Origin of the sequence: Bacteroides celer, from assembly GCF_002632415.2 — a bacterium.
Taxonomy (GTDB): Bacteria; Bacteroidota; Bacteroidia; order Bacteroidales; family Bacteroidaceae; genus Bacteroides.
Genome location: NZ_CP178209.1, coordinates 5,651,809 through 5,709,479, shown reverse-complemented (window position 1 = coordinate 5,709,479; position 57,671 = coordinate 5,651,809). Strand labels below are relative to the sequence as shown.

Annotated in this window: 44 protein-coding genes (2 of these 44 only partly in view); 20 read left to right on the top strand and 24 right to left on the bottom strand. The window is 39.6% G+C overall.

From position 1 onward, the window contains the following. The 4 genes from CJF29_RS22770 to CJF29_RS22755 all read left to right on the top strand — a co-directional run. Positions 1 to 1,794, top strand: the 3' portion of a protein-coding gene (locus CJF29_RS22770) for a glycoside hydrolase family 2 protein (protein ID WP_074559892.1). It extends 15 nt beyond the left edge of the window; the window shows 1,794 of its 1,809 coding nt (coding positions 16-1,809); its start codon lies off the left edge, out of view; the stop codon is at positions 1,792 to 1,794. 281 nt (positions 1,795 to 2,075) lie between these two features. Continuing rightward, positions 2,076 to 3,278, top strand: coding sequence for a glycoside hydrolase family 88 protein (locus tag CJF29_RS22765; protein ID WP_099147491.1), 1,203 nt, complete (start codon positions 2,076 to 2,078; stop codon positions 3,276 to 3,278). A gap of 152 nt (positions 3,279 to 3,430) precedes the next feature. Then, complete coding sequence (locus CJF29_RS22760; protein WP_004298319.1) at positions 3,431 to 4,981, top strand: sulfatase; 1,551 nt, start codon at positions 3,431 to 3,433, stop codon at positions 4,979 to 4,981. A gap of 113 nt (positions 4,982 to 5,094) precedes the next feature. Then, the gene (locus CJF29_RS22755; protein ID WP_099147490.1) at positions 5,095 to 7,956 is read left to right on the top strand and encodes a chondroitinase family polysaccharide lyase; all 2,862 of its coding nucleotides are present in this window, start codon (positions 5,095 to 5,097) and stop codon (positions 7,954 to 7,956) included. A gap of 140 nt (positions 7,957 to 8,096) precedes the next feature. On the opposite strand, the gene cysS is transcribed toward CJF29_RS22755, so the two are convergent. The 4 genes from cysS to CJF29_RS22735 all read right to left on the bottom strand — a co-directional run bounded on the left by cysS (position 8,097) and on the right by CJF29_RS22735 (position 13,066). Next, complete coding sequence (cysS, locus tag CJF29_RS22750) at positions 8,097 to 9,578, bottom strand: cysteine--tRNA ligase (protein WP_099147489.1); 1,482 nt, start codon at positions 9,576 to 9,578, stop codon at positions 8,097 to 8,099. A 408-nt stretch (positions 9,579 to 9,986) separates the two neighbouring features. Continuing rightward, positions 9,987 to 11,135: an IS91 family transposase gene (locus CJF29_RS22745; protein ID WP_413544514.1), complete on the bottom strand. Its 1,149-nt coding sequence runs from the start codon at positions 11,133 to 11,135 to the stop codon at positions 9,987 to 9,989. Further along, positions 11,132 to 12,034 (bottom strand): tyrosine-type recombinase/integrase, encoded by a 903-nt coding sequence (locus CJF29_RS22740; protein WP_413544496.1) that lies wholly within the window; start codon positions 12,032 to 12,034, stop codon positions 11,132 to 11,134. The genes CJF29_RS22745 and CJF29_RS22740 overlap by 4 nt, the downstream gene beginning before the upstream one ends. A 219-nt stretch (positions 12,035 to 12,253) precedes the next feature. Continuing rightward, a complete protein-coding gene (locus CJF29_RS22735; protein ID WP_004307449.1) occupies positions 12,254 to 13,066 on the bottom strand; it encodes a Cof-type HAD-IIB family hydrolase in 813 nt (270 codons plus the stop codon). 166 nt (positions 13,067 to 13,232) lie between these two features. Here CJF29_RS22735 and CJF29_RS22730 point away from each other — a divergent pair, with 166 nt between their 5' ends. Continuing rightward, complete coding sequence (locus CJF29_RS22730; RefSeq protein WP_004324308.1) at positions 13,233 to 14,402, top strand: ATP-binding protein; 1,170 nt, start codon at positions 13,233 to 13,235, stop codon at positions 14,400 to 14,402. A gap of 60 nt (positions 14,403 to 14,462) precedes the next feature. Here the strand turns inward: CJF29_RS22730 and CJF29_RS22725 are convergent, their stop codons facing one another. From CJF29_RS22725 to CJF29_RS22715, 3 genes are all read right to left on the bottom strand, one after another. Next, positions 14,463 to 16,448 carry a PL29 family lyase N-terminal domain-containing protein gene (locus tag CJF29_RS22725; protein ID WP_099147217.1) on the bottom strand — a complete coding sequence of 662 codons (1,986 nt, stop codon included), beginning with the start codon at positions 16,446 to 16,448 and terminating at the stop codon, positions 14,463 to 14,465. Between the two features lie 24 nt (positions 16,449 to 16,472). Next, positions 16,473 to 18,974 (bottom strand): DUF4955 domain-containing protein, encoded by a 2,502-nt coding sequence (locus CJF29_RS22720; protein ID WP_099147218.1) that lies wholly within the window; start codon positions 18,972 to 18,974, stop codon positions 16,473 to 16,475. Between the two features lie 145 nt (positions 18,975 to 19,119). Next, on the bottom strand, positions 19,120 to 21,960 hold the full coding sequence (locus tag CJF29_RS22715) for a DEAD/DEAH box helicase (RefSeq protein ID WP_099147219.1): 2,841 nt from the start codon (positions 21,958 to 21,960) through the stop codon (positions 19,120 to 19,122). Positions 21,961 to 22,013: 53 nt separating this feature from the next. Between CJF29_RS22715 and mnmA the strand changes: the two genes are divergently transcribed. Continuing rightward, a complete protein-coding gene (gene mnmA, locus CJF29_RS22710) occupies positions 22,014 to 23,171 on the top strand; it encodes a tRNA 2-thiouridine(34) synthase MnmA (protein ID WP_004308010.1) in 1,158 nt (385 codons plus the stop codon). A 180-nt stretch (positions 23,172 to 23,351) separates the two neighbouring features. Here the strand turns inward: mnmA and CJF29_RS22705 are convergent, their stop codons facing one another. Next, positions 23,352 to 24,878 (bottom strand): GH3 auxin-responsive promoter family protein, encoded by a 1,527-nt coding sequence (locus CJF29_RS22705; protein WP_004298310.1) that lies wholly within the window; start codon positions 24,876 to 24,878, stop codon positions 23,352 to 23,354. Positions 24,879 to 25,015: 137 nt separating this feature from the next. Between CJF29_RS22705 and CJF29_RS22700 the strand changes: the two genes are divergently transcribed. Further along, positions 25,016 to 26,026, top strand: coding sequence for an ATP-dependent 6-phosphofructokinase (locus tag CJF29_RS22700; protein WP_099147220.1), 1,011 nt, complete (start codon positions 25,016 to 25,018; stop codon positions 26,024 to 26,026). Here the strand turns inward: CJF29_RS22700 and rnc are convergent. From rnc to CJF29_RS22685, 3 genes are read right to left on the bottom strand one after another with little or no spacing between them, the layout of a single operon-like run. After that, positions 25,968 to 27,032, bottom strand: a complete 1,065-nt coding sequence (gene rnc / locus CJF29_RS22695; protein WP_099147226.1) for a ribonuclease III — start codon at positions 27,030 to 27,032, stop codon at positions 25,968 to 25,970. The genes CJF29_RS22700 and rnc overlap by 59 nt on opposite strands. Beyond that, complete coding sequence (gene fabF, locus CJF29_RS22690) at positions 26,998 to 28,260, bottom strand: beta-ketoacyl-ACP synthase II (protein ID WP_099147221.1); 1,263 nt, start codon at positions 28,258 to 28,260, stop codon at positions 26,998 to 27,000. Before fabF ends, rnc begins: the two co-directional genes overlap by 35 nt. Before the next feature lie 15 nt (positions 28,261 to 28,275). Beyond that, complete coding sequence (locus CJF29_RS22685; protein ID WP_002558672.1) at positions 28,276 to 28,512, bottom strand: acyl carrier protein; 237 nt, start codon at positions 28,510 to 28,512, stop codon at positions 28,276 to 28,278. A gap of 98 nt (positions 28,513 to 28,610) precedes the next feature. Here CJF29_RS22685 and purN point away from each other — a divergent pair, with 98 nt between their 5' ends. Beyond that, a complete protein-coding gene (purN, locus tag CJF29_RS22680) occupies positions 28,611 to 29,237 on the top strand; it encodes a phosphoribosylglycinamide formyltransferase (RefSeq protein ID WP_074559321.1) in 627 nt (208 codons plus the stop codon). A 74-nt stretch (positions 29,238 to 29,311) separates the two neighbouring features. On the opposite strand, the gene pdxB is transcribed toward purN, so the two are convergent. Further along, positions 29,312 to 30,352 (bottom strand): 4-phosphoerythronate dehydrogenase PdxB, encoded by a 1,041-nt coding sequence (pdxB, locus tag CJF29_RS22675; protein ID WP_074559333.1) that lies wholly within the window; start codon positions 30,350 to 30,352, stop codon positions 29,312 to 29,314. 117 nt (positions 30,353 to 30,469) lie between these two features. On the opposite strand from pdxB, the gene CJF29_RS22670 reads away from it, so the two are divergent. From CJF29_RS22670 to CJF29_RS22660, 3 genes are read left to right on the top strand one after another with little or no spacing between them, the layout of a single operon-like run. Next, positions 30,470 to 31,075: a DUF4254 domain-containing protein gene (locus tag CJF29_RS22670; RefSeq protein WP_004324325.1), complete on the top strand. Its 606-nt coding sequence runs from the start codon at positions 30,470 to 30,472 to the stop codon at positions 31,073 to 31,075. Between the two features lie 3 nt (positions 31,076 to 31,078). Beyond that, positions 31,079 to 32,110 (top strand): glycosyltransferase family 9 protein, encoded by a 1,032-nt coding sequence (locus tag CJF29_RS22665; protein WP_008998180.1) that lies wholly within the window; start codon positions 31,079 to 31,081, stop codon positions 32,108 to 32,110. Positions 32,111 to 32,167: 57 nt separating this feature from the next. Then, positions 32,168 to 33,244: a glycosyltransferase family 4 protein gene (locus CJF29_RS22660; protein WP_074559320.1), complete on the top strand. Its 1,077-nt coding sequence runs from the start codon at positions 32,168 to 32,170 to the stop codon at positions 33,242 to 33,244. Here the strand turns inward: CJF29_RS22660 and CJF29_RS22655 are convergent. Then, positions 33,227 to 34,285 (bottom strand): glycosyltransferase family 9 protein, encoded by a 1,059-nt coding sequence (locus CJF29_RS22655; RefSeq protein WP_074559319.1) that lies wholly within the window; start codon positions 34,283 to 34,285, stop codon positions 33,227 to 33,229. The two genes, CJF29_RS22660 and CJF29_RS22655, sit on opposite strands and share 18 nt — an antisense overlap. A gap of 231 nt (positions 34,286 to 34,516) precedes the next feature. On the opposite strand from CJF29_RS22655, the gene CJF29_RS22650 reads away from it, so the two are divergent. Then, positions 34,517 to 35,428, top strand: a complete 912-nt coding sequence (locus tag CJF29_RS22650) for a lipopolysaccharide kinase InaA family protein (protein ID WP_004324329.1) — start codon at positions 34,517 to 34,519, stop codon at positions 35,426 to 35,428. Positions 35,429 to 35,432: 4 nt separating this feature from the next. On the opposite strand, the gene CJF29_RS22645 is transcribed toward CJF29_RS22650, so the two are convergent. The 6 genes from CJF29_RS22645 to CJF29_RS22620 are packed head-to-tail and all read right to left on the bottom strand — an operon-like array spanning position 35,433 to position 40,821. Continuing rightward, positions 35,433 to 36,245 carry an FkbM family methyltransferase gene (locus tag CJF29_RS22645; protein WP_074559318.1) on the bottom strand — a complete coding sequence of 271 codons (813 nt, stop codon included), beginning with the start codon at positions 36,243 to 36,245 and terminating at the stop codon, positions 35,433 to 35,435. Further along, positions 36,242 to 37,375: a glycosyltransferase family 4 protein gene (locus CJF29_RS22640; protein WP_074559317.1), complete on the bottom strand. Its 1,134-nt coding sequence runs from the start codon at positions 37,373 to 37,375 to the stop codon at positions 36,242 to 36,244. The genes CJF29_RS22645 and CJF29_RS22640 overlap by 4 nt, the downstream gene beginning before the upstream one ends. Positions 37,376 to 37,404: 29 nt before the next feature. Next, positions 37,405 to 38,217, bottom strand: a complete 813-nt coding sequence (locus CJF29_RS22635) for a LicD family protein (RefSeq protein WP_004298296.1) — start codon at positions 38,215 to 38,217, stop codon at positions 37,405 to 37,407. Positions 38,218 to 38,232: 15 nt separating this feature from the next. After that, positions 38,233 to 38,964 (bottom strand): NTP transferase domain-containing protein, encoded by a 732-nt coding sequence (locus CJF29_RS22630; protein ID WP_074559316.1) that lies wholly within the window; start codon positions 38,962 to 38,964, stop codon positions 38,233 to 38,235. Beyond that, entirely contained in the window at positions 38,961 to 40,010 is a 1,050-nt protein-coding gene (locus CJF29_RS22625) for a pyridoxal phosphate-dependent aminotransferase (protein ID WP_074559315.1), read from the bottom strand. The genes CJF29_RS22630 and CJF29_RS22625 overlap by 4 nt, the downstream gene beginning before the upstream one ends. Position 40,011: 1 nt before the next feature. Next, complete coding sequence (locus tag CJF29_RS22620; RefSeq protein ID WP_004324334.1) at positions 40,012 to 40,821, bottom strand: glycosyltransferase family 2 protein; 810 nt, start codon at positions 40,819 to 40,821, stop codon at positions 40,012 to 40,014. A 196-nt stretch (positions 40,822 to 41,017) separates the two neighbouring features. Here CJF29_RS22620 and CJF29_RS22615 point away from each other — a divergent pair, with 196 nt between their 5' ends. Beyond that, positions 41,018 to 42,001: a glycosyltransferase family 2 protein gene (locus tag CJF29_RS22615; RefSeq protein WP_099147222.1), complete on the top strand. Its 984-nt coding sequence runs from the start codon at positions 41,018 to 41,020 to the stop codon at positions 41,999 to 42,001. A 28-nt stretch (positions 42,002 to 42,029) separates the two neighbouring features. Beyond that, positions 42,030 to 43,133, top strand: a complete 1,104-nt coding sequence (locus tag CJF29_RS22610) for a glycoside hydrolase family 99-like domain-containing protein (RefSeq protein WP_074559313.1) — start codon at positions 42,030 to 42,032, stop codon at positions 43,131 to 43,133. 87 nt (positions 43,134 to 43,220) lie between these two features. Here the strand turns inward: CJF29_RS22610 and CJF29_RS22605 are convergent, their stop codons facing one another. Then, entirely contained in the window at positions 43,221 to 45,527 is a 2,307-nt protein-coding gene (locus tag CJF29_RS22605; RefSeq protein WP_074559312.1) for a glycosyltransferase, read from the bottom strand. Positions 45,528 to 45,879: 352 nt separating this feature from the next. Here CJF29_RS22605 and CJF29_RS22600 point away from each other — a divergent pair, with 352 nt between their 5' ends. Together CJF29_RS22600 and CJF29_RS22595 are read left to right on the top strand one after the other, a co-directional pair. After that, positions 45,880 to 46,809 (top strand): glycosyltransferase family 2 protein, encoded by a 930-nt coding sequence (locus CJF29_RS22600; protein ID WP_099147223.1) that lies wholly within the window; start codon positions 45,880 to 45,882, stop codon positions 46,807 to 46,809. A gap of 88 nt (positions 46,810 to 46,897) precedes the next feature. Further along, on the top strand, positions 46,898 to 48,223 hold the full coding sequence (locus CJF29_RS22595; protein ID WP_074559310.1) for a glycosyltransferase: 1,326 nt from the start codon (positions 46,898 to 46,900) through the stop codon (positions 48,221 to 48,223). A gap of 72 nt (positions 48,224 to 48,295) precedes the next feature. Here CJF29_RS22595 and CJF29_RS22590 read toward each other — a convergent pair whose 3' ends face one another. From CJF29_RS22590 to CJF29_RS22575, 4 genes are all read right to left on the bottom strand, one after another. Continuing rightward, a complete protein-coding gene (locus tag CJF29_RS22590) occupies positions 48,296 to 49,135 on the bottom strand; it encodes a glycosyltransferase family 2 protein (RefSeq protein WP_004324340.1) in 840 nt (279 codons plus the stop codon). Then, positions 49,135 to 50,133 carry a glycosyltransferase gene (locus CJF29_RS22585; protein ID WP_004324341.1) on the bottom strand — a complete coding sequence of 333 codons (999 nt, stop codon included), beginning with the start codon at positions 50,131 to 50,133 and terminating at the stop codon, positions 49,135 to 49,137. The genes CJF29_RS22590 and CJF29_RS22585 overlap by 1 nt, the downstream gene beginning before the upstream one ends. A gap of 52 nt (positions 50,134 to 50,185) precedes the next feature. Next, positions 50,186 to 51,001: a glycosyltransferase family A protein gene (locus tag CJF29_RS22580; RefSeq protein ID WP_004324342.1), complete on the bottom strand. Its 816-nt coding sequence runs from the start codon at positions 50,999 to 51,001 to the stop codon at positions 50,186 to 50,188. A gap of 191 nt (positions 51,002 to 51,192) precedes the next feature. Further along, the gene (locus CJF29_RS22575; RefSeq protein WP_004324344.1) at positions 51,193 to 52,065 is read right to left on the bottom strand and encodes a glycosyltransferase family 2 protein; all 873 of its coding nucleotides are present in this window, start codon (positions 52,063 to 52,065) and stop codon (positions 51,193 to 51,195) included. Positions 52,066 to 52,398: 333 nt separating this feature from the next. On the opposite strand from CJF29_RS22575, the gene CJF29_RS22570 reads away from it, so the two are divergent. The 4 genes from CJF29_RS22570 to CJF29_RS22555 all read left to right on the top strand — a co-directional run. Further along, on the top strand, positions 52,399 to 54,123 hold the full coding sequence (locus CJF29_RS22570; protein ID WP_099147224.1) for a DUF5722 domain-containing protein: 1,725 nt from the start codon (positions 52,399 to 52,401) through the stop codon (positions 54,121 to 54,123). 37 nt (positions 54,124 to 54,160) lie between these two features. Then, entirely contained in the window at positions 54,161 to 56,353 is a 2,193-nt protein-coding gene (locus CJF29_RS22565) for a DUF5722 domain-containing protein (RefSeq protein ID WP_099147227.1), read from the top strand. A gap of 253 nt (positions 56,354 to 56,606) precedes the next feature. Then, positions 56,607 to 56,663, top strand: a complete 57-nt coding sequence (locus CJF29_RS22560) for a hypothetical protein (RefSeq protein WP_368086600.1) — start codon at positions 56,607 to 56,609, stop codon at positions 56,661 to 56,663. Between the two features lie 305 nt (positions 56,664 to 56,968). Beyond that, positions 56,969 to 57,671: the 5' portion of an MAC/perforin domain-containing protein gene (locus tag CJF29_RS22555; RefSeq protein ID WP_099147225.1), read on the top strand. The gene runs 587 nt beyond the window's last position; 703 of the gene's 1,290 nt are visible here — the first part of the coding sequence; it begins with the start codon at positions 56,969 to 56,971; the stop codon falls past the right edge of the window.

The following is a 57,671-nucleotide window of genomic DNA, read 5'->3' as shown; positions in this document are numbered from 1 at the left end:
TGTTCTTTAGTGATACTTATTAATAGTGTTTATCTATTTGCACAGTGGAAACCGGTTGGCGGTCGAATTATGACGGAATGGGCGGCGAAAATAGATGTTGAAAACGTGTTGCCCGAATATCCCCGCCCAATTATGGAACGTGCTGACTGGATAAATCTGAACGGATTGTGGAATTATGCTATTTCTCCGGTAGGTCAAGCTATGCCACAAAGTTATGATGGTCGGATTTTAGTTCCTTTTGCTGTAGAATCAAGCTTGTCCGGAGTGGGGAAAAGCCTTGGGGAGAAGAATGAACTTTGGTATCAGCGTCAATTCTCGGTTCCCTCCAAATGGAAAGGACATAGGATCTTATTGCATTTTGGGGCTGTTGACTGGAAAGCGGATGTTTGGGTAAATAAGGTAAAGGTGGGACAACATACAGGAGGATTTACTCCTTTTTCTTTTGATATCACGCCTGCCTTGCTGAATGGGGAAAATGAATTGATCGTGAAAGTGTGGGACCCGACTGATAAAGGTCCTCAGCCTAGAGGAAAACAGGTTAGTAAGCCGAGAGGTATCTGGTATACTCCTGTCAGTGGTATTTGGCAAACAGTTTGGCTAGAACCCGTGCCAATCCGGTCGATTGTCAATATCAAAACGACTCCTGATATTGACAGGAATAAGTTGACAGTAGAGGTTATGACAGATCATCAGATGCTTTCAGATAAATTGGAGGTGAAGGTATTAGAAGGAAAGCAGTTGGTGGCTGTAGGAAGTTCCGTAAATGGTATTCCGGTTGAGATTGCTATGCCGTCTGATGTAAAGTGGTGGTCGCCGGATTCTCCGTTTTTATATGATATGGAAATTTGTCTGTATTCAGAAAATAAGTTGATCGATAAGGTTAAGAGCTATACTGCCATGCGTAAATATTCAACGAAACGCGATAAAAATGGAATAGTGCGTCTACAATTGAATAATAAGGACTTGTTTCAATTTGGTCTTTTAGATCAGGGCTGGTGGCCGGATGGCTTGTATACGGCACCTTCGGATGAGGCCTTAGTATATGATATTCAAAAGACAAAAGATTTTGGATATAATATGATTCGCAAACATATAAAAGTAGAGCCTGCCCGTTGGTATACGCATTGTGATCGTTTAGGGGTTATTGTGTGGCAGGACATGCCGAGTGGCGATAAGAATCCCGAGTGGCAGAATCGGAAGTATTTTGAGGGAACAGAATTTAAACGGTCTACTGAATCAGAGGCTATTTATCGTAAAGAATGGAAAGAAATTATCGACTGCCTTTACTCTTATCCTTGTATTGGCACATGGGTACCTTTCAATGAGGCTTGGGGGCAGTTTAAAACCCCTGAAATAGCAGAATGGACAAAGCAATATGATCCTTCCCGTTTAGTGAATCCTGCCAGTGGAGGTAATCATTATACCTGTGGTGATATGCTCGATTTGCATAATTATCCCGGTCCGGAGATGTATTTATATGACGCACAGCGTGCAACTGTACTCGGAGAGTATGGAGGAATTGGTTTAGTGCTGAAGGAGCATCTTTGGGAGCCGAATCGTAATTGGGGGTATGTTCAGTTTAGTACTTCCAAAGAAGCTACTGATGAGTATCTGAAGTATGCTAATATGCTGAAGGATATGATTGTACGTGGATTCTCGGCTGCTGTTTATACACAGACTACAGATGTTGAGATCGAAGTGAACGGATTGATGACATACGACCGCAAAGTAATAAAACTGGATGAACAGAAATTGAAGAGGGCAAATACGGAAATTTGTGAAAGTTTAAAGTAAGAAGCCGGATTAGCTATTTGGCTGAACAAAAAACTCATCTGTAGCCATTCGAATTATAGATATAGTTTGCAATATTATATAATTGAGAAAACAGAATTCAGATACTTTCTTTGTATCTGGACTCTGTTTTTTTGAATATATAATTCTATCCATTCCTTCATTTTTCAGTGAAATGTACCAAAATTGTCCTTCATTTGGATTATTTAGGTCGGTCAATTCTATTTAAATGCACTACTTTTGCCATCAGGAAAATTAATCACTTAACAAATAATCCCTGTATTATGAAAACAATTCTTAGCGCATTAGGACTTTCCCTATTGATCTTTACGAGTTGCGGTGGACAAAAAAAGGTTGAAGTAGACTTTATTCAGGACAACATCGACAACGCTGTGGCACAGAACACAATCCAGACGGACATTATCGAGAAGTCCGGTAAAATCTTGAATCCGAGAACAATCAACGAAGATGGGAGTATCTCTTACATACCGATGGAAGACTGGTGCTCCGGTTTCTTTCCCGGTAGTATATGGTTGACTTATAATCTGACGGGTGATAAGAAATGGTTGCCGCTGGCTGAGAAATACACAGAAGCTCTTGATTCTGTGAAATATCTGAAATGGCATCATGATGTAGGCTTCATGATCGGTTGCAGTTATCTGAACGGCTATCGCATGGCAGATAAGAAAGAGTACAAAGACGTCATTATAGAAGCTGCCAAATCATTGTCCACTCGTTTTCGTCCGAATGCAGGCGTTATCCAGTCATGGGATGCCGATAAAGGTTGGCAGGGAACACGGGGATGGAAATGTCCGGTGATTATTGATAATATGATGAATCTCGAACTCTTATTTGAAGCAACAGCTCTTTCCGGAGATTCTACTTTCTACAATATTGCAGTGAAACATGCTGATACAACAATGGCTCACCACTTCCGTCCGGACAACAGCTGCTACCATGTGGTAGATTACGATCCGGAGACAGGAGAAGTGCGTAAGAGACAAACTGCACAGGGATATGCCGACGAATCGGCTTGGGCTCGCGGACAAGCATGGGCTCTGTATGGATATACTACCTGCTATCGCTATACCAAAGACAAGAAATATCTCGACCAGGCACAAAAGGTCTATAACTTCATTTTTAATAATAAGAACCTGCCGGAAGACCTCGTACCATACTGGGATTATGATGCTCCGAATATTCAGAACGAACCGCGCGATGCTTCTGCAGCAGCTTGTACAGCCTCTGCCCTTTATGAACTGGATGGCTATCTGCCGGGCAACCACTACAAGGAAACGGCTGATAAGATAATGGAAAGTTTGGGCTCACCTGCTTATCGCGCAGAAGTTGGAACAAATGGAAACTTTATTCTGATGCATTCGGTTGGCAGTATTCCTCACGGTCAGGAAATTGACGTTCCTCTGAACTATGCTGACTATTACTTCCTGGAAGGACTGATGCGTAAAAGAGATTTGGAAAAGAAATAAGAAATAGATAATGAACGGTAAACAGTGAACGGTGAATGCTTAGCGGATTCTGACGGAACATGTTTACCGTTTATCATTCGCTACTTGCTGTCTATAACTTTCTATTGACCGTTTGTCATTTACCTGTTTTTAATCATTTATCATAAATCATCATGAATAAACCTATAAACCTTCTTGTAGGAGGCTTGACGCTGTTTGCCGCACAAGGTTGCAAGGCTCCGAAACAAGCGTCCCAACAAGCGGAGCATCCTAATATAATCTATGTATTTCCCGATCAATACCGTAACCAGGCGATGGGCTTCTGGAGGCAGGACGGATTCCGGGATAAAGTAAACTTTGAAGGAGACCCCGTGCATACTCCTAATCTGGATGCCTTTGCACGTGAATCTATGGTCTTGTCGTCTGCACAGAGTAACTGCCCGTTGAGTAGCCCTCATCGTGGAATGTTACTGACCGGTATGTATCCGAACAAAAGCGGTGTACCATTGAATTGCAATTCTACACGTCCGATCAGTTCCTTACGCGAGGATGCGGAATGTATCGGTGATGTGTTCAGCAAAGCAGGTTATGACTGTGCTTATTTTGGTAAACTTCACGCTGACTTCCCGACTCCGAACGATCCCGAACATCCGGGACAGTATGTGGAAGAAAAACGTCCGGCATGGGATGCCTATACACCGAAAGAACGCCGGCACGGCTTTAACTACTGGTATTCTTACGGAACATTTGACGAACACAAGAACCCGCATTATTGGGATACGGATGGTAAGAGACACGATCCGAAGGAATGGTCACCTTTGCACGAATCAGGCAAAGTCATTTCTTATCTGAAAAATGACGGTAACGTACGTGATACCAAGAAACCTTTCTTCATAATGGTGGGTATGAATCCTCCTCACAGCCCGTATCGCTCCTTGAATGACTGTGAAGAGCAGGATTTTAATCTTTATAAAGATCAGCCTCTGGATAGTCTGTTGATTCGTCCGAATGTCGATTTGAAGATGAAGAAAGCGGAGTCTGCACGTTATTATTTCGCTTCCGTTACCGGAGTAGACCGTGCTTTCGGACAGATTTTGACGACATTGAAAGAATTGGGATTGGATAAGAATACAGTCGTAATCTTTGCTTCCGATCATGGTGAGACGATGTGTAGCCAGCGCACTGATGATCCGAAGAATTCCCCTTATTCTGAATCCATGAATATTCCGTTCCTGGTTCGTTTTCCCGGTAAGATTCAGCCGAGGGTAGATGATTTATTGCTCTCCGCTCCTGATATTATGCCTACGGTGCTTGGCTTGTGCGGATTGGGTGATTCTATTCCGGCGGAAGTGCAGGGACGTAATTTCGCTCCTCTTTTCTTCGATGAAAAGGCTGAAATTGTTCGTCCTACAGGTGCACTGTATATTCAGAATGTAGATGGCGATAAAGATGAAAATGGATTGGTGCAGACTTACTTCCCTTCTTCAAGAGGTATCAAGACGGCTCAATATACATTGGCGTTATATATCGACCGTGATACGAAGCAATTGAAGAAAAGCCTCTTATTCGATGATGTAAAAGATCCATATCAACTGCATAACCTGCCTTTGGAAGAAAATAAGGAGATTGTGGCACAACTTTGCGGTGAAATGGGAGCTATGTTGAAGGAAATTAATGATCCTTGGTATACGGAAAAGATTCTGTCGGATCGGATACCTTATTAGCGATTAGTAATTTATAAAACGCTGATTAACGCAAATAAGTGCCAATTTTAGGAGTAAATCTTTGCGACAATAATAGGTGTTAATCCGCATCCGCGTTTAAATTGAAAATAGTAATGAAAAACAGTTGTTTTATAGTATTATTCCTTTTGGGAATCATTCCTTCAGCTTTCGCCCAACTCATCGGATTTGAAGAAGAAGTGCCCGAAGCATTTAAAGTTTCCGGAAAGGGAGAAGTGAAAATCTCTTCTCTTTTTTACAAGGAGGGTGAAAGTAGTCTGGAATGGGACTTTCAGCCTGGTTCTACGCTGGATGTTCAAATTGCTCCTTTATCGTTGAATACGAGAAACGAGAAGCAGTTCGGCATTACCTTGTGGATTTATAATGAGAAACCGCAGCAGGATTCTATTCGTTTTGAGTTTCTGAATAAGGAGGGAGAAGTCTCTTACTGGTTCTCTTATCGTTTGCAGGCAGCAGGTTGGCGGGCTTGCTGGATCTCTTTTGAGTATATGCAGGGCGACAAGAAAGATAAGAAGATTGTAGCCTATCGCCTGGTTGCCCCGCAACGGAAGGGACGTATCTTTCTTGACCGTCTGATTTTTCCGGAAAAGAAAATGAATCTTCGTACCACTCCCGACCAGCAGTTGCCTACCAATAATGGGCTGTCTAATCGTGACCTGTGGCATTGGTGTCTCGTGTGGAAATGGGAACAACAGTCGTATGATATTCCTCTGCCTTCTAAATTGACAAGCGAACAAAAGAAGGAACTGAAGACTATCGAACAACGTTTGACAGATTTTCTGGAAGTGAAAAAGGCACCGCAAGGGCCTATTAATGCTGCCTATAAAACATTTGAGAAAGCGGCTATCAGTCCATCCATCGCTGGGACGGGATTTATAGGAACTCCTATTGTCACTCCTGATGAACAGGACAAGAAGAAAGGAGAAATGTCATGGAACGATATTGAAACGATGCTTTCCGGTTTTGCCTATGATGCTTATTATAACCAGAACGAAACATCAAAGAAAAACTACTTTACCGTATTCGACTATGCTATCGATCAGGGATTTGCCTATGGTAGCGGTATGGGCACCAATCATCATTATGGTTATCAGGTACGTAAGATATATACAACTGCCTGGCTGATGCGTGATGCTATCTATAAACATCCTCATCGTGATGCTTATCTCTCCACATTGCGTTTTTGGGCGGCTCTGCAAGAAACTCGTCAGACATGCTCTCCAACACGTGATGAATTGTTGGATTCCTGGCATACGTTATTGATGGCGAAATTTATTTCCGCTATGATGTTTCCCGATGCAAGAGAACAGGCGCAAGCGTTGAGCGGATTGTCACGTTGGTTATCTTCTTCTTTGCGTTATACTCCGGGAACGATCGGTGGTATAAAGGTAGACGGTACGACTTTCCATCATGGCGGTTTCTATCCGGGATATACCACTGGAGTACTTGCGACGGTAGGAGAATATATTGCATTTACCAATGGTACAAGTTTTGAACTGACCGAAGATGCGCGCAAACACATGAAATCAGCCTTTATTGCTATGCGCAATTATTGCAATTTCTATGAATGGGGCATCGGAATCAGTGGTCGTCATCCTTTTGGAGGGAAGATGGGAAGCGATGATATCGAAGCATTTGCCAATATCGCTTTATCCGGCGATTTGTCCGGTCAGGGAAATACGTTTGATCGCGGTCTGGCTGCCGACTATTTGCGTCTGATACGCAATAGTGATACTCCGAATGCGCGTTTCTTCAAGAAGGAAGGTATTCAACCGGCACAGGCTCCACAGGGATTCTTCGTTTACAACTATGGTTCGGCAGGCATTTTCCGTCGTGCGGACTGGATGGTGACATTGAAAGGGTATACCACTGACGTATGGGGCTCTGAAATTTATACGAAAGATAACCGTTACGGACGTTATCAGAGTTATGGCTCCGTGCAGATTATGGGGAAAGGGAATCCCGTGTCACGTGCCGGAAGCGGTTTTGTGCAGGAGGGATGGGACTGGAACCGTTTGCCGGGTACAACTACCATTCATTTGCCTTTCGACTTGCTTGATAGTCCATTGAAAGGAACGACTATGGCACGCTCCAAAGAGAATTTCTCCGGAAGCAGTTCTTTAGATGGTAAAAATGGAATCTTCGCTATGAAATTAACAGAACGGGATTATGAGAATTTCACACCGGACTTTGTAGCCCGTAAATCCGTATTCTGTTTTGATAACCGGATGGTTTGCCTGGGAACAGGTATCTCGAACTCTAATGCGGACTATCCTACGGAAACCACTCTTTTCCAGACAAAATATAATGGTAAGGAGCCCAAAGTAGGAGAGGATAACTATTGGCTTCATGATGGTTATGACAATTATTATCATGTAGTGGACGGAACCGTTCGCGCACAGGTGGCAGAACAGGAATCACGGCATGAAAAGACGCGTGAAATAACCAAAGGAAAATTTTCTTCTGCCTGGATAGAACATGGCAAGGCGCCGAAAGAGGGGACTTATGAATATATGGTATTGATACAGCCTTCTGCTTCCGATCTCGACGAACTGCGCAAAACTCCTGCATACGAGGTGTTGCAACGGGATCAGACTGCTCACGTTGTTTATGATAAAAAGACTGGTATCACGGCGTATGCTGCTTTTGAAGCTTATCAGCCTGCCACTGATAAAGTGTTCGTGGCTATTCCTGCGGAAACAATGGTGATGTATGCAAAAGAATCTGATAAGGGGATCCGTTTAAGCGTCTGTGATCCGAATCTGAATATAGAAGAGAAGACGTATACAACGAAAGAACCCAGTCGTCCTATTACTAAGGAGATACGGCTTAAAGGGCATTGGACATTGACAAGCCCGATGGAAAATGTCCGGTTGGAACAGCAGGGAGACCAGACCGTACTGACGGTAACTTGTCAGCATGGACAGCCGGTTGAAATGCTCATGGAAAATAAATAATTAGTGAATAAGATAAGAGAAAATAAGAATTTAAAGAGAGGGTATTAGTTATCATGTTTCTATGAAAAAAGAGAAGACCGGTTCGTGGTGAGCCGGTCTTCTTTGTATGTACAAGGTGCGTTGAGCACTTTCTTTTCTTGTTACTTATTCAGTCTCCATTCGAAACCGTCTTTGGTATCTTTGATTTCAAATCCGAGTGCTGTCAGTGTGTTGCGGATCTCGTCGGAAGTAGCCCAGTCTTTGTTGGCTTTCGCTTTCATACGTTGTTCCAGTAGCATATCTACTACCTTGCCGTAAGCTGCTTCACGACCATCTGAAGAGCCTTTTTCTTCTTTCAATCCCATGATGTCGAAACTGAACAGATGGAATGTTTCTTTCAGGTCTTTCAGGTCTTCGGCGGAGATGGTGGCATTGTCGGCAATGATATTGTTTATAATGCGGGCGCCTTCGAAAAGCTGTGCGATGACAATCGGTGTATTCAAATCGTCATTCATTGCTTCGTAGCATTTGGCGCGCAGTTCTTTCACGTTGATTCCCTCTGAAGTGGCCGATGAGGGAGTTATCTTATCTAATGCGTCAATAGCTTCCATCAGACGTTGCAGACCCTTTTCGGATGCTTGCAGTGCTTCATTGCTAAAGTCTACCGTGCTGCGGTAATGAGCTTGCAGGATGAAGAAACGGATTGTCATTGGTGTGTAGGCTTGCGCCAGCAGCTTATGAGTACCGGTGAAGAATTCGTCCAGCGTGATGAAGTTACCAAGTGATTTACCCATCTTGGTTCCGTTGATGGTAATCATGTTGTTGTGCATCCAGTAGTGAACCATGTCGTCGCCTTGTGAAGCTACCGATTGTGCGATTTCACATTCGTGGTGAGGGAAAATCAAGTCCATTCCTCCTCCGTGAATATCGAAGTGTTCACCCAGGTATTTGCGTCCCATAGCAGTACATTCGGCGTGCCATCCGGGGAAACCGTCGCTCCATGGAGACGGCCAGCGCATGATATGTTCAGGTTGTGCCTTTTTCCAAAGGGCGAAGTCGGCGGGATTGCGTTTTTCGCTTTGTCCGTCGAGGTCACGGGTGGTATTTAATACGTCGTCCAGATTACGTCCGGAAAGTTTTCCGTAGTGGTAATCTTTATTGTATTTGGCTACATCGAAGTAAACGGAGCCTTCGCTTTCATAGGCATATCCGGCATCCAAAATCTTCTGTACCAGTTGGATTTGTTCAATGATATGTCCTGAAGCATGTGGCTCAATGCTTGGAGAAAGTACATTCAACGCTTCCATTGCTTTATGATAGCGGTTCAGGAAATATTGAACAACCTCCATTGGTTCCAACTCTTCCAGACGTGCTTTCTTGGCGATCTTGTCTTCTCCGTCATCGGCATCGTGTTCCAGATGACCTACGTCGGTAATATTTCGTACGTAGCGTACTTTATATCCTAGGTGGGTGAGATAGCGGAATAACACATCGAAGGTTATAGCCGGACGGGCGTGTCCTAAATGGGCATCTCCGTAAACAGTCGGTCCACACACATACATGCCTACATGAGGTGCATGAAGCGGTATAAACAACTCTTTCTTTCTATCTAAGGTGTTGTAAATGGTAAGTTGATGTTCCATAACATTTTATATTTGTTTTATTGGAACCGCAAAGTTAGTATAAAATCTGAATATGCGCCCTATCTTTAATCGGTTGATTTTAAGTGTCGGGTCGTTTTTACCAGTAATGTGATTTGTTTCCCGGTATGAAACGAAATAGGGCTTCGTGTGCCCCTTAGGGCATATGGAGCCTTTGTTGTACGTTTTCTATTTTTTATGGGGGTTACTTCTGTATCTGTATTTTTTTTCAGCAGTTTCCTAATGTCCTGTGCTTGCTTTTATACTTGTTTTTTCAGCCTTTCTTGATTCCAATCTCCCTTTTTTCCTCCTTTTTCTTTCTATCCGGTGTTTTTACCGTGTTTTCCGTTATGTATATCCACAGAGCCTCTCTCCCAGGACTTCATTCTTCCTGTGAATATATTTTCTTCTTCAAAAAGTACCGTTCAGCGGTTTGGAACTTCCTCTTCCGGGTGGCGACCTGGCTGGTCTGAAAACTTCAATTGTAATCATCTGCGCCCCTCCGCAATGCTTGCATAAGTTATACTCCCTCCATTTGTCTTGGCAGAGTTCTTTCCACTTGGCTCTTTTCCTTTTAAGTGGTGCCGGTGGTACTTTCATCCTTATCTGTATGCTTGTCAACTTCCTTCTGTTGCATGCTGCCAGGAATCCGTAATGCCTGATACGTACAAATCCTGCCGGCAATATATGCCTACTGAACCTGTGTACGAACTCTTCTCCCGTGAGTGTCATCATCTTATGTTTTCCCCCATCCCTGTAATCCTTATAGTCAAACATGACGGCTGTATCTGTAATTCCCTTAATCCTGGCATTACTGATGGCTGCCCTGTGTGAGTAACGCCCTAAGTATTCTATGACCCTTTCCACGCCTTTGAACGGTGCTTTGCTATATACCACCCATTCTTTTTCAAACAGCTTCTTTCTTGTTGCCTGGGGTACTTTCACATGTTTGCTCCACTCTTGCATGAACTTGGCTCTGAACACCCTGCCCATGGCCCTGACCGGGAATAGAAAAGGACTGTCCTGATTTGCCCCTGAGATCTTCCTCCATTCCCCCTTGTCATCTATCCCTCCTTCGGGCACTACACAGTGCAGGTGGGGGTGGTAGTGCAGGTTACTTCCCCATGTATGCAGGATGGCTACCATTCCCGCCTGGGCGCCTTTATTGGCAGCGAAGGCTGCGAGTGTCTTCCAGGCAGCGGCAAACAGGCATGAACAGGTGTGTCTCATATTACCCAGTGCCAGTGAATGCAAGTCGGCCGGCAAGGTAAATACCACATGGAAGTATTTCACGGGCAACATATCCTCTTTGCGTGCCTGTATCCATACCTCACGTTCGGCTCCCTGGCATTTGGGACAATGCCGGTCCCGGCAGCTGTTGTAACTAACACGTACGACTCCACACTGGGGACAGGCATCCACATGCCCTTCCAAAGCGGAGGTACGGCACTGTTCCAGGCGTGAGAGGACCTGGAGAACCCTGCCGCAGGGATGATGTTGGCTGATAAAGGATGATTTGAAGCGGGAAATAATCTGACCGACCTCAAACTCCGTCCTCATGGCTGCGTATTGTTATATCCCACTCCCTCAAGACGGTCCAGTGGACTGAAGGCGTAACCTCCGGCAGGAAGATTGACAAGGTGAAGATAAACCAGGGTTGTCTTTATATCGGCATGTCCCAGAAGGTCACGGATGCGAAGTATATTTTCGCCCATCTCCAGCAGGTGCGTGGCGTAACTGTGACGAAGGGTATGAAGCGTGCAGGGTTTAAGGATGCAGGACGAATGAACCGCTTGTTTAAAAAGATAGCGGATCTCGGAATCTTCGATTTGTCCGCCGAAACAATTGTTGAAAAGATATACCGCGGGTCTGTACTGGATGAAATACTCCCTGAGAAGAAGCAACAGGTTGCCGGAAAGGGGGACGTACCTGTCTTTTCTACCTTTGCCCTGGCGGATGAAAACCTGCATGCGCTTACTGTCAATATCACAAATTCGCATATTGACCAGCTCACGTAAACGCAGGCCGCAGGAATAAATCAGAGCCAGCAGGGCTTGACTGCGGATACTCCCGCAGTGACGCAAAAGGCTGCTCACTTCCGACTGTGAAAGAACAACCGGAAGCTTCTTCGTACTACGGATACGGGGAAGAGAAAAATTAAGTTCACTAAGATGCATTGTCTTGCGATAACAGCGAAGACTGTAAACGGTGTGCTTGAAATAGCTCAAACCCGGTGAAGGAGTGCGAGAGAGCAACATGCTGAAATAATCGCGGCAATCATCTTCGCTTAAGTGTTCAGGAAGTTTTTTGAAGTGAAAGCTGATAGCAGCCAACTTATGGCCATAACTTTTTATACTACCAGGAGAATACTGCTCAATAAGAAGTTGTTTGGAAAATTTTTCGTAACTTTGACCAAACCCCGAGATGGAGTCACTGGCACGCTGAATAAAATTTGCCATAGTGGAGAATGTTTATTGGTTGAACATTGGAAATATCACCACTAAAATCAGCAAAAAAAAAAGGAATCCCGCATACAGATAGCAAACTTTAGCTATTACGTATGCGGGATTTAGTACAACTAACAGTTTCACACCGAGGAACCAATAGTTTCATTCCTTGAAACCAAAGGTTTCTCACCGAGAAACTAAAACTCTGCCGGCATGCCAGTAAATGTTTGGCTATTGTTGATTGCAAAACTTCTTGATTGCTTCTGCTACACCGTCTTCTTCGTTACTTAGAGTGATGTAATCTGCTGCTTTCTTTACAGGTTCTTGAGCATTTCCCATGGCAATCCCCAGTCCTGCAAACCTAATCATGGATAGGTCATTATATCCATCACCTATGGCTATAACTTCTTCACGCGCTACTCCTATTTCTTTTAACAGGACGGCCAAAGAAAGAGCCTTGTCGATACCTTGCGGGACTAATTCGAGAAAATAGGGTTCTGAACGGAAAACATTAATGCGACCTTGTAACCGGAGACAAAGTTCGGCTTCAAGTGGAATCAGTTTATCGGCATCTCCTACGATGAGGCATTTGGCTACGGGAAGCGTGATGTCTGTCAGGAAGTCATTTGTCTCCCGAACTGCCATTTTATTGAGAAAGGCCTCTTTTAATACGTATGGATCTTGAGAGTTTTCGGTTATTATCTCTGCTCCGTCATAGGTTAATATACTTAGTTGATGGGTACGGGCACATTCGTAGAGCACTGGAACAACTTCATTAGGCAACACATTTTCATATACCATCTCCTGTGTTTCCCAATTAATGATTTCTCCTCCGTTATAGGACAGGATGAATCCACCGAATTCATTCATACGTAACTCATTAGCTAATGGCACAATACCATAAGTAGGTCGACCGGAAGCTAATACCAGTCGTATTCCTTGCTCTTGCATACGTATCAGAGTTTCCCTGTTGCGGGGAGTGATTTCCTTTTTAGAGTTGGTGAGTGTGCCGTCAAGATCGAGCACGATAAGTTTGTATTTCATGTAGGGTTGTTTTGGATGCAAAGATAAATTAAAAAAGTTTTTCTGCAAGGTGGTGGGGGAAAAGATGTGGCTTTAGCTGAAATTGCACTGTGAAAGTGCAATTTGTTTTGTTATTTGCACTATTATAGTGCAAATAATCGTATCTTTGTCTATAAACCAATGCTATATGGATAAGTTATTTGAGTATTTTCACAAGATGATACGGGAGACTAATATTGAGTTTCACCGGTATATTTATTCCAGGATAAATTGGAATAGTCGCATGATAGGGCTTACGGGACCTAGAGGAGTAGGGAAGACGACTCTTGTATTACAGCACATTAAAGAAAAGCTGAATTTAAATGACTCTTTATATGTGACGGCTGAAGATTTTTATTTTGCCAGCCATCGTTTGCTTGACTTGGCAGATGCTTTTGTAAAAATGGGAGGCAAGTATTTGTTTATTGATGAAATTCATAAATATAAAGATTGGTCGAAAGAGCTTAAATTGATTTACGATTATCATTCAGAGTTGAATATTGTTTTTACAGGTTCATCTGTATTGGATATTAATAAAGGAGCTTCAGATTTGAGTCGTCGCGCTGTCATGTATCAGATGCAGGGACTTTCTTTTCGTGAGTATTTGTATTTATTTCATCGTATTCCTTCTGGAATATACAGTTTGCAGGATATTGTAGCGCATAAAGTGGAAATTCCGGGTTTGGAGCATCCGCTTCCACTCTTTCATGACTATTTGCAGAAAGGCTACTATCCTTTTGCATTGGAGGAAGATTTTGATATACGTTTGCGACAGATCATCAATTTGACTTTGGAGTCGGACATACCTCAATTTGCTGATATGAATGTTTCCACTGGGCGTAAACTTAAGCAACTTCTTGCTATCATTGCTAAGAGTGTGCCGTTCAAGCCTAATTTTAGCAGTATAGCTAAAATTCTTGAAGTGAGCCGTAATAATATATCCGATTATTGCCTTTATATTGAAGAGGCAGGGTTGATAGCGCAGTTGAGAGATGCTACCGGCGGAATACGCGGGTTAGGGAAAGTAGATAAAATTTATCTGGATAATACCAATTTGATATATAGTCTGGCTCAAGATAATTCTAATATTGGAAATATCAGGGAGACTTTCTTTTTGAACCAGACCCGTATTTTTTCGGATGTAGTAGCTTCTCCTGTTTCTGATTTCTTGATTGATGATATGACATTTGAGGTGGGAGGAAAGAAAAAGGGACAAAAGCAGATTCAGGAGGTACAGAAAGGATTTGTGGTGAAGGATGATATTGAAAGAGGCTTTATGAATGTGGTGCCGTTGTGGCAGTTCGGAATGGGATATTAGTCAATAAAAAAAGGATATCCAAATTCGGATATCCTTTTTTATTGATGTTGTAATGTTTTCTTATTCTATGTTTGCTCCGTATCCATCCATATCTGTTGCCAAGACAAATATACCGTTTTCTACATCAGTAATGGTCAGTGGTGCAGTGGCGTGAGGAGTCAATACATAGGGGTCAACTTTCGCACTTGCATCACAGTTGCTATGGTAATTATACCATTTACTGTTACTTGTTAATCCATATACGATATTATCTTTAACATCTACTGTAGTTACACTTACAGGATGAGTATCATTTCCCACGTAAGTATAAAGGTTGCTATTCTTTGCAAAACTTGAGTCTACATAAAAGATGTTTTTTGTCATCGTGAGACTACCTTTATTATGTCTGAAATATGGATTGTTTCCTGCAATATTAATTACTGTATTATTAGATATTATTGCAGTAAGATTTCCTTCTGTAAAGTCTGTTTGTAATCCCCAATTCAATATTTGACCCACATAAGGTGTTTTACTGTATACTATATTATTGGTAAATGCAAATTTCTTGTATGGAGCCAAGTTTTTGGTTGTATATAGATGTATGAGAGCTTTGTTGTCTGCATTGACCATAATACGAGTTCTATTAATAATGATCGTATTGATACCATTCAAATTGTCTTTTGCTGTATCTTGATAAATTGGGTTTTTAACGTCGCTGATCTTACATTCATCTATGATCAAAGCTGTGAAATCAGTAGCACTTGAAGTATTCGAATTGTTGAAATATTGTCCATCAGTAGTGAAACTACTCATATCTAAATGAATATTCTTTATGAAGATATTTCCAGAGACTGTTTTCCAAACCCTACTAGGTTTAATGACAGGTTTAGAATCAGAATATTTCCCAATGATAATAATTGTATTATTAAGGTTTACAGGATTGATTGTTGTAAAATCATTATTTCCTGTTAAGAATAAGATTTTGACTTTCTTGGAATTATTGATATAGCTGTCAAGTTCTGGTTCTGTTCCATCCAACTCTACTACTTCTGCATCGGGATAAGTATTTTTATCAAATGTGATATCACCGATTGTTATACTTTCTCCGTTATCGAATTTTGCTTTATAGTCAATCCGTGTTTCTGCTTCTCCAAGCTCTACCTGTATTTTTGCGATGGCAGCATATGCTCCTGAAGTTGCAAGAATAGATACGTCTTTGGTATTATCAGCGACGGCACGCGATAGAGTTTTTGCTGTTGCAGGAGCTTTTATTGTCAATGTTCCTTCATCGTTATCTGCGGACGGTTCAGACAAAGTCGCTTCCCAACCTTCGGGAGCGGTAATGATATAAAATTCTACGCCCTTCATGTGTACAATGAAATCTTTCGTAGATCCTGCTGCGATTCTTTGTATACCTACAATACTTTCATCAAACTTGCAGTAGAAGTTGCTGATGATAGGGATAGATAACTTTGTGCCATCTCTTAATTCAATATTGAAGTTGTTGCCAACCTTTTCTACAGAGTTGAAAAATTTATCTTTTACGGCTTCCCCGTCGGTTGCTTTTACAGGATTGCCTGCAGAGTCCTTTACGTTCTCATAAGTACTACCGTCGTAGCTGACTTGCCAGTATCCTGTTGCTGCATCGATTTGGAAAAGAGGAGTCTTTCCATTTTCAGCCGTTGCTTTTATAGGATTCCCGCTTTTATCTTTCAGTTGTGTGAAAGTGCTTCCGTTGTCATAGCTTACCGTCCAATAACCATCGTTGTCGATGCCCATTTGAGGAATCAAGGCACCCGCTCCGGTTTCTTCAACGAGTTTGAGTGTCTTGCCATTACTTAATGTAATGGTATATATACCATCCTTTAATTCAATATCAGTAATGGTAGCGCCTTCTTTGCAAAGTTCGCGTACGGCTTCAATGTTCCAGTTCAAATCTTGAACGGTTTTTTCAAGGGCGGTAACACGAGTCTTTAAATCGTTAACGTCGTCCCATAAGTCGTCTGTCTTATTGCATCCTACCAGACATACAGTCAGTAACATACATACGTACCAAAGTTTCTTCATAATTGTATCTTGTTTTTAAAGTTATTACTGGAGTGAATTTAACCAAGCCGGAACTGCACCTAAACGTTTGCGTAATTGGGCTTCATAGAGTGAATATGGAGTAACGGTATTACCCTGTTCTTCATTCAACTTCATTTGGCTTTCATCGAAATGAATACTACCGCCATGATATCCCACTACGATAGGAGGAAGGAACTTCCACCAAAGAGAATTGTTGTCCCACCAGATGAATGGAGAATCCGCAACATTGTTCTTGGCATTAAAGTTCCACAAAGTCAAATCGGCTAAGTGATTAGGCATTTGGTTGTAATCACCTCCCTGGCGGAATCTCATAAAACCACCTGTACAACGGTCAATCAGCGTTGCACGAGGTTGTGTGGCATGAGACTCAAAGCAACCGTCAGTTCCCCAGTCTACATTCCAAATGACAGCACCTATACTTTGCTTGGATACACCACATGCGTGGTATTGGCCTGCTCCTTGTTCGTATACATTTTTGTTATCTATAAGGAATCCGTTTGATTTGTCCGTCACTTTGCCTATAAATACACGTGACGAGGCTTGCGAACGGATAGCTGCGTGACCACGGTTTCCGTCAATGACCACATCGTATACGGATACATTGGAACTGTTGACGATCGAACTTGCTTCGCTGACGCTACGAAAGCCCACGCGGCGCATCCATGAATTTGTCAGGCGAATAAGATTGATAGGCTTGTAGGCTCCATCGTCCTCCCATGAACCGTGATGAGTAAAGTCAACTTTAGCTTTTCCTTCAAAGGTCATATCTTCCACACCTACATTCTCATAGTGGGGATATTTTTGGATAGTCCATTTCCATTGTGGATCTACAGCATGCATGATTGGCTCTTTGAAAGTAACAGTTTGCCCGTCGATGGCTGCTACTAAATGATAATCGAAGACCTGTACGCCATCTTCATGTAGATTAGTCATGTTTGAAGTGGGTTGGTAAGGTGCTAATTCTGCTTTGATAAGTTCCGGACTATTATCAGCCAGTTGTAAACATACCCAATCTCCGACTTTAATACCTGTGGTGGAGGCCACTTCTACTGAGAAAGTCCCCTTTTCGGCGTTTCCCGTAACCTCGGTAATAGGGGATAATCCACTATTATGCTTGATTTCCAGCATGACAGGTGAGGAATACATGACACTTGGATTGGTCGGTTGGTTAGGGGCATCCATTTTTATGACAGTTTGGTCGCGTCCGTCACCTTTCAGGATTACTCCTCCCATTAATAACTGAATTGTTTGTGATTTTCCATCTACATCATCGGCTGCCGTATGCAGAATGTATTCTCCTTTAGGAAAATAGATTATCGCCTTGGCATTGTCCACTTTTGAGCCTATTTTGGCTAATATTTTGGTTAAGGCTTCCCGGTCGGACTTGCCGTCATTGGGAATAGCACCGTAATCTTTTACATTATATACAGTGTAACCTAAAGACCATACATCGGGAGGTGCGACTTCACCATGTTTATAACCAGCATAAGAGAAATCTAGCAGTACATTATCTGCTTGTCCTAAGTTAAATTTGTTCCATACATCACATGTGTTGGCATCGTAGCCTGTTGTCAGTAGTCGTACTTTGAAAGATATTATGCGGATATAGTTTTTAGAAGAAGTAATAATAATATTGATTGTTTCTTCTTTATTCTCTATATCATTTGCTTTCGGTGAAGTAATGGAAAGTTCATTATCTTTTAAAACGACATTCCATCCTTGTGGAGCTTTAATCACCGCTCTTGTAACATCTTGTTGTTCCACTTCATAAAGGCGTGTTTCGTTTAACGGGAAAATAGGAGTGTTTTCCATACCTTTTATCTTTAGATAGAATGTATCGATCACTTGAAGTTCAATGGTCTTATCGCTACCATATATAATGGTTAGTTTCTTGCTGGTAGTATCATATTCTACCTTGTCAAAGATCGAATTTTTTCCGGCACTTTCAATGGCTTCAATTTTGCTGCCGTCATTATTGGTCAGATACTGATAAGTTTTTCCATTATCATAGCTAACTAGCCAATAGCCTTCTGCATCTACTTTTAGTTTAGGAGATTGAATAGGGTTGGACGGCCCGTTAGGATCGGTCGGCTTACTGGTTGGAATGGCATATATCTTATTGCCATTAGCATCTTTTAGAGGCATGTAGGTGGTGCCTCCATCAGTGCTATAAATCCAGTATCCTTCGTTATCTACGGATAAAGTGGGGACTAGCGCATTAACGTTTTCTCCACTCATGACGGTGATACTTTTTCCGTCACTTAATTCTACAGTATAGCCATTTTCGATAGGTGTGATACCCACGATGACCGGATCATTTAATAAATACTGTAAACTTTCGATAGAAGTGTTCAGTTGATTAGCTGTTTCTTCCAATACTTGGACGCGATTTTTTAGCGAATCAATTTCAGAACGCAGGTCATCCGTTTCTTGGCAAGATTGCAGAACGAATAACATGCTGCAAATACCAAATAGTAATAGGTAGGTAATGCTCCTGTTTTTCATACGTTTATTATTTCGGGTTATTTATAATTTTCACAATGGCAAAGATAACCGGATAAAATAAGAGTATATGGATAAAAAAATTCAGGAATACGATGAAATAATACATTTTACACGTCTCTGTGATAGATTGCGACTTTATGTATTATTAGAGCAGGTCTACCCATTGCTCGTTGCTTAATATAGGTAATGGCTCACTATCGGCAACAAATGTTTCTGCCAGTTTCCGTTTCTCATCTTGTAGGTGAAGAATCTTTTCTTCGATACTGTTTTGGGTAATGAAGCGGTAAGCAATTACTTGCTTGTCCTGCCCGATACGATGGGCGCGGGCGATCGCCTGCGATTCGGCGGCAGGATTCCACCAGGGGTCTATGATAAATACATAGTCGGCTTGAGTCAGATTAAGTCCCACGCCTCCTGCTTTTAGTGAAATCAGGAATGCCTGGACATCTTTTTGATCGGTGAAATGGGCGATTTCGGAAGGACGGTTGTTGGTCGATCCTGTTAATAAGGCATATTTCCAACCCCGTTCGTGGAAAGCTTCGGCGAGCACCTCCAGATGTCTGACGAATGAGGAGAAAATTAAAACTTTGTGGCCTTCACTCTGTAGCGTATCGAATGTTTCGATTATCTGTGCCGTTTTTCCGGATGTTCCGGTATAGTCGGGAAGGATAAGTTGCGGGTGGCAAGATAGTTGTCGTAAACGTAAGATGCCATTTAATACACTAAACGAATGAAGCCTGTCGGTACTTTGAGGATGCTGAAGAAGGATGTTGCGCAGGCTGTTTTTCTCCTGTTCGTAACAAGTATTCTGCTCTTCAGTCATGTCGCAGTAGATGGTCTCTTCGGTAAGTGCCGGAAGTTCCGGGGCTACCTCTTTCTTGCTTCTACGGAGGATAAATGGGGCTGTCAGTTGTTGCAATAATACTTTTGCACGGGCATTCCCCTGACGAATCGGCATTATAAACTGCTTTTGGAAAGCATTTTCCGTACCCAGTAAGTCTGGTTGTATAAAGTGAAATTGAGCCCACAGGTCCTTTAATGAGTTTTCGATGGGAGTGCCAGTAAGTACAAGCCGGTGTTTACTTTGTAGTCGAATGGCTGACCGGAAGGTGAGCGATTCGCTATTTTTGATATTCTGGCTTTCATCGAGCACGATGTATTCGAAACGGTATGAACAGAGTATATCAATGTTATTCCTCATCATGCCATACGTCGTAAAGATCAAGTGAAAATGACCGAAGAATTTTTCCGGTTGTTCCTTGTCTATAGCCATGGTGTTGTTGTATTCCGCCATCGAGAGTGCTGTAAAGCGTTTGGCTTCCCGTCGCCAGTTATGAAGTAGCGATGTGGGGACAACGATCAGGGTAGCCGGTTGTCTGGGGGTAGATGGTTTATATATATACTGTAATAGAGTAAGAGTTTGGAGTGTCTTCCCAAGCCCCATGTCATCTGCCAGGCATCCGCCAAATCCTTGTTTATGCAAATGTACCATCCATGAGAATCCTTTCTGCTGATAGGGACGTAACGTTGCTTTGAGGTTTTTGGGTACGGCAATATTTTGTATCTGTTGCTTCACCGGAAATTTCTTTAATTCCTCTTCACTTAAGGCGGTCTGTGCGGCACCTACAAATGTATGTTTCAAGCGGATTCCTTTTTCCGTTTGAATTCCCATCTCTAGTAAATTCGCATATTTGCTGAACCATTCCTCTGGCAGGAGAATCATGCGGCCATCAGGTAACAGATATTCTCTCTTTTCCTCCAGGATATGTTTGCGGAAGCGTGAAAAAGGAATACGCAGATTGCCGATAACAACGGTGATGTGCAATTCAAACCAGTCGACCTCATCGTCACAACTTTGCTCGATGCGTATCTCGTCCAGGCAATAAGGTGTGTTTCCCATATTGCTGGTGAGATGGAAGGACTGCTGCAACATCTCCCGATGGCTGTTGATCCATTCGACGATCGTTTTCTCCGGAGCTTCAGGGGATAGGCTGAAATGTGTATTATTGAGTTGTCGCAGGCCTGCATCCGTTAAGAGCTGAACGACTTGTTCTTCAGCAGTAATGTTCCGGCGAAAAAAGAAGATTTCACCGGATGTTTTCCGATAAATGATTTTTTTCATTTCAAGGGCACTATCCGATGTAAATGTCTGATCTCCATAACGGAAACCAAGCTGCAATGCTTGTCCGTTGTACGTGGTATCTTCGAATGAGAGAATTGCTTCACAGGGGCATTTCTCTTCCATTATACTCAAACCGTGAGTCTCGATTTCATGATAACGAGCAATCGGGATAACAATGTTATCTATGTATTTTTCAATTTGGGAAGCGTCTACGCTGATCGATCTTTTCTTTGTAAAAGGTAAGATGCGTGCGCTTTCAATGTGCGGAAAGAAATATAGCTCCATTCCCAATAATAGCGTGGCTGGTGCGGATGTCAGTACAACCACAGGTTTCAACTCACTTAAAGAGAATGGCTGTCCTTCATAATAGCACTGCAACTGATAACGAAACGTTTTATTGTCAACATGAAACGTTACACGAATTTCTGCATTATGAGGATTTATGTGATAGGCATGATGGGCGTATAGTATTTTACTGCCGGCTTGTTTCTGATAAAAAGGCAGTCCGTTGTCCCGTATCAGTACCAGCATTTCCAACAGTTTCTTTTCGATAGATGGACGGATATCATTCTTTATTCGTTCCGGATCTTCGGATAATTTATGTAAAAAACGCGATACTGTTTTTTCGCGGGAGTAGACACTCATTAGATGCTTCTCTGTATAATAAGAGGCGATATGAATAGCTTGTCTTTCTGCCTCACTCATCTTGCTCATAGCTTCGGGAGAGGCGTGAAATGCTTGTTCTACCAATTGCAAGGTACCATCGTCCAGCTTTTCCGCAATATAGGGAATCAGCAATATGCCGAGTATCGGATGCTCTGTGAAAACGATTATAACTTGTCCGTTAGTTGGTCTCTCTTTCATTCTCTTTTAGACTTTAACAAACAAAGATACGGGAAAATACTTAATTTTGCAGCATGATGGAGGAAAACAAACGAGTATTGCTTGGAATGAGTGGCGGTACAGATAGTTCTGTTGCTGCTATGCGATTGCTGGAAGCCGGTTATGAAGTGATCGGAGTAACCTTCCGTTTTTATGAATTGAATGGCTCGACAGAGTATCTGGAAGATGCCCGTAATCTGGCAGAACGTTTAGGAATACGGCATATAACATACGATGCCCGTGAAATATTCAGTAAACAGATTATTGAATATTTTGTGCAGGAGTATCTGGCAGGACGGACTCCAGTCCCTTGTATATTGTGCAATAATTACCTGAAATGGCCTCTGCTTGCTAAAATTGCCGATGAAATGGGCGTTTTCTACATCGCTACCGGGCATTATGCACAGAATATACAACTAAATAATACCTTTTATATAACATACGCTGCCGACTCGGATAAGGATCAAACCTTCTTTCTATGGGGATTGAAACAAGATATTCTTTGCAGGATGTTGTTGCCGATGGGGGATATTACGAAAGTGGAAGCTCGTGTCTGGGCTGCGGAACATGGGTTCCGGAAGGTGGCAACTAAAAAGGATAGTATAGGCGTTTGTTTTTGCCCAATGGACTATCGAACTTTTCTGAAAAACTGGTTGGCTCAAAATAATGAGGCATTGGCAGAAGAAGAGCAGATGATGGGGGAGAATCAAGCATTGGTTGGAGATTGGCAAGTATTGGTTGGAAGCAATCAGGCAGGACTCAATAAAGTGAAACGAGGAAGGTTTGTCGATGAAAAGGGAGATTTTATTGCCTGGCATGAGGGTTATCCTTTTTATACCATTGGACAGAGACGTGGCTTGGGCATTCATTTGAACCGTCCCGTATTTGTGAAAGAGATTAATCCTGAAAAGAACGAAGTAGTATTAGCTTCTCTTTCAGCTCTGGAGAAAACAGAAATGTGGTTGAAAGACTGGAATCTTGTCAATCAGGAGCGTACTTTAGGGCATTCTGACATCATTGTGAAAATACGGTATCGCAAACAGGAAAACCATGCTACGATTACCATTACACCAGATCATCTACTGCATGTGCAACTTCATGAGCCTTTAACCGCCATTGCTCCGGGACAAGCTGCTGCATTCTATAAAGATGGCTTATTATTGGGAGGAGGGATAATAGTCAACGCCCGGTAATTAGCCGACATAATTTAGGCACGGATTATGCGAATTACATGGATAAGGTTTATTCTCTTTCCGTGTTTATCCGTGTAATCCGTGCCTGGAAGAAATTGGAGAGGTGCTTCGAAACGCTCTCCTTGTACAAGCAATCTCTGTAATAAGGATAACTTGTGTCGGTTATGTCTTGGTTTTTGGTTATTCTTCCGAAAGAATGCTGTCATTCAGCGCTAACATTGTTTCTATATATTCGCGCGTATTACTTAATCTGGGGACTTTGTGTTGTCCTCCCAACTTTCCTCTCTGTGCCAGCCAATCATGGAATAATCCCTCACGGGCAACGATTACTTCCAATGGTTGCAGAGCTATATCTTTCCATCGTTTCGCCTCATAATCGGAGTTGACCTCCTTCAGTGTGGCATCAAGTATCGCTGCAAATTTTTCTACTGAATCCGGCATCTTAGCGAACTCTATTAACCACTGGTGCCGGCATTTGGCATTCTCATCCATAAATACAGGTGCCGCGGTGTATTCACTAACTTGTGCTCCGGTTTCGGCACAAGCCTTTGCCAATCCTTTTTCAGCGTTATCGACAATCAGCTCTTCGCCAAATGCGTTGATGAAATGCTTTGTTCTTCCTGTGATGACAAACTTATAGGGATTCTTGCTGGTAAACTTCACTGTATCCCCAATCATGTATCTCCATAAGCCGCAAGAAGTAGAAATAACCATTGCATAGTTCTTGTTGAGCTCGACTTCTTCAAGGCAATAAGCTCGTGGACTCTCTTTTCCTACTTCCTCCAGCGGAACAAATTCGTAGAAGATTCCGTAGTCGATCATTAATAACATGGCAGGATCAGAGAGGTCGTTTTGAGTTCCAAAATATCCTTCCGAAGCATTATAAGTCTCTACATAATGCATTTTCGGTGTTTGAATTACCTGCTTGTATTGCTCACGATAAGGAGTGAAAGCCACTCCACCGTGGAAGAAAACTTCCAGGTTGGGCCATACTTCTTCCAAAGCCTGTTTTCCTGTCTTTTCAAGAACACGTTTGATAAGTACCAGCATCCACGACGGTACGCCGGACAAGCTTGTCACATTTACCGGAATAGTGCTGTTGGCGATTGCTTCTATTTTGGTCTCCCATTCGCTCATCAATGCAATTTTCTTGCTAGGTACACGAATGAAATTGATAAGCGGATTCACATTTTGAATCAGAATAGCGGATAAATCTCCTACTAAACTATGGTTAGAGTTGAGGTTCGGACTATGGCTACCCCCGAGAATCAGTCCCTTGCCGGAGAAAAAATGGCTATCCGGATTGATGCGGAAATAAAGAGCTGCCGCGTCTTTTCCTCCTCTGTAATGAATGTCTTCCAGTGCCTCTTTGCTGACGGGAAGGAATTTACTTTTATCATTAGTCGTTCCGGAGGATTTTGCAAACCAGCGTATCTCCGATGGCCAAAGCAGATTCTGTTCCCCGGCTCGCAAACGTTCTACATAAGGTTTGATTTCTTCGTATGTTTGGATAGGAACACGTTTTCGGAAATCTTCATAGTTACGGATAGAGGAATAATCGTACTTTCTTCCCCATTCAGTCTGAGCGGCCTGGCGTGTTAAGCGGCTTAACACACGATGCTGTATCTCACTAGCCTGACTAGCATATAGGTCTATCTGTTTTAAACGGGAATCGAAAGTCTTACTAATAATTTTTGTAATATTCATTTCTGCTTTAACATAATAATGTTTAGTCGTGCAAAAGTAACTTATTTATCTTTTTTTTCTATCTTTACGACGGAAATAATCGTTAAAAATTGACGACTTTCATATAAATCCCGAGTTTTAGACTAAAAAATGCGACAATGAGAATTGGAATCTTAACATCCGGCGGGGACTGTCCCGGTATTAATGCCACGATTCGTGGCGTGTGCAAAACTGCCATCAATTATTACGGAATGGAAGTGGTAGGTATTCACAGCGGTTTTCAGGGCTTGCTGACTAAAGATGTCGAATCTATTACAGACAAGTCGCTCTCCGGTTTGCTCAATCTGGGTGGAACGATGTTAGGAACTTCTCGTGAGAAGCCTTTCAAAAAAGGAGGCGTTGTCTCTGATGTTGACAAACCGTCTTTAATTCTTCAGAATATCCATGAAATTGGGCTGGATTGTGTCGTTTGTATCGGTGGAAATGGAACGCAGAAGACTGCAGCCAAGTTTGCTGCAATGGGAGTTAACATCGTATCTGTTCCTAAAACCATTGATAATGATATTTGGGGCACGGACATCTCTTTTGGTTTCGACTCGGCGGTAAGTATTGCTACTGATGCCATCGACCGTCTACATTCCACCGCAAGCTCTCATAAAAGGGTGATGGTGATTGAAGTGATGGGGCATAAGGCTGGCTGGATTGCTTTGTATTCCGGTATGGCAGGAGGAGGGGATGTGATTCTCGTTCCTGAAATCGCTTATAACATTAAGAATATCGGCAATACGATTCTGGAAAGACTAAAGAAAGGCAAACCCTATTCTATTGTAGTGGTAGCGGAAGGAATTCAGACTGACGGGCGTAAACGTGCTGCTGAATATATCGCGCAGGAAATTGAATATGAAACCGGTATAGAAACCCGCGAAACAGTTTTGGGGTATATCCAGCGTGGTGGTTCGCCTACTCCTTTCGACCGCAATCTTTCTACCCGCATGGGCGGGCATGCAACAGAATTGATAGCCAATGGCCAATTCGGGCGTATGGTGACTTTACAAGGAGACGATATAGCATCTATTCCTCTTGAAGAAGTTGCAGGAAAACTGAAATTGGTTACTGAAGATCACGATTTGGTGATTCAGGGTCGTCGCATGGGGATTTGCTTTGGCTAGTTGCCGGAGCTTCTGTGGCCTGCACTGTGGAAATCTCATCGACGAGGATGTTTTCTTCTGAAACATTTTCCGGTTCTATCTCGGGATTTGTGTTCAGTTCGGTTTCGGGCTCATTCTCAAGCCCGCTTGCCAATTCAGTCTCAGAATTAGTCGCAAATTCAACTTCCATTTCTGTTTCCATTTCAGTAGCAGTTGCCGAATGTTGTATTTTAATCTCTTCGATGGTTGACATAAATGTCGGTTCCTTTACCTTCTTTATAGCCATCTGGGCGGCATTCTGTTGAGACTCCTTCTTGGAATATCCCGTACCTGTTCCTGCCGGAAGTCCTTCAATACGTACTTCAGTTTGGAATACAGGGTTACTGTCATGATCGAGAAACTGCTCGATTAATTCAAAGGAAACCTCCATTTTGTTCTTTTGGCTCCATTCGATAAGTTTGGATTTGAAATTAACCTCTTTTCGGGATATTTTATCCAGATCGATATAACGGTTGATAATCCGTTGTTCCATAAACTGTTTGCAACGTTCATATCCCTGATCCAGATAAATAGCTCCGATAAACGCTTCAAAAGCATTTCCGTACATGTAGCTGTTGTGAGAGGAAGAACGGGTAGAATACTTGATGAGCTTATCCAGGCCGATTTCAACGGCCAACTTGTTCAACGTCTCCCGTTGTACAATCTTGGAACGTGTATTGGTTAGGAAACCTTCCCGTTTCCCTTCGAAACGTTTGTAGACAATATCTCCCACGATGGCGTCGAGGATGGCGTCACCTAAAAACTCCAGCCGTTCATTGTTGAGAGGACGTCCCTTGTCGGAGCGGACAGAAGTCGATTTGTGCAGGAGAGCCTGCTCATAAAGCTGGATATTGCGCGGGTAGAACCCGAGTATCCGGTAAAAACAAAGATAAGACTCTCTATCCTTGCGGAACAAGAGCCTTATCTTATCTATTTCGTTACGTAACACGATATTACTCTGCGTATTTCTTGAAGATAACGCACGCATTGTGACCACCAAATCCAAATGTATTGGACAAGGCAACATTAACTTCGCGTTTCTGTGCTTTATTGAACGTGAAATTAAGGTTGTAGTCGATGTTCTCGTCGTCGTCACCTTCTTCGTGGTTGATAGTCGGAGGAACAATGCCGTTCTTAATGGCAAGGATGCTTGCAATAGATTCTACCGCACCGGCAGCTCCCAGCAAGTGACCTGTCATTGATTTGGTTGAACTGATGTTCAACTCGAACGCATGATCACCGAATACTTCCTTGATTGCTTTTGCTTCTGAAATATCACCAACCGGAGTAGATGTACCGTGTACATTGATATAGTCTACTTCTTTCGGATCCATTTCCGCATCTTCCAGTGCATTCATCATCACCAGTTTCGCTCCCAGACCTTCCGGATGAGAAGCAGTCAAGTGATGTGCATCTGCAGACATACCTACACCGGCAACTTCTGCATAGATTTTTGCACCACGAGCTTTAGCGTGTTCCAATTCTTCCAGGATCAAGCAACCGCCACCTTCGCCCATAACGAAACCATCGCGGCTTGCGCTAAACGGACGTGAAGCTTTAGAAGCTTCGTCGTTGCGTGTTGACAAGGCGTGCATAGCGTTGAAACCGCCTACACCTGCCGGGAAGATTGCTGCTTCCGAACCACCGGATACAATTACATTTGCTTTACCCAAACGAATCAGGTTGAAGGCATCTGCAATAGCGTTGGTTGAAGTAGCACATGCTGAACAAGTCGCGTAGTTAGGACCATGGAAACCATACATGATAGAAATCTGTCCGGCTGCAATATCCGAAATCATCTTTGGAATGAAGAACGGATTAAACTTCGGACCCATTTCCTGACGAGTGTAGTAGTTGCCTACCTCTTCTTCAAATGTATGTATACCACCAATACCGGCGCCGAAAATAACACCGATTTTGTTCAAGTCTTCTTTCTCGACGTCAAGACCGGAATCATCTACCGCTTCTTTAGCAACAGCGATGGCATATTGAGTATACAAGTCCATCTTTCTTGCTTCTTTGCGGTCTATGTATTTCGTTGCATCGAAGTCTTTCACTTCGCATGCGAATTGGGTCTTGAATAACGACGCATCAAAATGAGTAATAGGCCCTGCTCCACTAACCCCGTTCACAATGTTTTCCCAAAATTCGGGAACGCTATTGCCAACGGGAGTAATGGCGCCAAGGCCTGTTACTACCACTCTTTTTAATTCCATATTGATGAAATCGAATTACTTAGCGTGTTCTTCGATATAAGATACAGCATCACCTACAGTACCAATCTTTTCTGCTTGGTCATCAGGAATAGAGATACCGAATTCTTTTTCGAATTCCATGATAAGTTCTACAGTGTCAAGAGAATCTGCTCCCAGGTCGTTAGTGAAGCTTGCTTCGGTTGTAACTTCTGATTCTTCTACGCCTAATTTATCAACGATAATCGCTTTTACTCTTGATGCAATTTCAGACATAACTTTAAGTTTTTAATTAATAATTAGTTTTATTTCTTTAAATTTGCGGTGCAAAGGAATGAATATTTATCGTTTTGCGCAAATATTTGACTAAATAAATGCAATGTTTTGCACATTTTTCACTGTTTTGTGCATCGAATTTGAGAGTTATGAAGAAAAACATCGCAATTTTCGCTTCCGGTTCCGGCTCTAATGCTGAGAATATTATCCGGTATTTCCAAAAAAACGATTCCGTTCAGGTTTCGTTGGTGCTTTCTAATAAGAGTGATGCCTATGTTTTGGAACGTGCGCATCGCTTGGGAGTGCCTTCTAACGTGTTTCCAAAGGAGGATTGGATAGCCGGAGATGAAATTTTGGCTATTTTGCAGGAGTACCGCATTGATTTTGTCGTGTTGGCCGGCTTCTTAGTTCGCGTGCCGGATTTGCTTTTGCATGCTTATCCCGATAAAATTATAAATATACATCCTGCTCTTCTGCCGAAGTACGGAGGCAAAGGAATGTATGGTGACCGGGTACATGAAGCAGTAGTAGCTGCCGGTGAAAAAGAAAGCGGCATCACTATACATTATATAAATGAGCATTACGACGAAGGAAATACGATTTTTCAAGCTACTTGCCCTGTTCTCCCGACCGATTCTCCGGACGATGTAGCCAAGAAAGTGCATGCTTTGGAATATGAACACTTCCCGAAAATCATAAATCAAGTATTAAGTAATAAGTATTAAGTATTACGTCGTGTGAATAATCGTTTGACAGAACTTTATTGACGTTTTCGGCCACTATGGTTATTACCTGATACTTAATACTTAATAATGTATGCTTTCTCTTCCCGCCGCAAAGGATAATCTCCGCGTAGGGTTTCGAATAGCTCCGGTTGATTTTTTAGCCGGTTGCTGTCTTCGGTTGGATTATACATTTGGAGGACTGCTTCTTCGTGGTTTTTTGCATGAATAATGGGGGAGACAGGTGCGGGTGCGTTAATTTCATAATTCCCTTTTATTTGGAAGAACTTGCAGATGGCATCCAATGACATACGTGTGGCGTTTGCTTTTCCATCTGCAGAGTAGCCTGCAATATGAGGAGTTCCGATAAATGCCTTTTCCAGTAGATCACGGTTGATTTCCGGTTCATGCTCCCATACGTCGATGATGGTATCCGAAATCATCCGGCTGTTCAAAGCTTTTAAAAGAGCATCAGTCTGGATGACTTCTCCTCGTGAGGTATTGATGATAACAGGCTTCCGTTTGAGTGACTGAAAGAAAACGTCATCCGCCAAGTGGAACGTTTTATACTTTCCTTCTTTATATAAAGGTACGTGAAAAGTGATGATGTCACACTCTTCCGTTATTTTCTCCAGTGAAGAGAACCGTTCTGCACCTTCTTTTTCTTCCCGTGGCAAATCATTCAATAAAACACGCATGCCAAAATCCTGGGCAACTTTAGCTACCTTACTCCCGACATTTCCTACTCCTATGATTCCAATTGTCAGTTCATTCAGCCTTTTATTCCTGACGGACTTCCATACAAGAAGCGATGATTGTATATATTGGGCGACAGAAGCGGAGTTACATCCCGGTGCATTCGTCCATTCAATACCGGCCTGTTTGCAATACTCCGTATCAATATGGTCGAAGCCTATGGTTGCGGTCGCTATGAATCTCACTCGACTACCTTCCAATAAATCCCGGTTGCAATGTGTGCGGGTACGGACAATAAGAGCGTCCGCATCTCGTACGAGTTCCGGGGTGAAATCCTTTCCCGGTGCATAAATCACCTCGTCGGCTATTCTCTGAACCGCCTCTTTTATATAAGGTATTTTATTGTCGATAATAATTTTCATATACAATTCATCTTTTGTACCCACAAAGGTAACAAATAAAAAAGTAAGAAACGGTTGCTTGTCTGAAAAATATTACATAGATTTGCCCTATTATATATCTATTAGCTAGTTAAGATTATGACATTTAGTAACCTTTGCAACGAGATTTTCTGGAAATCGACAACCGATTACCATGTGACGGATAGTGTGGATGCTCCGATGAACAATCCTTACGAGTTGAAAACTATTGAGTATTATTTATATCTAAAGAACTGGATTGATGCCGTGCAATGGCATTTTGAGGATATTATCCGTGACCCGCAGATTGATCCGGTAGAAGCATTGGCCTTGAAAAGAAGAATTGATAAATCAAATCAGGACCGTACGGATCTGGTGGAATTAATTGATAGCTACTTTTTAGACAAATACAAAGAGGTAAAACCTCTCTCTGACGCAACGATCAATACGGAGAGCCCTGCATGGGCAATTGACCGCTTGTCAATTCTTGCATTGAAAATTTACCACATGCAGCAGGAGGTGGAACGTACGGACACAACTGAGGAACACCGTGCTCAATGCCAGACTAAGTTGAATATCCTGCTGGAACAACGCAAAGACCTTTCTACGGCTATTGAACAGCTGTTGGCTGATATCGAAGCCGGAAGAAAATATATGAAAGTATATAAACAGATGAAGATGTATAATGACCCGGCATTAAATCCGGTGCTTTATGCGAAAAAATAACGAATGGCGCGTATTCTCATTATTCGTTTTTCAGCTCTTGGCGATGTAGCCATGACAATCCCGGTAATACATTCGCTGGCTGTGCAATACCCGCAGCACGAAATAACAGTGTTAAGTCGTGCTGTATGGCAGCCACTCTTTCAGGGGTTGCCTGCTAATGTGGGTTTTGTCGGAGCTGATTTAACAGGCAAACACAAGGGGCTTTGGGGCTTGAATAGCCTTTATTCGGAATTAAAAGCGATGCATTTTGATTACATTGCTGATTTTCATCATGTACTTCGTTCTAAGTATTTATGTTTGCGATTCCGTCTTGCCAATAAACCGGTAGCTTCCATTTGTAAAGGAAGGGCAGGCAAAAAGAAGCTGGTTCGCCGTCATGATAAGGTGATGGAGAATCAGAAGAGTTCTTTTCGTCGTTATGCCGATGTACTTGAGAAGCTAGGTTTACCGGTACTATTAAATTTCTCTTCTATTTATGGCGAAGGAAAAGGAAACTTTGCGGAAATAGAACCAGTCACAGGACCTAAAGAAGATCAAAAGTGGATTGGTATAGCTCCTTTTGCCAAACATGCAGGTAAGATTTATCCGTTAGAACTGCAGGAACAAGTTATAGCACATTTTGCTGCCAATCCCAAAGTAAAGGTTTTCCTCTTTGGAGGCGGTAAAAGCGAGCAGGACGTATTTGATGCATGGATTGCTAAATATCCTTCTGTTGTTTCAATGATCGGTAAACTGAATATGCGTACCGAACTGAATCTGATGAGCCATCTGGACGTGATGCTTTCAATGGATTCTGCCAATATGCATTTGGCATCTTTGGTCAATATTCCGGTTGTCTCTATTTGGGGAGCAACCCATCCCTACGCTGGTTTTATGGGCTGGAGACAATTGCCGGTCAATACCGTGCAACTCGATTTGTCATGCCGTCCCTGTTCTGTATATGGACAGAAGCCTTGCTGGCGAGGTGATTATGCCTGTTTGAGGGATATAAAGCCGGAGCAGGTCATTGCGAAAATAGAAGGGATTGTAGATTAATCCTTGCTAAAGTTCAAATTAGCAGTTTATTGAGCTGAAAGAGCATAGAATCAAATAATGATGAAAGAGATACAACGAAAGAAAAAGGTACTGATAGATCTTACGAATTATGGTAGTCTCACAGCCGGTTTCGGGCAGATTGCGGCCAACTATGCAACTGCCTTTTCGTCTATGCCGGTAGATGATCTTCATTTTGTATATTTATTGCGGCAGAAATATATGCAGGAATTTGGCCCGAATGTGACCTCTGTTCCGGTACGTCGTATCAATAAGTTTCTTCCTTTTACCCTTCCCAAAGTAGACGTATGGCATGCAGTGAATCAACAGCGCAAGTTGTTGCGTATTGCCGGTGGTACAAAGTTTATCTTTACTATACACGACTTTAATTTCTTAACAGAGAAAAAGCCCTGGAAGGCGAAAATGTATCTTCGCCGGATGCAGAATAAGGTCAATAAGGCAGCGGTCGTGACTACGATCTCTCATTATGTGGCAGATGTCATTCGGCAGCATGTAGATTTGAAAGGGAAGGAGATCCGGGTCATCTATAATGGAGTGGAGAGAATCGATACATTAGAAGGAACAAAGCCGTCGTTTGCTACAGGGCGTCCTTTCTTTTTTACAATTGGGCAAATCCGTAGAAAAAAGAACTTCCATCTCTTGGTTGACGTAATGCGTCATTTCCCGGAATATGATCTATATATTTGTGGAGATGCTCATTTTGCTTATGCTGAAGAAGTGCGCAATCTGATTCGTGAGAATCAGCTCACTAATGTCTTTTTGACGGATGTTATCTCTCAAAGTGAGAAGATCTGGTTATATCGGAACTGTGAGGCATTCCTGTTTCCTAGTGAAGGAGAAGGCTTTGGATTGCCGGTGGTGGAAGCTATGCAATTTGGGAAGGCTGTATTTGCCGCTAATCGCACTAGTTTACCGGAAGTTTGTAATGGACACGCTATCATGTGGGAGCATTTGGATACAGAATCTATGGTGCAAAGTATCCGGGAGCATCTACCTGATTTTTATAAAGACAAGGAGCGCTTGGAAAAAATCAAGGAACATGCCGCTTCATTCAGTTACGAGAAGCATATACAAGCCTACCTTGATTTGTATCGGGAGTTAGCTCAATTGCCTTAGTATTGAAGTCAATTGTCCGTATACCTTTTCAGGAGTAATTAATGCAAAACGCTCTTCATAGGTTAATGTCGCTTGTTGTTCCGGCGAAAGAAGGTCGTCAGGACTGATTCCTTCGGCAAGTACGGAATTGGCGGGTAACCACATTGATTTTGATGCACTTGGTGAATAAATGGCAAATGAAGGAACTCCAAGAGCCTGGGCGATGTGTCTGGCTCCTCCTTCGTTCCCGAAGTAGAATGAACAGTTGGCGCAAAGTGCTGCCAGCTGTCGCAATGAAGAAGCTTGTATATCGATCTTGATACGTTCCGGGCATCCTAATTTCTTGTAGATATTTCTGGCGTCTTCTTCTTCGTACCCCGGTGCGTAGTTGAAGATCATTTGTATGTCCTTGTGCTCCTCCAAAATTCTTTTCAGTGTGGCTATCATGAACTCCGTATTCCATTTCTTATGGATGAGTTTGGTTGTGACTCCTATTAGTAACACAGGGTGTGCAAAATTAATCCCTTCCTTTTCCATATAATATCGGAAATCTTCTTTCTCCCGGTCAGTCAGATATAACTTGAATTCTTTTGTGTATTGAATAGGTCTGATCTTTTCTAATGGTGCTGTAAGCAACAGGTTACGTTGTACCATATCAGTTGTCAGATCCTTGCTGTAAGTATCTGTCCGGTAGTTCAGTAGAAAACGTGTATATCCTTTGATTCGCCCTATCCGGAAAGGAGTTCTTAATGAAAAAAGAGAGAAAAAAAGAGTCCGTATGGTAGAGCGCATGTCGATGATTACGTCGTATTTATTTTGGTGCATTACCTGCCATACTTTTTTTATATATGCAGTGAACGGCTTATTCTCATTCTTGTCAAATGTAATGACTTTGTCTATGTCCGGATGCCCCTCATAGAGTGGAGCAATATTTTTATTAAGCACGAAGTGTATCTCTGCGTCGGGAAAACTTTTTTTCAGCGTACTGCACAATGCAACAGCCAGAATTGAGTCCCCTATTTGTCTAAATCGAATAATCAGAATTCTTTTGATTGGTTTCATGCTTAAACTTCTTTATGCTTTTTACCGTGCAAACATAACTAAAAAAAAGCATTTATGTCTAAATATAAATGAAAAGAAAAAAGAAAAAACGATTAAAGTCACCGTGACGGTGCTTATATGTGGAGAGAGTTAGCCAATCTTTGTGAGAAAAGAGAAAAATATAGTCGGAATATGGCCTAATTTCTTTATCTTTGCTCAATCTTTGTAATTAGGATTATATAGGAGAGTGTAATGAGAGTGATTGTAAATCCCAAGTACGCACATTTGCAGAAGGAGATAGAAGAAGTTCCGAGGTCCTTCCAGAACGAAGGAGATGTGGTGTACGATGGTCGTAATGTTCTAAAACGGATTAGTTTGGGCAGCATTGATGTTGTGGTGAAGAGCTTTAAAAAACCTCACATCATCAATCGTGTTGTATATTCGTTTTTCCGCCAGTCGAAGGCAGAACGTTCCTATATTTATTCTATGGAGATTCAACAGCATGGCTTTGACACTCCGGAGCCAGTGGCTATGATCGAACAATTTCAAGATGGTCTTCTCTCACATAGCTATTACATTTGTTGTTATGATGGCGGCGAAACTGTCCGTTCCCTGATGGATGGAAAAGTGGAGGGGAATGAAGACAAACTTTCAGCTTTTGCGCGCTACACTGCTGCTTTGCATCAGGCAGGTATCCTTCATTTGGACTATTCTCCCGGTAATATACTGATTCATCAGAATGAAACGAATGAATACAGTTTCTCTCTGGTCGACGTGAATCGTATGCAGTTGCTATCGGATATTGATTGTGATACGGTATGCCGTAATATGTGCCGTTTGTGTATTTCGCGTGAGGTACTGACTTACATCATGACAGAATATGCTTCTTTGCGTGGATGGGACGTCGAATCTACGGTCAGTCTGGCCCTTCGTTACAGCGATCAGTTCTTTACTCATTACATTTATCGTCGTGCGGCACGAAAAGAAAAAGAAAAGCATATTGTGTCCCTGATTTTATTCTTCCGTTTATACCGTTCCGTGCGTAAGTTCTTTTCTTGGGAACCGCATATCTCACGTTTCTTATTGAAAAAGGAAAAGCATATTTATGATACGTACCTGTGCAAGTATGATTATTGTGAATTGCTTTCTGCTGATTATCAATGATTGATTACTTCTTACTTCCGCGCATCACTACACTGCGGATTCTATGCCTGAAAAAACCTTTTTGATTAATATATGTACAGTTATGCTTGTTCAAAAATGCAGAGATAATTTCTTCGTCATCACGCAGGTGATATGTGCAAATGGCAAAATCTAGTTTCTGGCAATTCTGAAATAAGTTCTTGCATCCCGCCAATGCGTGCCGTTCGGCTCCTTCTATATCCATTTTAAGAAACAGATGTTCATCCGTCTGATTATTGAAGAAATCGTCTAATGTTTGCTCTCTCGAAGAATTATGGTCACTTACATACTTTTGGACAATCGTCACTTTGTCTTGCCATGGTTCGAAGGTGGCTCTGATAGCTTCCAACCATTGCTCGTCCTGTTCAAACAAATAGATATGTTTGGCTTCCTCCACAATTTCCAGTGAAGAATATCCTTCGGCACAACCGACATCTACAAAAACCTTTCCCGTGACATCTTTTACGCTATCGAAATAGTGATGCGGTGATCGCTTGTCCTGCTCCATACTCAAGGCTTTGTAGTACTTCTGAATCTTCTTGGGTGGAGTACTCTTCCTGAAATATAGCCGTTTCTTCTCTTGTTGTACATAGTATAAGCCTTTTTTCTCATCCTTTTGTACATTGACAGGCATGTTTGTATATTCATCTTTGAATTCATACAAATGCCTTGAATATCCGTGCTCTTTAATATATTCATAATATTTCAGATAGGGTGAATCGGGTTTATACCCTTTCATAAAATAATATGGAAGAGTGCCATATATAAATTTCTTTATTGTATGTTTAAGTGCGTTCATTTCATTAGTTGCTTGTAGATGTTTAAGATCTCCTCCGCTTGCTTTTCTTCTGCGAATCTTTTAGCAAAAATTTGCCCCTTTTCAATCATAATCTTTTTTCTCTCAGGATCTGCGTATATCTGTTTGAAGGCATCGGCCATTCCTTTGATATCGTCAGGATCTACATAGATAGAGTCGGGACCTCCGGCTTCTTCCAGGCAAGATCCAGTCGCGGCCACTACCGGAATACCGGAGTATAGAGCTTCTATAATGGGAATACCAAAACCTTCGAAACGGGAAGGGTATACAAAAATTTCTGCTAACTGATAAAAAGCCGGTAGATCATCAAAAGGAACATTGCTGATGATATGTACCCTTTCTTCCAGCTTATTCTCCTTAATGAAACGTTCAATTTTATCAGTATATTCCGTGTGGCGTCCTACAATGACGAGATGAATCTGTTCAGGAAGCATCGTTAGTGCCTGCACCGCTGAAAGGGCGTTTTTGCGTTCTTCAATACTTCCTACGTTAAGGATATAGTGATCCGGTAGCTGATATTTAGCCCGGATTTCTCTTTTCTTCTCTGCTGCTACAGGATGCATGAATGAAGGATCACATCCCTGATAAACAACTTCTATCTTATCGGCGGGAATCCTGAAATACTCAATAATATCACGCTTGGTACATTCGCTGATAGCAATGATTTTATCGGCATTTTCGCAAGCTTTACGGAATTTGTATGTGTATATTTTCCTGTCGATCGAATGGTAATACTGCGGATAGCGCAGAAAGATCAGATCGTGAATCGTTACAATACTTTTTACCTCGCTTTGATGTATATTCAGGGGCAACTCATTACTAAGTCCGTGGAATATATCGATTTTTTCTTTTTCCAGTTGTTGGGTAACGCCCCATACTCGCCACAATGAACTTAACTTTTTCCAGGAAGAAGTAGTGGGATAAGAAAGCTGTAGTTGCTGATACTGCCTCGTTAATTTGTCCAGCCTCTTGTTTTCCCGTTTCTTGGGGGCATACAGCACATATTCATTCTCCGGATAGAATTGGCATAGGATATCCACTATATAGCGGCTATAATTACCCAGACCGGTGAAATTCTGTACTGCACGTTTTCCGTCAAAACCTATTCTCATTTCTACTTCTTACCTTTATGTGATTATAATTAGACTTCAAAATTCCGATAAGGTTTATTCAAGTCTAAATAATGGAAATTGTGTTGTCTTTGTCCACTTTGTTTAGGTATGGTCATGTAATCTCCATATTTCTGTGACAGATAAGCGTCGTATTTCTGTACTCCCCATACTTCTTCATCTTCAAACCGGATAGGAGTGGGAGTGCCCAGGATATCCTTCGACATGATTCCTTTCATTCCATCATCATAATCGCAGACTAATGCGCATTGGTCGAAATCGTATTTCTTCATCACCTTCCTGATGCTTTCCTGTGCTCCGGTAAGGGTAAAAAACTTTCTGCATAATAGCGGTATCCATGAACTGGGACCTTTCCCATGTTTGTATGGATCGCGATGAATAAGATAAAGTACTCGTTTGTAGAACTCATACTTCGCAAAATGCATTCTTTGCGCCATACGGCTTTCCGGAACTCCATCTAGTGGAAATATATCAATATATACACCTCCCAGATATTTGAGATGCATACGCTCGATTAAGGTTGTGTTGGCATCCTGCACCTTTGCGAACGGAAGAGGATATTCCTTATCATTCTCAGCGCATACCGCTTCGTAAGGTTCCGGTAACCATTCTTTGGCATTAGCCATTAGTAAGTCATAATCAGCTCTTGGCATTCCGATATCCAAATCATCATCCCAGGGGATGAATCCTTTGTGGCGCACAGCTCCCAGCATGGTGCCTGCCATGATGTAATATCGCAGATTATGTTCTTTGCAAACTTTGTCAACAGCTAATAAGTTCTTTAATATGCGAAGCTGTAGAGGGCGGATGTCGTAATTAGCCATTCTATCTGATTTTAATTAATAAAGACTGGCTGGAATCAGCTTCTGTGCCTGTTGAAAGTCCTCTACTGTGTCCAGCTCGGCCGAGAAGAACTCGGTGGTGTCCATAACGTAAAAACTATATCCTTGCGGAATCAGTCTCTCAAAAGCCCGTTCGTAGAATATATTATCCAGTCCTTCGGTAGTAATCATAATTTCCAGTTCCCGGAATAGCGCTTTGGTATATTCAGCTGACATCTTTTCAATGCCGATAGATTCTCCGATAGCATTGGATATCGAACAGACTTTGCTGATTTCAACGACCTTTTGTGCGTCGTCCACGATGACTTTTATTTCTTCTGCTCCGAGCTCATGACGATTCAGTGCCAATATGTCGTCCTTATCCGAATGAAGCAGTTTCTCTACAATCTGCGGATCAAATACAATGTCGCTGTCTAATAACAAAATCTCCTGCCCATCTGTATAGGAACGGGTGAGCCATAATGAATAGATATTGTTGGTTGATTCATACCTGTCATTATAGATGAAAGTAATATCTTGGGTTGGATAATGTGCCTGTAGGAAATCAACGATTTGCTGCTGGCGATACCCGGTGACAATGATGAACTCATCAAATCCGTTTTGTATCAGAGCATCAAAAGCTCTTTCCAAAAGGCATCGTTCTCCTATTTTGAGAAGACATTTGGGCGTCGTATCGGTCAGCGGGCGTAAGCGTGAAGCTATTCCTGCGGCTAATATTACTGCTTTCATTTGGATGCTATTTCTTTGATTGTATCTATAACGATCCGGTTCTGCTCTGGGCGTCCCAATGTGATACGCAAATGAGTATTGATATCCGGTTCATTCATAAATTTCACTTTATAACTCTGTTTAGCAAAAGCCTTTTGTAAAGCCTCTTTCAGTTCTATCGGGTATTTGATTAAAATAAAGTTGGCAACCGATTCATATACTTTGAATCCGGGTAATACGCCGATTTCCTTTTCGTAACGCTCACGGTCTTCGTTCATCAGTTTGGCGATATTGCGATAGTGTGCGTCCGATTTAAGAGCCGCAATGGCGATATCTTCGGATATCCGGTTATATCCCAGATATTTATTGCTGTATCTGCTGAATTTTTCCAGCTCCTTACTCATGAATCCGAATCCCATACGTAAACCGGGCAATCCATAAAACTTGGATAAAGTACGGGAAATAATCAAATTCGGATATTTATTAACCAGCTTTTTGATGTAACTGGTATCAGTTGAAACAAAAGAAGCGTATGCTTCATCTATCAGTACCACTGTTTGGCTGGGCACTTCTGCGAGCAGTTCATCCAATTCTTTCGGAGTTAAACCATTGCCGGTAGGGTTATTGGGAGAAGCTAGTAAAAGAATCTTCGGATTCTCTTTCTGAATCATATCTTTTAGCGTCTCAAAGTCATATTTAAAAGTATTTCCGTCTTCGTAGAGAGGATATTGCAAAGTATGGCCATTCACCTCATCTGCAATTGATTTATAATACCACCATGAGAACTTGGGAATCAACATCGTTTTATTTCCATCTTCTTGAGTCAGGAAGTAGTGTACAGCTTGTTTCAGAATATCTTCTCCGCCGTATCCTAATAAGACTTGTGTTTCATCTATATCGTAAAGTTCGGATAAGAAAACAGATAATATACTTTTCTTTCCTTCATCATAAATGCGGGTATAAAAACAAAGTTTATTTATATCGAAGTTTTTTAAAGCTTCTACTACTTCTTTTGATGGACTGTAGTTAAATTCGTTTCGATCTAAAAAGTTCAAATTCTTTTCCATATTAGTTTTGTATGATTCCTTTATCGCACCAGGTTAGTTTCCTGACTTTCGTTTCGTTCAAAATACTGCGGTTGTTGCTCAAATTATCCGTTCCATGTAATTCGTGATGAAGGTGGAACACAATTCCCGCAAATTTGATGGTACGCTTGCGTACACCGCTATTGATGAGGCGGCACACTAATTCATGATCTTCGCTTCCCCATCCGGTAATAGCTTCATTGTATCCATTGACTTTTAATAAATCCTCTTTCCAGAAAGCCATATTGCATCCTCTGGAATATGAAATATCCCATTGGCGATAATGCTGAAGTAGTGGGCTTAGCCAAGGTAAATGTACTCCGTTGATTGTGTTTTTAGTACCTTTGTCGTGAATAGAGATAATGCAGTTTCTTTCTGCTAGCATCTTTTTGGTTAAACCTTCCCGGATTAATACACGGCTACCGGTTACGAAACTGCCTTTTTTAGCAAAATGTACATGATCTTTGACGAAATCTTTGTGTAAGACGATATCTCCGTCAATTTGTATAATATATTCTTTAGATGCTTTCGCAATAGCTTTGTTGCGGATGGAGGCCAGTCTGAAGCCTAGATCCTCATGCCAAACATGAATAATAGGGACTTCGGAGGAGGCTGCTAATTGATGAATTAGTTCTCTTGTATCTTCTTTAGAACCATCATCTGCAATGATAATTTCATCTGGAAGGAGAGATTGACGTAGCACGCTTTTAACGCATAATTCTAATGCGTCGCTTCTATTATAGGTGGATATAATTAGCGATGTACTTATGTTGCTCGCCATGGGTTTATTCATATAATTATTACTAAGTTAGTTAATAGTTAAGGGGGCTTGCACTAAAATTCTACAAATGTATACATTTTATTTGGTTGTGACAAGCGTTAAAGGCTTTTTTGCTAAACATTAGAGGGTTAGCATTCTTTTTTAAGAATAATATCCGTATCTTTGCTATCATTTTGTTATAATAACTAAGATAAATAGTGTGTTTGTAATGGAAAATTATCCGATAGAAGTTAGTATAATCATCCCTAATTATAACTATGCTCGTTTTTTACAGCAACGTATCGAGTCGGTATTGGCACAAACATATACAGACTATGAAATAATATTATTGGATGATGCTTCAACCGATGATAGTGTGTCTATTTTAAACCATTATAAAACAAATTCTCGTGTCGCTCATTTGGAGATTAATTCAGTTAATACAGGGAGCCCTTTTGCTCAGTGGCAAAAAGGTATAAGTTTGTCTCGTGGAAAATATATATGGATTGCCGAGAGTGATGATGCGGCTGATTCTTCTTTTTTGGAAAAAGCTGTTTCTATCTTAAATCAATATCCTCATGCTTCTTTCTGTTTTTTAGGTTCACATTGTATAGACGAGAAAGGGAATAAACTATCTACAGATTTTGACCGTTGGACTTCAAAGCAATTACTCCGTCCTTACAATATAGGTGTTTTTGATAGTGAAGATTATATAAAACAGAATCTTTATTGGCGCAATTATATTTACAATGCTAGTGGTGTTGTCTTTCGTAAACAATGTTTTGAACAGATAAAGGATTTGTCTTGTTTCTCAATGCGCTATAGTGGTGATTGGCTTTTTTGGATAGAGATGGCGAGGCAAGGGAGTGTTATTGAGTTATATGAAAAGTTAAACTTTTTTCGATTGCATTCAACAAGTACAACTGTTGAGGGTAACGCTTCAGGTAATGCGATTCTTGAAGATATTCAAGTAGTACATTATGTTGAATCATTTTCTTATCCAATAGGGCGTTATAAGCGTTTGATGCGACATGGAATGCTTTATAAAAATATAAAGCGTGCAAAAGTTGATCCGAAAATGAGATTGTTGTTGTTTGAAAAACTGAAAGGATGTTTTGACACAAGTGTGTGGACATATAGATGGGAACGAGTTAATAAATACATGAGTTTTTTGAATCCATGGCAACCTACAAGAGATAGAGATAGGTTGTAATGAATTGTGAAGTGCAATAAAGAAAAATATGGTTGACAAAAGAATTATAGCATTTTATTTGCCGCAATATCATCCATTTCCTGAAAATGATGAATGGTGGGGTAAGGGATTTACTGAATGGAGAAATGTGGTTAAGGCTAGGCCTCTTTATCGTGGCCATTATCAGCCACATTTACCGGCAGATTTAGGTTTCTATGATCTGCGTGTCCCGGAAGTTCGTCAGCAGCAAGCTGATATGGCTCGAATGTACGGGATTAATGGCTTTTGTTATTATCATTATTGGTTTAATGGTCATCAATTGATGGAGAGACCGCTAGAAGAAGTATTATCTTCTGGCAACCCTGATTTTCCATTTATGCTTTGTTGGGCTAATGAAAATTGGACACGGGCATGGGATGGTGGAAGTCGTCATATTTTGATTGCTCAAAATTATTCGGAAGAGGATGATCGTGCGCATATCCGTTATCTGTTAGATAATGTATTTAGTGATTCTCGATATATAAGAGTAGACGGTAAACCTGTGTTTTTAATTTATCGTTCCATGCTTTTCCCGAATATGAAAGAAACTATTCGAGTTTGGAGGGAAGAAGCTTTTAGTAAAGGAGTAGAATTGTATTTATGCCGCGTCGAAACGATGGATTGTTATGGAGAAGAATACCTTCAGGATGGTTTTGATGCTGCTGTGGAGTTTCAACCTTTCACTCATCAAATGAATGAATTTCAAAAAAAGAGAAATCCATTACGAAAGTTTGCTTATAATATAAATCGTCACCTTTTTAATACATGTAAGAAGAAAAAGATTGATTACTCGGAATATGTAGATTATATCTGTAAAACTCATTTTCCTGACTATAAAATGTATCCGGGGGTTACTCCAATGTGGGATAATACTTCTCGTCGAAAGCAAAAGATGTTTATTTTAGACAAGAGTACTCCCGAAAAATACGGTGAATGGTTATATTCGGTTATGAATAAATTTGTGCCTTATAGCAAAGATGAGAATTTTGTTTTTGTCAATGCTTGGAATGAATGGGCAGAAGGTAATCATTTGGAACCTGATTTAAAATGGGGATTCCGTTATTTAGAAGAAACAGAAAAGGTGGTAAAAAGTATGCAAGAAGATGGCTTTTAGATATAGGGAGGTGATTGTTTTTTTCTAGAATATATAATGTTGCTCGTGTTCGAGCCAGAGCTAGAGAAATCTTACAAAAAGATTTCTCTAGATATTAATTCGTAGAATTCTGTACCATATAAATTTGAAAAAGATTTTGTTTCTGCATTTACTATTGGTATAGGTGTGGCGAAAATTTTGCACTTCATTAAAAGCTTGTTTGAGAGGAACTGAACTTTTAATAATATGCTTTACTCGTTTATACTCTTTTTTTTCTTCTTTAAGGTCTAATGTCGGGATCTCTTTTCCTTTTCTATAAAATTCATTCCTTGATTGTATATAGTATATGTCATGATTTTTAACAGGAAATGCGTTGATCGTTTTATTATATATTTCTGTATATTCGTTGCCCATATCTTTTAAGGACTTCATATTTTTTAAAAGATGTCTGATTCTTTCCACTTTCTGTTTATACTCTTGTGGGGCTGATTTTATAGTTGAAATGAGTTTAAAGATATCGTCTAATGTACTATTTATAGGTAAAATCCAGCCGACATCAGCTCTTTTTACTCGTTCGGCAATTGCTCCTAGATCAAATGAGATTACGGGGATCTCTGAAATTAAACTTTCTGATAAGGTATAAGAATATGTTTCGGACCACATAGATAATAAGCAGATTAATTTTATGTCATTCTCTAGTAATAAGTTGGGAAGATCTTGTTGTATATACTTGCCGTGATAAACATAATTTGTCTTATTCTTATTGCATTTTTTGTTTGTTGTTTGTCCGAAAAGATGAATGTTTGTGTCTGTGCCTTTTACTTTCTCTGTTAATTCCTCTAAATATTTTAGTCCTTTTTCTTCTGTTATATATCCAATAAAGGCGATATTAAACTTTTTATTCTTCTTTTTATCTGGATTGTCATTATTAGGCTTTCTGTTTATTTTGTCATAACCATGTTCTACCACTTCGATTGTTAAATCCTTATATGTGTTCAGGAATATATTTTTTGTACTGTACGATGGAACAATGATCTTTTTTACGGTTTTAAGATTTTCATAAAACTCTTTTCTCCAAAGTGGAATGAAGTTGATATTCAGGTTGAATGTTTTTGCTATGCATGAACCACATCCTGCTGCGTTAGCATAGTTGCATAGAAAAGTTTCTTTGTTAAAGAGCTTCACAGAAGGACATATTGAATAAAAGTCATGTAAAGTATATATGACAGGGATGCTTCTTTCTTTTGCTACTTTGAATATATCCAAATACATGTGTTTTAAATGATGGATATGTATTAAGTCTATTTTTAAAGTGTCTATTAGTATTTTAATGTCTCTATTAAATGTATCATTATAGAGGTTTAATGTCGTATATTGTGAATATGGACCTAGGGTGGAGGTAATCTTGTCAAATGGTAAAAAAGAAGTTACATGATATTTAAAATCATCATCGGAATAATAAAGAACATGAAAATTAAATTCTTCTTTCATGTTTGTTATTAAATCATGTACATGTAAAGTTGTTCCTCCTATATTTTTCTTTTCGGCTTCTTTGAAATCATGTATTACAATTAATACATTTTTCTTAGAATGTGAATTAATGGCATAGCGGATATTTAACTGTATATCTGAAATTGGATTTTGTTGTACAAAGGACTCTGTGTTCTCGACGCATGAAGGATATCTACTTTTTAATATTTGTAGGTGAGAATTTATTAGCTCTGTTTTTTCTTGAGAAAATGACTGGGTTCCTTTATGGTAGATGTATGTGTTGTCACATAGTAGATGCCTATATCCAGCTTGTAGACATCTGTATGAAAAATCATTTTCTTCACCGTAGCCTTTTCCAAAAGTTTTTTCATCGAAGAGACCAATATTGTTTATGGCTTCTCGTTTAATATACATACAAAATCCATTTGCAGTAGGAATTTCAGGGAATAGGTTCATGCTGCATCTTTCAACAATTTCTGCATATTCCTCTATCGTAAAATCTGATGGTATCGTATTTTCTGACATAAAATCAGGTACGGATGCTAATGTCGCATTGTTAGATAGTGGAGTAACAGTTGCTATTGCAGCTTTGCTATATGCGCACTTTTGTATTTTAGGGAGCCAATTTTTCGTGACCTCTGTGTCGCTATTTAATAAAACAACATCGCGTGACGAGTGTTGCATCCCGATATTAACCGTTCGTACAAATCCTTGATTGCTCTCATTGTTGATTATTGTAATATTTAAAGATGGATATTCTGTTGTAAACAGGTTTAGCAAAGGAAGGATTCGCTGGTCTGTACTTTTATCATTGATAAGTAGTAAGGTATGTTTAGTAAGGTCTGTATGCTCAATCACAGTCTCTATACACTTCTTGGTAAAATCAAAAGCATTATAGATTGGTATTATAATATCAGTATCCATGGTGAATTAAAATAGATTGAGGTGAAGTACCACTTTGTAGAAGTACAGATTGTTTTTATACATAATGACACAAAGGTATAAAGAAAAAATAAGAGTGGCAAGTTATTAATCTCAGAGGTATAGATTTTAAGGCAATATGTTTTTCATCTAACTTAATACTCTGCTATGGCTTTTGATGTTATTTGGGTATAGGGAGCTTCCAAAATATAAAGTCAATTGTTCTTGTATAATTGATTGTTAGGTTTGTCTCTATTAGAATCGAGAATATCAGAAATTAAAGTGATCTTATTAATGCAAATCTTTCATCTCATTTACTTATCTTTGCAAATGAAACTATTGAATAGTTAGAAAAATGAAAAATAAACTGGCAATCATTATACCTGCTTATAAAGCTTGTTTTTTTCGGGAGGTTTTAGATTCTATTGTAAGGCAGAGTAACCGTGATTTTACGGTCTATATCGGTGATGATGCCAGTCCTGATGATTTAGAATCAATAGTATCTGATTATAAGGATAAATTAGATATATTCTATTTTCGTTTTGAACAAAATTGGGGTGGGAGAGATTTGGTTGCTCATTGGGAGCGCTGTATTGAATTATCTGATGAGCCGCTGGTATGGCTTTTTTTAGATGATGATTTAATGCCACCAGATGCTGTAGAGCGAGTAATAAAGGTTTGGAAGAAGTCTGGAGAATGCGATGCTGTATTTCGCTTTCCTTTGGCTATAGTAGATGCGTATGGTGAACTGAAATATACTAATCCACCTTTTGAGACAGAAAGGATTTCTGGTTATGATTTCTTATTAGACAAGTTAAGTGGTAAAATATCCTCTGCTGCGTGTGAGTATGTATTTACACGTGATGTTTGGAAGAAAACAGGAGGGTTTGTTAGGTTTCCTTTGGCATGGTGTTCAGATGATGCAACATGGGCAAAGTTTGCGGATTATGCATCTGGTATTATTTCATTACCGGGAACTCCTGTTTATTGGCGGAATGCTGAAGATAAGAATATAAGTAATTCTACACGTTTTGATGGGGAGAAGCTTAAAGCTACCGGACTTTTTCTAAAATGGATTGGAATGAATTATAGATTAAATCTCCGGGAGTCTAGATTTCAAGATGCGTTGGTGGCTTATGTGAATGTAATACTAGAGTGTTCTGTAAGAGGAAATTATAGTCTAAAAGATTTGGTTTGTTTATATGCTATTTTGAGAAAACTCTCTCCTGCTGTGGCTTTACGTGTCCTACGTTCCCATATTTTGAAAGCCAAACTTTTTATTTGAGATAATTTCTTTTGATGAAATGTTCAGTCTATAATTTATCTCCTAGTTAGAAAGAGATGGTTGAATATTAATTTTATTGAAATACAAAATGAAGAAAATACTTTTTATTATACCTTGCGTTCCTTATCCTTTGAATTCTGGGGGAAATCAGGCTTTCTTTCAAATGGTAGACTATATCCGTCATAAAATGTCAGTTTCTGTGTTGTTTTATGCTTGGACGATTGATGAGGCAAAAAGGGTAGAAAAGTTAGAAGATTTGTGGGAAGATGTGGATTTTTATACTTTTGTTAAAGAGACAAAAGAAGAACCGGACTCTCCTTTAGTGCGAAATCCTTTTTATTATAAGTGGCTGAAAAAGCTCAAGATGTCTATTGAGCGTAAAATGCGGAGGCAGTTATTATCTACGTCAAACGGTACCGTTGATTTGTTGAAAGATAAAGATTTTGTACGTGAAAAGTCTGTTTTACCTAATTCTGTATATAAAGAATTTGATACACAATATATAGATTATGTTACAAAAGTAGCACATACAGGGTTTGATATCATTCAGGTAGAGTTTTATGAATTGATAGCATTGGGATATGTGTTACCGCAGAATGTACAGACGATTTTCGTTCATCATGAATTGCGATATATACGTAACGAGAATGAGATGAACCTTTTTCAGGCAATACGGCCTAGTGATCGGATGAATTTTCTTGTTGCAAAAGACTTCGAATGGAATGCGTTGCAGAAGTATAAGCATATAATTGCTTTAACGGAAGTAGATAGATTATTGTTAACTAGCTATTTAGGTCGTGAAGACCATATTTATGCTTCTCCTGCAGTGGTAAAATTTGAATCGAATTCAGAGACGGAGTTTATCCCTTGTGTTCATCGACGTTTTACTTTTGTGGGATATGGAGAACATTTTCCAAATCTAGATGCTGTTGTATGGCTTTGTAAGGAAATAGTTCCTTATTTACGTAAATGCAATTTTGAGTTCACTTTGCAAGTGGTTGGAATGGGATATGAACGCTATTCTGCTGAATTACGAACGGCTTGTCCTGAGATAGAGTTAGTTGGATTCGTTGAGAATTTGACCTCTTTCTTGCAGGGGAGCATTGCTCTTGTTCCTATTCGTATCGGAAGTGGTATGAGAATGAAAATACTTGATATGGTTTCTTCAAATGTTCCTTTTATTACAACTTCAAAAGGATTGGAAGGTATTCATTTTAACGACGGCGTAGATTGCTTGATAGCCGATAATACTGTTGATTTCGCAGATGCTATGATTAAATTATCTAATGATTTGGAGTTACAAAAAATGTTGGTTCATCAAGCTAATGACAAAATGAAGAATATGTATAATCCACAAGAAATGTTGGATCGGAGATTATCGGTTTATACTTCTATTCTTAAAGATGAATTTTAATGTTTTTGTTGAGCCTTTGATTCTATATTGTCATCTTGAAAACGTTTTAGATTCTTTACGCATTAACTGCTGCTATTCATTCTTGAATGATATGAAGTGGCAAAAAGATCTAATAAATTGTTTGAGAGACTTTTTATCTTTGGGAATATTGGCATTGGCTATTATCTGGGATAAACTGTATTGAGATACTAGATATTGGTCTGAGCTTTTTATAAAGCCGTTGAAATCTTTATTATCCGAGACTGCATCATAACTTTCATTGTGTTTTCTCCATAAAGTTAATTCCTGGGGAATGTAATAGACTTTATTGAACACACATATTTGTCTCCAAAGCCAGAAATCCAACCATGCGGGGTAAGGGGTGCTAAAATTAATATTTTGAATTACTTCTTTTTTTACACAAACGGCGGAGAATGTGGGGATATAGTTTGAATCAAGGTAGGGAAATATGTTACTGCCTGAATGTTTTTTGAGGAATGAGGAACTAAATTCTATATATGAATCATATTCAGGGTTATTTGATAGGTTTATAACTTTGATACCATTGACTATGAAATTTGCTAAAGGATTCTGTTGAATTGTATCTTGTAAATATTCAATATGGTTATTGGTCCAATAATCATCACTCTCACAGAATGCGATGTACTCTCCATTAGACTTTTCAATTCCTAATATTACAGTCTCAGCTAATCCCCTGTTCTGGTTACCGGGATGTGTGTATAGTTTTATGTTTTTAAAACGGTTGGCATATTCTTCTATTATAGGAAGGCTTTGATCTTTGCTTCCATCATCTACAACAATAACTTCAAATGATTTATTGGTTTGTCTGATTAAAGAATCTAAAGTCTCTTTTATATATTTAGCATAGTTGTACGAAGCAACGATAACTGATATCAATGGTTGTTTCTTCATTATTGTAGAATAAGGGTTAAACATAACAGTATCAGTAAGACACAGGATATTCCTAAAGTAACTAAATAGTATTTCTTATATTTCTGGTATTTAAGCTTATACTTGTTATATTTAGAAAAGAAAAAAGATGGATCTTTATATAAATTGAAAACTTCTTGTAGGTGATTGTATAACCATTTGTCGTCTTTTCTTCCCAGATAATCATAGAATTGAGTAAAATAATATACATATCCTGCATAGCCGCCAGGATTTGCATCAAAAACGATACGGAAAAAAGAATTATCAGTAATAAAACCAGCCTCATTGAGATTGCTACTAGGCTTCATACCATGGAAATGGATAAGTTTAGCTTTGTCATTGATACCCCAATAAGGTTTCCAATTATATTCTATTGGTAGTAATTCCATGTCTTTGAAGCATAATTCGTTTAAATATCCTTGGTCAAAAAGTCCGGATATGTTTCTTTCTCTATTTTTCATTTTAAGAATAAATTCCTCATATTTCTCTTTCATGCCTTGGATGTTCATAACTAATACTCCTGCATTAAAATATTCCATATCTTCCACATTACGCTCATATTCTGGGGCAGCTGCTAGATAAGTGGGATGTGGAAGTTCCTCAAGTAAAATGTCAGCATTGAAAATCACGTCTATATCAGAATAAAGAACATACTTTTCTTCTTTTTCCACAACAGGGATTTCCATTCTCATAAATGTTCCGAAAATTCGGTTATATTCGATTTCTTTCCCTAAATTCTGCAACATCCATTCACGCGGATATATCTCCATCAACTCTAGCTTATAGGGCAATTGATGGAGGATTATTTCTACATTGAATTCCTTTAATAAGTTATAAACAGGGTCATTGGTGTTGCCATCATATAGGCAAACTAAATGGAGAGATGTGTTTTTCCTAGCACTGATTAACATGACTTTTAGTAAATCAAGATAGTCTTTTCGAGTGACTATGGAGTCTGTCAGACAAATGTAACATTTCATAATCTGATATTTTTATTGCGTTATTTAATAGAGAACATTATAGATATATTTTTCACTCTTTTTTAGCCGAGTTTGTATTTGTCTGATTTTGTTTTGACCAATGGGTTAGCGTTTTAATATGCCCCAAATAATATAATTCTTCTTCAGTTGGTTTTGCGCTATTCATATACCAAGGTAAATGCCTGACGGAATAAGGGTAGCCGGTTCGAATACAGAAACAGTCTGGATCAATAGGTTCCCCGATAAAATAGGGCTTATATACAGCAAAGGTTGTATCTATTAAAGCTTTGAATATGTTAGGCTCTATTTCTTCTTTCCAGAAAACGCTTTCCCACTCTATAACTTTTTCTTTTAATTTATAATGATCTGGTAGGTCGTCTATGCAGATTGAGAAGCCAGCCTTCAATGCTTTTGGATATTTCTGTAGTAATAAAATAAATTTCTCAATAAAATCGTCAGGACAATTAGGGAGGATCTCTAAATCAGAATCGGTATAGGCATAATAAGAATCCTTGAATTGCTTAAATATCCCTGTTTCCCACAATGATAGATGCCCGACATTCTTATTTAACATATATACAGGGTATGGTAATCTTGTATAGTATTCTAATAGTGGAGGGTATGTTGATTGGTTATCAATAATATATAAATTATGGTATCCTTTACTTTCTAAGCTATGGATTAGCTTTGTTAGCATTTCCAAACGGTTGTAGTTATTAATAATGATAGGGATGTCTTTATAGTTGATTTTCTTTACTCCAAAGAACCTTTTTTTGATTTCGGGAATAAACCATTTAAGAAATAGCTCTTTAGACCTTTGAAAGTCTTGATTGAATGCTTTATATTTTCGAATCAACTTTCTTCTCATTTTTTATTTCTGTTAACAATGATGTTATACATTAGTTTTTTCTGGTTTATAGATTGCAAAGCTACTATTTTTTTTTGATTAATATTCGTCATTTCTAATATTGTATATTCAATGTTATTATTGTATGATGTTTGGATAGAGGTCGGCATTAGATTCTTTTAGATATTCAGAGTGACGACTTGAGGTGTTTATTATCTTTTTCTTTTAAGAAATCTTTCTATTAAAAATAAGAATTTAATATACTGTCGTGCTTTTCTTTGGATCCAAACAGTGTCTATGAGTTGTTGAACTCGGTGCTTTGATAATATGTCTAATGCCTGCTCTTGAGTTCTTACCTTCTCTTGAAGGGTAGTATGATTCTGATAAAACTCGCTAATCAAATAGGGAAAATTATTTTTAAAAAAATCGGAACGTTCTTGCATGATTAAGTTACCACTTTTAGGGTCAGAACTTATTCCATAAACATTAAAGTATGAGACTGCAAAATTTAGATGTTTTGTTGTGCGATTAAACAAAAGGATCTGTGTTATAAAAAAAGCCCAATCTGATATAATTCGGTATTTTTCTTCATATAGCATATTTTTAAAGAGTTCTCTTTTAATAAAAGTCGACGGATGTCCTAAAGAATAATTATATATAAAAGGTAGGGTCAATTTGTCGGGATAAGGGCTGATTTGTATATCATCAGCATTACGATACTGATATAAATCAGCATAGACAATATCTTCTGTGAAATTTTCTTTAAATACTCGTGCTAGAATGTCATTTTCTAACCAATCACCGGAATTTAAAAACAAAAGATAGTTGCCTTTAGCTTTAATAATTCCTTTGTTCATAGCATTATAGATTCCTTTATCAGGTTCTGATACCCAATAAGATAAATGTGATGCATACTTTTTTATAATGTTAATACTATTATCGGTTGAGGCTCCATCAATAATAATATGTTCAAAATCCTTAAAGGATTGTTTTTTCCATATACTTTCTAGAGTTTTCTCTAAGCCCTGAGCGTCATTTCTGTTAATTGTGATTATGGATAGTTGTGGCGTATTGTTTAGGTTCATTTCTATTGTTTTGGTTTATGATGATTGTTGTTGGTTGATTGTATATTAGTGTGCTATAATCATGTGGAAATTCTGTTTTTGTGCTTATAGGAGTCTCTAAGGATTTTTTCTATGATAATTATTCCTGCATTTTTTTTGCAAAAATAGTGATTTATGCGTAATAATATATGTTCAGTGATTAGAAAAATGAATAAAGTTTGGATAATTTTTGTGATATCTATATATGTTTAAAACAAAAAAGATAAACAAAAAAAAGAGAAACAAAATCTTTTTTTCAATCGTATAGTCTATCTTTGTACGAAAGGATCCTAAACCTGTTATTTTTATTTACTTATGGGCATATTTGAAAATCGATCACTCGTAAGCAGTGATAGACTGAAGCGATTGTTGCTTTTTGTATTGTTTTTGTTATCTGGACTAATGTTGTTAGTTGGATGTCATGAAGATCAAGAGGAAGAAGTTATATCTTCAATTTATAATGAAGATGATCTGAAATATGAAGATAGCCTGAAACAATATTTGCGAAATACTTATCCCTCTGTTATAAATAAAGTATCTGTAACAGAATCCTCTATTGAAATTGTGGGTAACTGTGTGGGTGAAGGGCATTTTTATTTGGGTGAGATCCCTCCTTATTTGGATGTTACAAAGATAGACAAGGCCCCATATAAGGTAGAGTTGACTGAAGCATCGTTTAGTATCGTATTAGATCGTTTTATTGAAAGAGAAGGTGTTTTATATGATCGGTTATTGTCAAAATGGGCTATTTTTCAAATGACAGATCTAGCAGACCAATTGGTGTCTCATGCACGACATGCAGATGAAATTTGGGCATATCAACATTTATCTCCTATTACATTGACTTCTAAGAAAGGACTGGGAGGTCTTACTGCAAATTCGTTTATATCAGATTTAAGTTTATTGGGTATTAGTAGTGCTACAATTAATGTTTGTATTACTCATTTTATGCATCTTACTCCCAAAGCAGGAGATATAGAACATCTGTATGGAGGAAAAACGTATTATATGGATGAAGAGTATCTCAATAATACTTTAGACAAAGTTTTATTAGAAGCAACAAAAAAAAGGAATATCTCCGTTGCGGCAATTATTTTAATTGATCCGGCTTCACGAAGTGTAGATACGGGAATTGGAGAATTATTACAGCATCCGGATTATAGTGAAGGAACTTATACGATGCCTAATATGACAACTTTGGAGTCGGTAAATTGCTATGCTGCGGCACTTGATTTTTTAGCTAGAAGGTATTGTAGATCAGATAATCGCTATGGACGTATCTCTCATTGGATTATGCATAATGAGGTTGATGGTGGGCTCTCATGGACAAATATGGGAGTGAAGCCTGTTACTATCTTTTCGGATACTTATATAAAGTCTATGCGTATGTGTTATAATATTGTGCGTCAGTATGATGAACATGCAGAGGTGTTCGCTTCTTTTTCACATTCGTGGACTGATATTTCTAATGTGGGATGGTATACTAGTAAAGACATTGTTGATTTGTTGAATACTTATAGTCGGGTTGAGGGAGATTTCCAATGGGCTATGGCATATCATAGTTATGCGCAATCATTATTTAATCCTTGTACATGGCTTGACCCGGATGCAACTTACTCTATGGATACAAAGTATATAACATTCAAGAATTTAGAGGTGTTGAATAAATGGGCTTTGTCTAAAGAAAATAAGTATAAAGGGACTGTTAAGCGTTCTGTATGGCTTTCAGAGGCAGGTGTAAATTCTCCTACATATTCAGATGAGGATTTTCAGAAACAGGCGGCAGGTTTTGCTTACGCATGGAAAAAGATAAACGCATTAGAAGGCATAGACGGAATACAATGGCACAATTGGTTCGATCATCCAGGTGATGGGGCTTGCTTGGGGTTGCGTAAGTATCTGGATGCAACTTATAATGGAGAAGCAAAGCCGGTTTGGTATGTCTATCAAAAAGCAAACACAGAAGAAGATGATGAATATTTTGAACAGTTTCTATCTGTAATTGGAATTTCTGATTGGAATATTATTGAAAAATTTTAATTTATCTGCATTATTAACTAAAACTGAAATTATGAAAATGTTAAGTATTGTTTGTGCCAAAAAACTGGAATATGTTGTAAGGCGTTGTGTTATGCCGTTGTTAATACCGTTTTTAATTGTGAATGTGATTTCTTGTGGTGATGATTTTGTGGAAGACACTGGAGGAGGTTCTATACCTCCTGAAGAGATCATAACTCCTCCTGTTTATATGCTATTAGATGGTCCATATAAATCAGGGGTAGTTTTAACTCGAAATGAGGATGATAGTTATATTATAGAAACTATTGATGGAGATCCGTGGGTTACGGGTGGCCGATTTAAGGAAGACATTCCAAAGGAATGTAATGTGCTTGAGTTTGAATACCAGACAATGATGGGTATAAGCAATCTGGAACTTTTTTTCGCAGATGCTGAAACCAATATTGATGCTTCTCATAGCATGAGTGCAGGGGAAGTTCCGGGTACTGAAACATGGAAATCTTTTAGCGTGCGTTTAAAACAATATCGTAAAGATTTTGATTGGGGGAAAAAGGGCGATTATTTGCGGATAGATTTTGGTAATGTTCCTGATAATACGATACAAATACGTAATATATGTCTGCGTGTAATGAATGAGGAGGAAAGGAAGGAAGAGGAGGAAGAAGATAATGAAATTCTCAATAAGGAAAAATATGAGCAAAATATAAAAGACTATCTAAATAAGGGTTATAATTGCCATGTGACTGATATCACCGTCGGGAAGGACATAATTAGTGTCCAGGGAAACTATCAGGGGGATGGAATTTTCTTTTTAGGAGAAATACCGCCTTTTGTTGATATGTTTAAAGCAAAAAAGATAGAATCTATATATAAAACAGTTTTGTCACAGAATTCTTTTGAAATCCATTTGAATCGTTATGCGGCTATTGGTGGTTATCAGTATGATCGTTTGTTATCTAAGTGGGCAATATTTAAGGAAGGAGTAGAAAAAGATGAGCAAGTATCTCATGCTCGTTATGTGGGGGCAGATGGAATTTATGTAAAACAAAATGTTGGAGCTATTCCATTAAAGTCTAAAAAAGGATTGGGGGGACTTATAAATCATGAGTTTCTTGCATCAGATTTAGATGAATTAGGAATCAGCAGTGCTACAATAAATATTCCTATTACAAATTTTATGCATCTTTCTCAACAGTCGGGAGATATTCCGTATGTGTATGGGGGAGTAACTTATTATTTTAATGAGGAGTATCTTAGAAGTGCATTTGATGTGGTATTGGAACAAACTAGCCAGCGCAATATTTCTGTTGCTGGTATTTTGTTGGTTTCTCCTGAAGGAGATGCTGGAGAACTTCTGAAACATCCGGATTTTAATGGCATAGCTCCTTATACCATGCCTAATATGACTACTATAGAGTCTACGCAATGTTATGCTGCTGCGCTTGATTTTCTGGCACAAAGATATAGTAAACCTGGTATGCGTATTGCGCATTGGATTATTCATAATGAGGTGGATGGAGGTAGTCATTGGACAAATATGGGAGATAAACCAATTGCTACATTTATGGATACGTATCTTCGTTCAATGCGTATGTGTTATAATATTGTACATCAATATGACCAGAATTCAGAGGTTTTTATTTCTTTCTCTCATGGATGGAATATTGCTGCTGGGGGCGGTTGGTATAAGGTCAGAGATATGCTTGACTTTATGAATCTGTTTTGTAAAGCAGAGGGAGACTTCTTTTGGTCATTGGCATGCCATAGTTACCCGGCTCAATTGGGGAATCCTTGTACTTGGGATGATGCTCAGGCTACTTTTTCTATGGATACAGAATATGTGACATTGAAGAACCTTGAAGTATTGGATAAATGGGTTAGTATCCCGCAAAACCAATATAAGGGAGGCATCAGGCGTTCTGTGTGGCTTTCTGAGGCTGGAACATGCTCTCCAAGTTATGCGGATAAGGATTTGCAGAATCAAGCTGCTGGGTTTGCTTTTGGGTGGAAGAAGATCAATGCTTTGGAAGGGATTAATGGAATCCAATGGCATAGTTGGTTCGATCATCTGGGTGATGGTGCTCGTTTAGGATTACGTAAATACAATGATGCGGAATATCAGGGGGAAGCTAAACCGGTATGGATGACTTATCAAAAAGCTGGTACTGATGCAGAAAATGAGTACTTTGAACAATACTTGCAGCGGATTGGTATTGATAGCTGGGAAGGTATCATTCAGAAGATTCCATAGCGGAGAGATTCGAATAGAGTTTCCTAGTGGTATAACAGCCTGCTTCAGTGGTATGGTCAAATCCCATGCCGCTATGCAATTACTCACTCAAATTTGCGGTTACCACGTTTTGCCTGAATGATAACTTCCTTTATTCGAGTAAGACAGATATGTGCAAAGGCATGAGCTCACTATGTGGAGTCATTCATGACAAAATGGGGTATGATGTCCGTTTGGGTGACTATTCATCTTTATAAACCGCCAGCGGACCACGATGAAGCTTCTGTATGCGGAAGGTGGCAGTCTTGTCCTGTATATAAAAAGGCTGTAGGAAGGAACTTTTCGCTTACCCGAATATGATCAAAAAAGCAAAGCATATCCCATGGAATGGCGTGATCTGGTCATGATGGCAGAAGGAATCAATGACGGATTCATCTATAATATTTCACATGTAGGCAGCAGGGAAAGTTAGAACGTTTTTAAATGGGGAACTTTTAGAAAAAACAAATGAGAAGTGCAGTAAAAAAGAATAACGGTGCTAAAAGTGTTGTTTTTAAAATATTTTGCCCATATTTATTGGATGTGAGAAATAAATGTTTATATTTGTTGCATTGTTAAACGTTAAAGACTATTATTATGAAGAAAATTTATCTATCATTACTCATTGTTTTTCTTTTTCAGGCATGTACCTCGGATATGGAGGAGATTTTACAAGTAGGTGAAGTAGAAACAAGTAAGGTTACAACTAGACAGGCGTCAGATGGAGAGTATGACTTGCTGGGATTTAGCTACGATATTACTGGCGATTATTTACATGTAGATAATGCAAAAAAAATGGTCGTAGATATCAAATCTTTTATTGGAGATCCCAATAATAAAGACCGATTTTATAATCCTGCAACAATAATTGCGAATGAAGACTTTTATGCTGGAGCAAATGTAGAGGAGTTTTTACAAGAAATAAAGGACAAGAGGGTAACTGGAGGATCGGGAGGATTAAAAATAGGGCCATTATCATTATCTGGTAGTGCTAAGGTAACAAAAGAAAAAAATGAGCGATATTCATATTCTAATAAATACTCATTTGCACGTGTAGATATTATAAAAAGGATAAAGAGACTTTATTTGGATGTTGTGGATGCAAATGATCTAATCCCTTATTTGTCAACTGCATTTATTAATAATTTAAATAAGATGACACCCGAACAGTTTGTTGAAGAATATGGTACTCATGTATTGCTTGATATATCTATTGGTGGGAGGTTACAATTTAATTATAGGTCTGTAATAACTGAAACTGATAACAATATTGAAAAGAAAAAAATAGTAGAAGCAGGAG

Coding starts and splice junctions, on each gene's coding strand:
- CJF29_RS22705 (WP_004298310.1), bottom strand. CDS start 24,878: ATGAATATTACAAAAATTATTAGTAAGACTTTCGATTCCCGTTTAAAA.
- mnmA (WP_004308010.1), top strand. CDS start 22,014: ATGATGGAGGAAAACAAACGAGTATTGCTTGGAATGAGTGGCGGTACA.
- rnc (WP_099147226.1), bottom strand. CDS start 27,032: ATGCGTGCGTTATCTTCAAGAAATACGCAGAGTAATATCGTGTTACGT.
- CJF29_RS22700 (WP_099147220.1), top strand. CDS start 25,016: ATGAGAATTGGAATCTTAACATCCGGCGGGGACTGTCCCGGTATTAAT.
- CJF29_RS22655 (WP_074559319.1), bottom strand. CDS start 34,285: ATGAAACCAATCAAAAGAATTCTGATTATTCGATTTAGACAAATAGGG.
- CJF29_RS22735 (WP_004307449.1), bottom strand. CDS start 13,066: ATGAAATACAAACTTATCGTGCTCGATCTTGACGGCACACTCACCAAC.
- CJF29_RS22590 (WP_004324340.1), bottom strand. CDS start 49,135: ATGAAGAAACAACCATTGATATCAGTTATCGTTGCTTCGTACAACTAT.
- CJF29_RS22760 (WP_004298319.1), top strand. CDS start 3,431: ATGAATAAACCTATAAACCTTCTTGTAGGAGGCTTGACGCTGTTTGCC.
- CJF29_RS22745 (WP_413544514.1), bottom strand. CDS start 11,135: ATGAGGACGGAGTTTGAGGTCGGTCAGATTATTTCCCGCTTCAAATCA.
- CJF29_RS22625 (WP_074559315.1), bottom strand. CDS start 40,010: ATGGAAAAGAATTTGAACTTTTTAGATCGAAACGAATTTAACTACAGT.
- CJF29_RS22640 (WP_074559317.1), bottom strand. CDS start 37,375: ATGAGAATAGGTTTTGACGGAAAACGTGCAGTACAGAATTTCACCGGT.
- CJF29_RS22740 (WP_413544496.1), bottom strand. CDS start 12,034: ATGGCAAATTTTATTCAGCGTGCCAGTGACTCCATCTCGGGGTTTGGT.
- fabF (WP_099147221.1), bottom strand. CDS start 28,260: ATGGAATTAAAAAGAGTGGTAGTAACAGGCCTTGGCGCCATTACTCCC.
- CJF29_RS22565 (WP_099147227.1), top strand. CDS start 54,161: ATGTTAAGTATTGTTTGTGCCAAAAAACTGGAATATGTTGTAAGGCGT.
- CJF29_RS22615 (WP_099147222.1), top strand. CDS start 41,018: ATGGAAAATTATCCGATAGAAGTTAGTATAATCATCCCTAATTATAAC.
- CJF29_RS22635 (WP_004298296.1), bottom strand. CDS start 38,217: ATGGCTAATTACGACATCCGCCCTCTACAGCTTCGCATATTAAAGAAC.
- purN (WP_074559321.1), top strand. CDS start 28,611: ATGCAATGTTTTGCACATTTTTCACTGTTTTGTGCATCGAATTTGAGA.
- CJF29_RS22660 (WP_074559320.1), top strand. CDS start 32,168: ATGATGAAAGAGATACAACGAAAGAAAAAGGTACTGATAGATCTTACG.
- CJF29_RS22670 (WP_004324325.1), top strand. CDS start 30,470: ATGACATTTAGTAACCTTTGCAACGAGATTTTCTGGAAATCGACAACC.
- CJF29_RS22620 (WP_004324334.1), bottom strand. CDS start 40,821: ATGAATAAACCCATGGCGAGCAACATAAGTACATCGCTAATTATATCC.
- CJF29_RS22585 (WP_004324341.1), bottom strand. CDS start 50,133: ATGAAATGTTACATTTGTCTGACAGACTCCATAGTCACTCGAAAAGAC.
- cysS (WP_099147489.1), bottom strand. CDS start 9,578: ATGGAACATCAACTTACCATTTACAACACCTTAGATAGAAAGAAAGAG.
- CJF29_RS22605 (WP_074559312.1), bottom strand. CDS start 45,527: ATGGATACTGATATTATAATACCAATCTATAATGCTTTTGATTTTACC.
- CJF29_RS22650 (WP_004324329.1), top strand. CDS start 34,517: ATGAGAGTGATTGTAAATCCCAAGTACGCACATTTGCAGAAGGAGATA.
- CJF29_RS22725 (WP_099147217.1), bottom strand. CDS start 16,448: ATGAAGAAACTTTGGTACGTATGTATGTTACTGACTGTATGTCTGGTA.
- CJF29_RS22720 (WP_099147218.1), bottom strand. CDS start 18,974: ATGAAAAACAGGAGCATTACCTACCTATTACTATTTGGTATTTGCAGC.
- pdxB (WP_074559333.1), bottom strand. CDS start 30,352: ATGAAAATTATTATCGACAATAAAATACCTTATATAAAAGAGGCGGTT.
- CJF29_RS22600 (WP_099147223.1), top strand. CDS start 45,880: ATGAAAAATAAACTGGCAATCATTATACCTGCTTATAAAGCTTGTTTT.
- CJF29_RS22765 (WP_099147491.1), top strand. CDS start 2,076: ATGAAAACAATTCTTAGCGCATTAGGACTTTCCCTATTGATCTTTACG.
- CJF29_RS22595 (WP_074559310.1), top strand. CDS start 46,898: ATGAAGAAAATACTTTTTATTATACCTTGCGTTCCTTATCCTTTGAAT.
- CJF29_RS22730 (WP_004324308.1), top strand. CDS start 13,233: ATGGATAAGTTATTTGAGTATTTTCACAAGATGATACGGGAGACTAAT.
- CJF29_RS22755 (WP_099147490.1), top strand. CDS start 5,095: ATGAAAAACAGTTGTTTTATAGTATTATTCCTTTTGGGAATCATTCCT.
- CJF29_RS22580 (WP_004324342.1), bottom strand. CDS start 51,001: ATGAGAAGAAAGTTGATTCGAAAATATAAAGCATTCAATCAAGACTTT.
- CJF29_RS22665 (WP_008998180.1), top strand. CDS start 31,079: ATGGCGCGTATTCTCATTATTCGTTTTTCAGCTCTTGGCGATGTAGCC.
- CJF29_RS22610 (WP_074559313.1), top strand. CDS start 42,030: ATGGTTGACAAAAGAATTATAGCATTTTATTTGCCGCAATATCATCCA.
- CJF29_RS22630 (WP_074559316.1), bottom strand. CDS start 38,964: ATGAAAGCAGTAATATTAGCCGCAGGAATAGCTTCACGCTTACGCCCG.
- CJF29_RS22575 (WP_004324344.1), bottom strand. CDS start 52,065: ATGAACCTAAACAATACGCCACAACTATCCATAATCACAATTAACAGA.
- CJF29_RS22685 (WP_002558672.1), bottom strand. CDS start 28,512: ATGTCTGAAATTGCATCAAGAGTAAAAGCGATTATCGTTGATAAATTA.
- CJF29_RS22570 (WP_099147224.1), top strand. CDS start 52,399: ATGGGCATATTTGAAAATCGATCACTCGTAAGCAGTGATAGACTGAAG.
- CJF29_RS22645 (WP_074559318.1), bottom strand. CDS start 36,245: ATGAACGCACTTAAACATACAATAAAGAAATTTATATATGGCACTCTT.
- CJF29_RS22715 (WP_099147219.1), bottom strand. CDS start 21,960: ATGAAAGAGAGACCAACTAACGGACAAGTTATAATCGTTTTCACAGAG.